Source organism: Sphingomonas sp. STIS6.2, from assembly GCF_000732685.2.
GTDB classification, from domain to species: domain Bacteria; phylum Pseudomonadota; class Alphaproteobacteria; order Sphingomonadales; family Sphingomonadaceae; genus Sphingomonas; species Sphingomonas aerolata.
The window spans coordinates 113,970-171,272 of the sequence record NZ_JPDP02000160.1; the positions used below are offsets into that span (position 1 = coordinate 113,970).

Genomic DNA, 57,303 nt, shown 5'->3' on the forward strand with positions numbered 1-57,303 from the left:
GTCGCCGCGTCAGATCGCGCCGGTCGCTGCGCAGGGCCTGATCGAGATCCCGGTGACCGTCATCGAGGATCGGCCGGGCCAGTTGCGCACACTGCAGCTCTGCGCCCTGTCCGCGAACGAAAGCCGCGATGCGCTCGAGCACGCCGCGGCCCGGGGGCATGTCGCCGCGACGATCGTCAGCCATGGTTTCGAGCTGGCGAATCGGCAGGGCACGCGCGCGAACGCGGTCCATGTCCGCCGGTTCGAGGCGCTGTGCGCGACGCTGGCGGAGCTGCGCACGGATTTGCCAACCCGGCATTTCCGCGATCGCCCGCCGCTGGTCCTTGGCCGGCACGACCGGCCGCTGGCGCGCGATCCGATCCGGCGGGGCCTGCGCCAGGCCGAGCAGCTCTGGTCGAACTGGGTCGAAGAACGCGCTTGATGACCGCGGTCAGTGTCCGCCTGAAGTTCCAGCTCGGCGCGCGCACGCTCGCGACGATCCCGCGCCGGCTGGTGCGCGTCGCACTGTCGCTCGATGACGTGCTGGCAGGCGACGTGCCGATCCTGCCCGCGCTGGCGACCCAGGCCGACGGCTATGTGATCACGTCGCTGCCCGCGGACCGGGTGGACGTGCTGGACACGCATGGCCTGCTGACCGTCGTCCGGCAGCGTTATGTCCGGTATCACGCAGACCTGCGGATCGGCGAGGCGGCATGGCTTGCGATGCTGTCGGGCAGTGCGCGGTCGGGGCTGAAGCGCAAGACGAAGCGGCTGGCAGCGTTGTCGGGCGGGGCGCTCGACATCCGTGGCTATAGTACCCCCGCCGAGATTGCGGTGTTTCACCCGCTGGCGCGGGCGGTGTCGGCGACGACCTATCAGGAGCGGCTGCTGGGATCGGGGCTCCCCGATGGCGAGGCGGCGCTGCAGGGTTTCAAGGCGCTCGCCGCGGCGGACCGGGTGCGGGCCTGGCTGCTGTTCGTCGAGGGCCGGCCGATCGCCTATCTCTGCTGTACCGCGCAGGGCGGGACGCTGCGCTATGACCATGTCGGGCATGACCCGGCCGATAACGCGCTGTCGCCGGGCGCTGTGTTGCAGGTCGAGGCGATGCGGCAGCTGTTCGACGACCGGTTCGTCTGGTTCGACTTCACCGAGGGGGAGGGGCAGCACAAGCGGCAGTTCGCCACCGCGGGGACGGCGTGCGTCGATCTGCTGTTGTTGCGGCCGACGCTGGCGAACCGCGCGACGGTGGCCGCGCTGGGGGCATTCGATGGTGCTGCGGGCTGGGCGAAGCGGGCGCTGTCGCATCCGCGACTCACACGCATGATGCGCGGAATCCGGCGCTGAGCGCGCCTGACCGGGGATCTGGATCTAACAGAGTTTTCGAGGCTCCCGTTCGTCACGACGCACGCGTAAGAACGGGCGATGCATCTTCGCGCGTCCGCCATCGTCGTCGCCGTTCGCCAGCATGGCGAGCATGGCGCGATCGTGCGGGCATTGACGCGTGAGGACGGCGTTCAGCCGGGTTATGTGCGCGGCGGACGGTCGCGGGCGATGCGGCCGGTGCTGCTCGCGGCGAACGTGATCCAGGGCGAATGGCGCGCGCGGACCGGTGACCAGCTCGCCGCGCTGACCGCCGAGCTGATCCACAGCCGCGCGACGCTGCACGGCGAGCCACTCGCGGCAGGCGCGCTCGAATGGGCGACGGCGCTCGCCGCGGTCGCGCTGCCGGAGGCGCAGCCCTATCCGCATATCCACGACGCGCTCGACGGCGTCCTCGGCGCGATCGAGGCGGCGCCGTCGGCGCGCGGTTGGGCCGCGGCGCTGGTGCGGTACGAACTGCTGCTGCTCGCAGAGCTCGGTTTTGGTCTCGATCTTGACCAGTGCGTGGCGAGCGGCGCGGTCGACGACCTCGCATTCGTCAGCCCGCGGACCGGCGCGGCGGTGTCGCGCGGGGCGGCGCAGGGCTATGAAGCCAAGCTGTTGCCGCTGCCCGCGTTTCTCACCGCTGGCGGCGAGGCGGGGTGGCCGGACATCTTCGACGGGCTGCGCCTGACCGAGCATTTTTTGACGCGCGATGTCCTGGTCGAACGCCGCGCCGAACCGCTCGCAGCGCGGGCTCGCCTCGTCGATCGGCTCAAAAGGGCGGTTGCGTGAGCGCGGCTTGCCCGGCAAGGGCGGCGGCGGAGGAACGCACATGCCCTTGATCGCGATACTGGCCGGCGACGGCATCGGACCCGAAGTGACTGCCGAGGCGCGCCGCGTGCTCGACCGGCTCGACCTCGATCTGAACTTTGACGAGGCGCTGGTCGGTGGTGCGGCGTACAAGGCGGCGGGGCATCCGCTGCCGCCTGAGACGTTGGCGCTCGCGCGGCGCGCGGACGCCGTGCTGTTCGGTGCGGTCGGCGACCCCGATTGCGACCGGCTCGAGCGGCATCTGCGCCCCGAACAGGCGATCCTGGGCCTGCGCAAGGAACTGGGGCTGTTCGCCAATTTGCGTCCGGCCAAGTTGTTCGCGGGGCTGGAGGATGCGTCGTCGCTGCGTCCGGAAATCGCGCGGACGATCGATATGGTGATCGTCCGCGAGCTGACCGGCGACGTGTATTTCGGCGCCAAGGGCATCCGGACGACGGCCGATGGCCTGCGCGAAGGCCATGACGAGATGCGTTACGACGAGGCGGAGATCGCCCGGATCGCGCGCGTCGGGTTCGAGACCGCCCGTACCCGCAAGAGCAAGCTGCTGTCGGTCGACAAGGCCAATGTCCTCGAAACGTCACAGCTGTGGCGCGACGTCGTGATCGAGGTGTCGGCGGACTATCCCGACGTCGCGCTCAGCCATATGTATGTCGACAACGCGGCGATGCAGCTGGTGCGCGATCCCGGCCAGTTCGACGTGGTCGTCACCGGCAATCTGTTCGGCGACATCCTGTCCGACCAGGCATCGATGTGCGCGGGATCGATCGGCATGCTGCCCTCCGCCGCGCTCGATGGCCAGGGTCACGGTCTGTACGAACCGATCCACGGCAGCGCGCCCGACATTGCCGGGCAGGGCAAGGCAAACCCCTGTGCCGCGATCCTGTCCGCGGCGATGATGCTGCGGCATTCGCTCGACAAGGCCGAGGCGGCCGACCGGATCGAGGCGGCGGTCGCAGCGGCGATCCTGGCCGGCGCGCGGACCCCTGACCTCGGCGGCACGCTGACGACGCGCGCGATGGGCGACGCGGTGATCGCATCGCTCGGGTGAGTCCGGTCGAGCTGGACCCAGTGCAGGGCGCGGGGCAGGACACGCTCGAGATCGCTGTCGTCATCCCGACGTTCAACGAGAAGGCGAACGTCGCCGCGTTGATCGCCAAGCTCGACCAAGCACTGGCGGGGCGGCGCTGGGAAGCGATCTTCGTCGACGACGACAGCCCGGACGGCACCGCCGAGGCGGCGCGCGTGCTTGGGCGGAGCGACATGCGCGTCCGCGTGATCCAGCGGATCGGCCGGCGCGGGCTGTCCTCGGCCTGTATCGAGGGGCTGTGCGCGACCGCCGCGCCCGTCGTCGCGGTGATCGACGGCGATCTGCAGCATGACGAGACGCTGTTGCCGAAGATGCTGGACCTGTTGCAGGCCGGCGATCACGACGTCGTGATCGGGTCGCGCTTCGTCAGCGGCGGCGGGACCGGCGAATGGGACCGCGACCGCGTCGCCAAGTCCGCGCTCGCCACGCGGCTGTCGCGGCGCGTGCTCAAGGCGGATCTGAGCGATCCGATGAGCGGCTTCTTCGCGATCCGTACCGACGTCGCGCGCGCGCTTGCGCCAAGACTCTCGGCGATCGGGTTCAAGATCCTGCTCGACCTGCTGACCGCGTCGCCCGAGCCGCTGCGGTTCGCCGAGCTGCCCTATACCTTCCGCTGCCGGACCGAGGGGGAGAGCAAGCTCGATCACGTCGTCGCGCTGGAATATCTGATCGCGCTGTACGACCGGATGTTCGGGCGGTTCGTGCCGGTGCGGTTCGCGATGTTCTCGGCGATCGGCGTGCTCGGCATCGGCGTGCACATGGCGGTGCTCAGCGCGCTGTTCCTCGGGATCGGGACGTCGTTCCTGCTCGGGCAGATCGGCGCGACGCTGGCCGCGCTGACGATGAACTTCTTTCTCAACAACGCGCTGACCTATCGCGACCGGCGGCTGAAGGGGTGGCGGCAGCTCGCCGATGGCTGGGTATCGTTCGCGCTGATCTGTTCGGTTGGCGCGATCGCCAATGTCGGGATCGCGGCGTTTATGCACGACGTGCGCAACGACGCCTGGGCGGTGTCGGCGATGATCGGCGTGCTGGTCGGCGCGGTTTGGAATTATGCGTTGTCATCCAAATTTACCTGGGGTCGCTACTAGCGCGCGCGACCCTCCGCAGGGGTTGTCATCACCGCCCGCCCCCGGCAAAGCGTCGCCATGAAGCGCAAGACCGGCCAAGATCGTTCGATCACCCAGAACTGGCGTCCGCAGACGCAGGCCATCCGCGGCGGCACCGCCCGCAGCGAATATGGCGAAACGTCGGAAGCCCTCTTCCTCACCTCGGGCTATTGCTACGACAAGGCCGGCGACGCCGCGGCGCGCTTCGCCGGCGAGCAGGACGGGATGACCTATTCCCGGCTCCAGAACCCGACGGTGCAGATGCTCGAGGAGCGGATCGCGCTGCTCGAGGGGGCTGAGGCGTGCCGGTCGATGGCGACGGGCATGGCGGCGATGACCGCGGCGCTGCTGTGTCAGTTGCAGAGCGGCGATCACCTGGTCGGCGGCCGCGCGGCGTTCGGATCATGCCGCTGGCTGACCGATACGCTGCTACCCAAGTTCGGTATCGCCACGACGATCGTCGACGCGCGCGATCCGCAGGCGTTTCTCGACGCGGTCCGGCCCGAGACCAAGGTGTTCTTCTTCGAGACGCCCGCCAATCCGACGATGGACATCGTCGACCTGAAGGCGGTGTGCGACATCGCGCGCGAGCGCGGCATTACGACGGTCGTCGACAATGCGTTCGCGACGCCGGCGTTGCAGCGGCCGATGGAGTTCGGCGCGGACGTCATCGCGTACAGCGCGACCAAGATGATGGACGGGCAGGGCCGCGTGCTCGCCGGCGCGGTGTGTGGGACCGAGGACTTCATCACCAACACGCTGCTGCCCTTCACGCGCAACACCGGGCCGACGCTGTCGCCGTTTAACGCGTGGGTGGTGCTCAAGGGGCTCGAGACGCTCGACCTGCGTATCCGCCGCCAGTCGGAAAATGCGCAGAAGGTCGGCGCGTATCTGGAAGCGCGCGTGCCGCGTATCCTGCATCCGGGCCTCGCCAGCCATCCGCAGCACGAGCTCGCGATGAGTCAGATGGATGCGTGCGGCCCGATTTTCGCGTTCGAGGTCGAGGGACGCGAGCAGGCGCATGGCCTGCTCGATGCGCTGGAGCTGGTCGATATCTCGAACAATATCGGCGACTCGCGGTCGCTGATGACGCATCCCGCCTCGACCACGCATGCCAGCGTCTCGCCCGACAAGCAGGCGGAGATGGGCGTGACCGAGGGGCTGTTGCGGCTCAATGTCGGGCTCGAGGACGTGCGCGACGTGATCGACGATCTCGACCGGGCATTGGGCAAGGTCGGGCTGTGAAGGCGCTGTTCCCCAGTGCGGCGACGACGCGCGGGGTGACGGTGCGCGTCTCGGTCAGCTATCTGCCCGAACAGTCCGAGCCGCAGCGCGGGCGCTGGTTCTGGGCCTATCATATCCGGCTGGAAAATGACGGGCCCGGCGCGGTCCAGCTGCTGACGCGACACTGGATCATCACCGACGGGCATGGCGCGCGCCACACTGTCGAGGGCGAGGGTGTCGTCGGCGAGCAGCCGCTGATCGAGCAGGGCGCGAGCTTCGACTATGTTTCGGGCTGCCCGCTGGCGACGCCGACGGGTGCGATGCGCGGATCCTACCGGATGGTCGACGACACCGGTGCGGTGTTCGAGGTGGCGATTCCGCATTTCTCGCTCAGTGCGCCGGCGGTGATTTCGTGAAGCGTACGCACCTTCCGCTTAACGGGCTGCGCGTGCTCGATGCGGCGGCGCGCCACCTGTCGTTCACGCGTGCCGCCGACGAGCTCGCGGTCACCCCCGCCGCGGTCGGGCAGCAGATCCGCGCGCTCGAGGATACGCTGGGCGTCGTGCTGTTCCGGCGCACGACGCGCGGGCTCGAGCTGACGCCCGAGGCCGAGGCGGGGCTCGGGCCGTTGCGCAACGGCTTCCTCCAGTTCGAGGAAGCGGTCCGTGCGATGCAGGCGGGGCAGACGTCCAAGTCGCTGACGATCGCCGCACCGCGCGACCTGACCGAGAAATGGCTGATGCCGCGGCTCGCCGAGATTGCGGCCGCCGATCCCGATTTGCGCTTCGTCCTGATCACCGCGGACGAGACGGTCGACTTCACCGAGGCCAATCTGGACCTTGCGATCCGCTGGGGCGATGGCCCGGGCGAGAATGAGGGCGAGGCGCTCGAATCCGAAGGGCTTGTCACGATCTCGGCGACCGGCAGCGCGTCCGAAGCGATCATCGCCTGGCCCGGCGCACCCGCGCTCGACCCGGCGGCGGGAGATGCCACGGCACTCGTCCGCGTCGGTGATGCAGGGCTGGCGATCGATGCGGCGGCGGCGGGGCTCGGGCGGGCGACCGTGCCCGAACTGCTCGCGCGGCGCGGGCTCGAGGCGGGGCTGGTCCGGATCATCGGCGACGCGCAGCCGTCGCGTGGCGGCTATTGGCTCGTCGCGCCGCTGCCGCAGTGGCGTCAGAAGAAAGTGCGCGCGCTCGTCGATGCGCTGATCGCTTGAGGCGTCGCGCGCTGCCCCATCCGGTGCTGGTGACCCCGCGGCTCCGGCTGCGGCGGCTCGTCCAGGCCGACGCGGTCGCGTTGCACCCGACGCTCGCCGACGCGGACCTGATGACCTATTCGGCGGATGGGCCGCTGACGTCGATCGAGGCGACGCGGCTCTATCTGGTCGAGGATGCCGCCGACGTGAACTGGCGCGCCTGGGCGATCACGCGGCACGGCGACGACCGGGCGATCGGCTGGGTGTCGGGCGGGCGGATGCGCGGGCAGGGGGTGACCGAGATCGGCTTCATCCTCGCGCGCGCGCACTGGGGCCGCGGCCTAGCGAGCGAGGCGGTGTCGGCGGTGCTCGACCAGCTGTTCGCCGAGGGGCAGCACCGCGTGTTCGCCGATGCCGACAGCGAGAACCGCGCGTCGATCCTGCTCCTCGAACGGCTGGGGTTCCGGCGCGAACGGCTTCTGCGTGGCGAATGGGAGACGCACATGGGGCTGCGCGACAGCCTGATCTACGGGCTTCACGCCGATGACTGGCTGGCGGCGGCCCTGCCACAATCCGCGTAACGCGGTCACTTGAGCGAACTCCGTTGCTCGCCTAAGTCGGCGGCATGACATCGACGAACGACATCCGCCGCGGCTTCCTCGACTATTTCGGTTCGCAGGGGCACCAGATCGTGCCCTCTGCGCCGCTTGTCCCGCAGAACGACCCGACGCTGATGTTCGTCAATGCCGGGATGGTGCCGTTCAAGAACGTCTTCACCGGCCTCGAATCGCGCCCCTATACGACCGCTACCTCGTCGCAGAAGTGCGTCCGCGCGGGCGGCAAGCACAATGATCTCGACAATGTCGGCTATACCGCGCGGCATCACACCTTCTTCGAGATGCTCGGCAATTTCTCGTTCGGCGATTATTTCAAGGAACAGGCGATCACGCATGCGTGGACGCTGCTGACGAAGGACTGGGGCCTGTCGCCCGACCGGCTGACCGCGACCGTCTATCACACCGACGACGAGGCGTTCGATCTCTGGAAGAAGATCGCCGGGCTGCCTGAGCACCGCATCATCCGCATCCCGACCAAGGACAATTTCTGGTCGATGGGCGACAACGGGCCGTGCGGGCCATGCTCGGAGATCTTCTACGACCACGGCGATCACATCCCCGGTGGCCCTCCCGGCAGCCCCGACGAGGACGGCGATCGCTTCGTCGAGATCTGGAACCTCGTGTTCATGCAATATGAGCAGGAAAATGCCGAGATCGTCGGCAATCTGCCCAAGCCCTCGATCGACACCGGAATGGGGCTCGAGCGGATCGCTGCAGTCATGCAGGGCGTCACCGACAATTACGACACCGACACGTTCAAGGCGCTGATCGCAGCCTCGGGCGCGCTGACGCACACCGCGACCGACGGCGCGAACACCGCCAGCCACCGCGTGATCGCCGATCACCTGCGCACCGCAGGCTTCCTGGTCGCGGACGGCGTGCTGCCCGCGAACGAAGGCCGCGGCTATGTGCTGCGCCGGATCATGCGCCGCGCAATGCGCCATGCGCATATCCTGGGCGCGAAGGAGCCGTTGATGCACCGGCTGGTGCCGTCGCTCGTCACCGAAATGGGCGCAGCCTATCCCGAGCTGTTCCGGGCGCAGCCGCTGATCGAGGCGACGCTGCAGCAAGAGGAGACGCGGTTCCGGCAGACGCTCGACAAGGGGCTGAAGCTGCTCGACGAGGCGACCGCGGACATGACCGAGGGTACGCTCGCGGGTGACGTCGCGTTCAAGCTCTACGACACCTATGGCTTCCCCTACGACCTGACCGAGGACGCGCTTCGCGAACGCGGGCTCGCGGTCGACCGCGAAGGCTTCGACACCGCGATGGCCGAGCAGAAGCGCGCCGCGCGTGCTGCCTGGAAGGGTTCGGGCGCCAAGGCTTCTGACGATATCTGGTTCGACATCGTCGAGCAGAGCGGCGGCACCGAATTCCTCGGCTATGCCTCGGACACCGGCGAGGGCGAGGTCGTCGCTTTGGTCAAGGACGGCGCGCGCGTCGACCATGCGACGACGGGTGATACGGTGTCGATCGTCGTCAACCAGACGCCCTTCTACGGCGAGAGCGGCGGCCAGGTCGGTGATGCCGGCCACATCTCGACCGACACCGGGCTGCGCGCGACCGTCACCGAGACGTCGAAGCAGCTCGGCCGCGTGTTCGTCCATCATGCGATGGTCGAGTCGGGCGGGATCAAGGTCGGTGATACGGTCAAGCTGCAGATCGACGTCGCGCGTCGTGCGCAGATCCGCGCCAACCATTCGGCGACGCATCTGCTGCATGAAGCGCTGCGAGAACGGCTCGGCAAGCATGTCGCGCAGAAGGGGAGCCTAGTCGCGCCCGATCGCCTTCGCTTCGACTTCTCGCAGCCGGTCGCTATGACGCCCGCCGACATCGCGCAGGTCGAGGCCGATGTGAACGCACAGGTCCGCGGCAATGGCGCGGTGACGACGCTGCTAATGACCCCCGACGACGCGATCGCGATGGGCGCAATGGCGCTGTTCGGCGAGAAATATGGCGACGAGGTCCGCGTCGTGTCGATGGGCTCGACCGACGAGGGCACCTATTCGATCGAACTGTGTGGCGGCACGCACGTAACCGCGCTCGGCGATATCGGGTTGTTCAAGGTCGTCGGCGAAGGCGCGGTGTCGAGCGGCGTGCGGCGCGTCGAGGCGCTGACCGGCGAGGCGGCGCGCGCCTATCTGACCGGGCGCGACGATCGCCTGCGCGAGGCGGCGGCGGCGCTGAAATCGACTCCCGACGAGGTGCCCGCGCGCGTCGCGGCGCTGATCGAGGATCGCCGCCGTCTCGAGCGTGAGCTGGCGGATGCGAAGAAGGCGCTGGCGCTTGGCGGCGGCGGTTCCGGTGAGGCGGCGGGACCCGAGCAGGTCGGCGGCGTGGCCTTTATTGGGCAGGTGCTCAACGACTTCGAGGCGAAGGGCCTGCGCGGCGCGGTCGACGAGGCCAAGCAGCGGCTGGGCTCGGGGATCGCGATGCTCGTCGCGATCAACGACGGCCGCGCCTCGGTCGCGGTCGGCGTGACCGCGGATCTGGTCGCGAGCCACAATGCGGTCGACCTGCTGAAGATCGCGGTCGCCGCGCTCGGCGGGCAGGGTGGTGGTGGCCGTCCCGATATGGCTCAGGGTGGTGGGCCTGATGGCGAAAAGGCGGCGGATGCTGTGGCGGCGGTGCGGGCGAAGCTGGCGGGCTGAGAGGCTATTGTTTTGGGCCGTTCCCCCGCGGACGCGGGGGCCCAGCTAAATACCGGTAGCGCCCGGTACCCTGGGCCCCCGCCTTCGCGGGGGAACGGTGCGAGTGAATGCCGGCACTAGCATCAAAACCACCCCGGCGAAGGCCGGGGCCCACTTGGGAAGGCCGAGGTAACAGAGGACCGTCCCCCGTTATTGCCGTCCCCCAACTGGGCCCCGGCCTTCGCCGGGGTGGAGCGTGAGGTGGGCTGGCGGCGTCCTTATCCAATAAGGATCACGCCGCCCCGCGCATCGCCGCCAGCGTTGTCCCGGCGGTGATCGCCTCGATATCCGTGACCAGATGCAGCAGCCGCACGCCGGACCTCCCCATCGCCCGGTCGAGCGCCGCGGCGAAATCCTCGGTCTTGGTGACCGTTTCCGCCCAGCACCCATAGGCCCGGCCCAGCGCGGCGAAGTCAGGATTGCGCAGCGCGGTTCCCGACACCCGCCCCGGATATTCGCGCTCCTGATGCATCCGGATCGTGCCGTAGCCGCCATTGTCGACGACCAGCACCAGCATGTCCGCCCGCTGCGCGACCGCGGTCGCCAGCTCCTGCCCGTTCATCAGGAAGCAGCCGTCACCCGCCAGCGCGACCACCGTCCGCTCGGGATGCCTCAGGGACGCGGCGACCGCGGCGGGCACGCCGTAACCCATCGCTCCGGCGGTAGGCGCAAGCTGCGTGCCCGGCCCGGCATAGGCCCAGTAGCGATGCCACCAGCCCGAATAATTCCCCGCGCCGTTGCAGAGGATCGCATCCGCGGGCAGCCGCTCGCGCATCGCCGCGACGCACGGCCCCAGGTCCATGACCAGATCGCGCGGCGCCGGCGTCGACCAGGCGCGCCATTCGGCATGCGCCTCCTGACCCGCGGTCCGCGGCGGTAGGTCGACCGCGAGCAGCGCCTCTGCGAATTCGGCCATCCCCGCGCACACCGCGACGTCGGCGTGATAGGTGCGGTTCAACTCATTGGGATCGGGATGGACATGGACGATCCGCTGCCCCGGATGATCGGGCGTCACCAGCGCATAGCCATCGGTCGTCGCCTCGCCGAGCCGTGGGCCGACGACGAGCAGCAGGTCGGCTTCCTTCACCCGCGCGACCAGCTTCGGATTGGGGCCATAGCCGAGGTTGCCCGCCCAGACCGGGCAGGCGTTCGGGATCGCATCCTGCCGCCGGAACGCCGCGGCGACGGGAATGCCGTTGCGATCCGCCCAAGTGGAGAACGCCCCCGACGCAGCCGCATCCCAGCCCGCGCCGCCGACGATCGCCACCGGCCGTTCGGCGGTCGTCAGCAGATCCGCGAGCAGGTCCATCATGTCCGCGTCGCACGCCTGCGCGACGCGCTCGACTCGCGGCCGATCGACCGCCTCGACCAGGTCGAGCAGCATGTCTTCGGGGAGTGCGAGCACCACCGGCCCAGGCCGGCCCGACATCGCGGTCGCATAGGCGCGCGCGACATATTCCGGAATTCGCCGGGCATCGTCGATCCGCGCCGCCCATTTGGCGATGGGCGCGAACATCGCCTGGAAATCAATCTCCTGGAACGCCTCGCGGTCACGCGTGCCGCGGTCGATATCGCCGACGAACAGGATCATCGGCTGGGAGTCCTGCATCGCGACATGCACGCCGATCGATGCGTTGGTCGCACCGGGCCCGCGCGTGACGAAGGCGATGCCGGGGCGGTGCGTCAGCGTGCCGTCCGCGCACGCCATGAACGCCACGCCGCCTTCCTGCCGGCACACCACCGTCTCGATGGCGGGCGTGTCGTGAAGCGCGTCGAGCACCGCGAGGAAGCTTTCGCCGGGTACGGTGAAAATTCGGTCGCAGCCTTGTGCGACGAGTTGGTCGACGAGAATTTGGCCGCCGGTACGCTGGGTCATGACAATCTCCTGCCGCCACCGTAGCCCGGCAATCGTCACCAAGTCGAGAACGCCCGCCCGACATTGCCGTCCACTGCCCGGCGCATTATGCCGCGGTAAAGACGATAGGAGGATGCATGGCGAACAAGCGCTACACCGACGCGGCGGCGGCACTCGAGGGCGTGCTGTTCGACGGGATGACGATCTGCGCGGGCGGGTTCGGGCTGTGCGGCATCCCCGAGCGGCTGATCGACGCGATCGAGGCGTCGGGCGTCAAGGACCTGACGATCGCGAGCAACAATGCCGGGATCGACGGGCAGGGTCTCGGCAAGCTGCTCCGTTCGCGCCAGGTGAAGAAGATGATCTCGTCCTATGTCGGCGAGAACAAGGAATTCGAGCGGCAATATCTGAGCGGCGAGCTCGAGGTCGAATTCTGCCCGCAGGGGACGCTTGCCGAGCGCTGCCGCGCGGGTGGCGCGGGCATCCCCGGCTTCTACACCAAGACCGGCGTCGGCACCCTGGTGGCGGAGGGCAAGGAGGTGAAGAGCTTCGACGGGCAGGATTATATCCTCGAACGGGGCATCCGTGCGGACCTGAGCATCATCAAGGGCTGGAAGGCGGACGAGAGCGGCAACCTGATCTTCCGCAAGACCGCGCGCAACTTCAACCAGCCGATGGCCACCGCGGGCAAGATCTGCGTCGCCGAGGTCGAGGAAATCGTCCCCATCGGCAGCCTGGATCCCGATACCATCCACCTGCCGGGGATCTATGTGAAGCGGATGATCGTCGGCGCGCCCTACGACAAGAAGATCGAATTCCGCACCGTCCGCGAGCGGGTTCCCGCGTGAAACCAAGCCCGATAGTGCGCCGCAAACGCAGCCATTTTTCCTGGACCCCTGCGCTCGCAGGAGCACTGCTTCTGCAAGGGTGCGTCAGCGTGACCTCGCCGACCGCGATCGTCGCCGCACCGGTGACCGTCGACGGCGTCCCCGCGGGCATGCAGTATCTCTACGCCTCGGGCGAGGCCGCAGCCGCCAGCATCCAGGCATGGAACGCGCTCGTCGGCTATGTCCGTGCGCTGCGTACGCCGACATCGGTCGTCCTCGCGCCCGGCGCGACGCTCGCCGCGCCCAGCTGGACCGGGTGCGGCAGCAAGCCCAAGGCCGCGGTGTTCGACGTCGACGAGACCGTGCTGCTCAACCTCGGTTTCGAATATGATGCGTCGACGGGGCGGCCCTGGTCCGAACCGCGCTGGCAGGAGTGGGAGCGCACTGGCATCAAGCAGGTCGCGCCCGTTCCCGGCGCGCTCGCCGCACTGACGCAGTTGCGCGCGATGGGCGTAACGGTGGTCTTCAACTCCAACCGCGCCGCCGCCAACGCAGCACAGACCCAGGCGGCGATCGAAGCCGCGGGGCTTGGCCCCGCCCGCCATGGCGAGACCCTGTTCCTCGCCGGCGACGACGCGACGGGATCGAAGAAGGACGGCCGCCGCGCGACGATCGCCGCCCGATATTGCGTCGTCGCGATGGGCGGCGACCAGCTCGGCGATTTCAGCGACCTGTTCAACGCAGGCCAGACCCCCGCCGCGCGGCGTGCGGTGGTGCAGTCGCCCGCGATCACGGCGAAATGGGGGGCAGGGTGGTTCGTGCTGCCGAACCCCGTCTACGGCACCGCGCTGAAAGGCAGCCGTGACGAGGTCTTTCCGCCCGCGATCCACTGGGCGCCGACACAGGGAATCCACTGATGACCGACCACCCCAACGCGATCAAGCTCGATCCCGGCGCCGCGCTGACGGACGAATCGGTCGAGGTCGCGCGGATCTGGATCACCAACAATGCGGGCAGCAACGTGCTGATCGACGCGGGCATCCTCGAGGATCCGACCGTATTCGGCTACCTCCTAGCCGACACGATCCGTCACGCCGCCCGCGCCTATGCGGGCACCTGGGGCATCGCCGAGGATGCCGCGTTGCAGGCGATCGTCGACGGCGTCAGCGCCGAACTGCGCGACCAGGTCACGACCATCACCACCATCCAGGAAGGAACGCTCAACTGATGCCGTGGGATCGCAACCAGATGGCGGCGCGGGCCGCACAGGAACTGAAGGACGGCTATTACGTCAATCTCGGCATCGGCATCCCGACGCTCGTCGCGAACAACATTCCCGACGGCATGACCGTCACGCTCCAGTCGGAGAACGGGATGCTCGGGATCGGGCCGTTTCCTTTTGCGGGCGAAGAGGATGCCGACCTGATCAACGCGGGCAAGCAGACGATCAGCGAACTGCCCTCGTCGGTCTATTTCAGCTCGTCCGACAGCTTCGCGATGATCCGCGGCGGGCATATCGACCTGACCGTGCTCGGCGCGATGGAGGTCAGCGAAGACGGCGACATCGCCAACTGGATGATCCCGGGCAAGATGATCAAGGGCATGGGCGGCGCGATGGATCTGGTCGCGGGCGTCAAGCAGATCATCGTCGTGATGGATCACACCGCCAAGGACGGGACGCCAAAGTTCATCCCGTCCTGCTCTCTGCCGCTGACCGGCAAGAACGTGGTCGACATGATCGTCACCGACCTGGCGGTATTCCAGCGCGTAGACCATGAGTCACCGTTCAGGCTGGTCGAACTCGCGCCCGGCGTGACCGCGGACGAGGTCGCAGCCAAGACCACCGCGCGCTACACCACCTGATGGGCTATACGCTCGTCACCGCGAACCGGAATTATTCCAGCTGGTCGCTCCGTCCGTGGGTGTTGATGCGGGCGCTGGGGATCGCGTTCGAGGATCGGATCGAACCCTTCCTCGCGCCCGAGAATTACGATGCGTTCCGGAGTTTCTCGCCGACCGGGCAGGTGCCGGTGCTGATCGATGGCGAGCGGACGATATGGGATTCGCTGGGGATCGCGCTCTACCTCGCCGAGCGGCACGATGGCGTCTGGCCGTCCGATGGCGATGCGCGCGCCTGGGCGGTCTGTGCGGCGGCAGAGATGCATGGCGGATTCGCGGCATTGCGCAACGAGCGGACGATGAACGTCGGCGTCCGCGTCGATCCAGTCCGCGGCAGTGACGCGCTCGACCGCAACGTCGCGCGCATCACCGAACTCTGGGCGGAAGGACTCGACCGGTTCGGCGGGCCCTGGCTCGCAGGCGCCGACTTCACCGCCGTCGACGCCTTCTTTGCGCCTGTCGCGTTTCGCGTCCGCACCTACGGGATCGATGTCGGTCCACAGGGCCTTGCCTGGGTCGAGCTGATCATCGCGCATCCGGCGATGTGCGAATGGGAAGACGCCGCGCTTGCCGAGACGTGGCGCGAGGCAGGGCACGAGGCCGAACTGGCGGCCAGCGGATCGATTACCGCAGATTTCCGCCGCTGATGCGCCGCATTGCCATTGTCATCGCGCTGGTCGTGATCCTGATTGCGGGCACGGCGTTCACCGCGGGGCCGGGGACGCTCAGCGTGCTCGATGGCATAATGGGCGGCGGCCGCGGCACCGCGCGGGTGCGGGAGGGCGTTCCGTTCGGCACGCATGGCCAGAAACTCGACGTATGGCGGCCATCGGGCGGCGCGAAGACGGGGCTGCCAGTGCTGATCTTCTGGTATGGCGGCGGCTGGGTGCACGGGTCGCGCAGCGCCTATGCGTTTGCCGCGCGCGCCTATGCGAAGGCGGGCTACGTCGTCGTCATGCCCGACTACCGCAAGGTACCCGAGGTGCGCTTCCCCGCCTTCCTTCAGGATGGCGCCGAGGCGGTGAAGTGGACGCGCGATCATATCGAGGCGTCGGGCGGCGACCCGAACCGGATCGCGGTCGCCGGTCACTCCGCGGGGGCGTATACGGTCGCGATGCTGACGCTCGACCCACGGTGGTTGCGTGCGGAAGGTGTCGATCCGCGGATCATCAAGGCCGCGGTCGGCTTGTGCGGGCCCTATGACTTCTACCCGTTCACCGCCAGGCGCGCGATCGACGCGATGCAGGGGGCGGCGGATCCCGTGATGACCCAGCCGATCCACTTCGCGCGACGCGATGCGCCGCCAATGCTGCTGGTGTCGGCGGGCGACGACACGCAGGTGAAGGCGCACAATGCCGACAACCTGACGGCGAAGCTGACCGCGCTCGGTGCACCGGTGCGGCATGTCGACTATCCGGGGCTCAGCCATGAGAATGTGGCGATGGCGCTGTCGAAGCCGTTCCGCGGCAAGGCGCCGGTGCTGGCGGACAGCGTGGCATTCCTGGACCGGGCGGTCCGCTGACCGCGTCCCGGCCGTTCGAGCGTCGGGGGGCGAGGATGACGACGGACGAGCAGGAACACCGCCACCCTCGTTGACAGGACGGAGCCCTGCCGCCCCGACCTTGGCCCGCCGCCGGATTTTTTCGTGCCCGGCGGCGGGCTTGCGGCCTTACCAGATCCGGACGCGGTCCGCGGGCGCCAGATATTGCGCGTCCCCGGGCTTCACGTCGAACGCCTTGTACCAGGCGTCGACGTTGCGCAGCGGGTTGATCGCACGGATCTGCCCCGGCGAATGCGGATCGCTGACGAGCTGCTGGCGCAGCGCCTCGGTGCGGAACAGCGTGCGCCAGACCTGACCCCAGCCGAGGAAGAAGCGCTGGTCGCCGCTATAGCCGTCGAGCACCGGTGCGGGCTTGCCGCCGAGCGACGTGTGATAGGCGTCGAGCGAGATCAGCACGCCACCGAGATCGCCGATATTCTCGCCCATCGAGGCGCGGCCGTTGATCTTCACGCCGGGCAGGCCCTCGAACGTATAGGCCTCGTACTGCGCGCCGAGCTTGACCGCCTGTGCCTCGAACTTGGCGGCATCCTGCGCGGTCCACCAGTCGCGCAGCACGCCCTTGCCGTCGGACTTGCGACCCTGGTCGTCGAAGCCGTGGCTGATCTCGTGCCCGATCACGCCGCCGATGCCGCCGTAATTGACCGCGGGATCGGCATCCGGATCGAAGAACGGCGGCTGGAGGATCGCTGCGGGGAAGACGATCTCGTTCTTCACCGAGTTGTAATAGGCGTTCACGGTCTGCGGGGTCATGCCCCATTCGGCCTTGTCGACCGGGCCGCCCATGCGGTTGCGGCGATAGTCCCATTCGAACCGCCCGGCGCGCTCGACATTGCCGATCAGGTCGCCCGGGGTGATCTGCAGCGCGCTATAGTCACGCCATTTGTCGGGATAGCCGACCTTCACGCTGAAATTGGCGAGCTTGGCCTGCGCCTCCTGCTTGGTCGCGGCACCCATCCAGGGCAGACCGTCGATCCGCCCGCGCAGTGCGATCCGCAGGTTGCCGACGAGTTCGTCCATCTTGGTCTTCGAAGCCGGCGGGAAATAGAGCGCGACGTAATCGCGGCCGATCGCCTCGCCCAGCGCGCGTTCGGTAACGCCGATCCCGCGCTTCCAGCGATCGCGCTGCTGCGGCTGGCCGTTGAGGAATTTCGAGCGGAAGTCGAAATTGGCGTCGACGAACCGCTTCGACAGCAGGGGCGCGATGTCGTCGGCGGTGCGGAACGCCTGCCAGGCCTTCAGCGTGTCGAGGTCGGTGGTGGCGAAGACCTCGGCGATCTTCGGAAAGGCGGTGTTCTGCGCGACGATCGCGCGGTTGGCCTTGTCGATGCCCGCGGCAGTCCAGAACTTGGCCCAGGGGAAGCCCGGCGCCTGCGCCTGAAGCTGCGCGAGCGTCATCGGGTTGTAGGTCTTGTCGCGGTCGCGGCTCTGCGCGCGGGTCCAGTGCGCCTGCGCGATCCGCGTCTCCATCGCGACGATCTTTGCCGCGGCGGCCTGCGCGTTCGGCCAGTTCGCCATGCCGAGCATCTGCGCGACATAGGCCTGGTAGCGCACGACCTGCGGCGCGAATTTCGGATCAAGATACAGGTCGCGGTCGCCGAGCCCCAGGCCCGACTGGCGCAGATACAGCGCATAGACGTCGGGCTGCTTCGCGTCGTCGTTGACGCCGGGACCGAAGAAGCTGGCGCCGAACCCGCCCATCGACTTGCCCATCAGCACCGCGACATCGTCCTTCGTCGTCGCGGCCTTGACCGGGGCGAGCCGCTGCAACAGCGGTGCAGCGTCAGCGCGTTCGATCGCGGCTTCGTCCATGAAGCCTTGGTAGAGCGTCGCGACCTTGGCGCGATCGGGGTTGGCGGCGTCGCCGGGCTTATAGCCCTCGACCAGCGTGCGCATGCGTGCCTCGGACAGGTCGCGCAGTACCGCGAAGGCGCCGTAGGACGAGCGGTCCGCCGGGATCTGCGTTCTCTTGACCCAGCTGCCGTTCACATAGTCGAACCAGTCGTTGCCGGGCTTCACGCTCTTGTCCATGCCGGCAAGGTCGAAGCCCCAGCGGCCATAGCGCGTCGCGGCCGCCGCATCGGCTGCGGGCGTGCCCGATGCCGCGTCCTGCGGCAGGATCGATTCGAGCGTACACGCCTCGTCGATACAGGCGTGAAGGTCCTGCGCGGTGGCGGGCGTGGCGGCGGCGATGGCGATCAGCGAGACAAGAACGGCGAACTTCGATTTCACAGGGCGATCTCCGGGGGAGGGCCAGACCGGGACCGGCAGGCCATGGACGAGAAAGTGCAACAGCGCTGTCGTTTGTGCAATCCTTCTATGTTCCCCGTGCGTTGCGCGTGCCGGCTGTGCGTCGGGCCGCTTTGCGCCTATCGAGCGGGGACGATGATTTTGCGGCAAATGGGGGCAGGATGACACGTATCGCGGGACCGGACGATCATGTCGTCATCGTCGGGGGCGGTTTTTCGGGCACGTTGCTGGCGATCAACCTGATGCGCCACGGCGGGCCGCGCGCGACTTTGGTCGAGCGGCGTCAGCGCCAGCTCGCACGCGGCGTCGCCTATAGTGCAGCGCATCCGAGCCACCTGCTCAACGTACGCGCGGGCAACATGAGCGCGCTGCCCGACGATCCCGATCATTTCGTCCGCTGGCTCGAAGCGCGCGGTGACGGCGACCGCAAGACGTTCGTGCCGCGCACGACCTACGGCCTGTATCTGCGCGAGATGCTCGACGCGACGATCGCGCAATCGGCGGGGCGGCTTGTGCTTGCGCAAGGGGAGGTGTGCGCGATCGATTTCGCCGGGACCGACAGGCTTGCGGTGACGATGGCGGATGGCAGCGCGATCGCTGCGGACAGTGCGGTGCTCGCGCTCGGCAACCTGCCGCCGCACACGCCGCCGGGGCTCAACCCCGACGACCTTCCGCCCGGACGCTATAGCGCGGATCCCTGGGCCTCGGACATTGGCGAGGGGCTCGGGCCGGACGATACGGTGGTGCTGGTCGGGACCGGGCTGACCGCGATCGACGCCGCGCTGCTGCTCGATGCGGGCGGATTTTCGGGACAGATCCTGGCGGTGTCGCGGCGTGGGCTGTCGCCGCGGCGGCATGTCGATGGCGCGCCGCCCGCGCGGGTCCTCGACAAGCCGCAGGGGGATTTGTCGGCGATCGTCCGGCACGTCCGCGACCGTGCCAAGGCGGATGGCTGGCGCGCGGCGGTCGACGAGCTTCGCCCCGTGACCCAGATGCTCTGGGCCGCCGCCCCGACGTCGCAGCGCGCACGGTTCCTGCGGCACGCACGGCCCTATTGGGACGTCCACCGGCATCGGCTGGCGCCGGAGGTCGCGGACCGGGTCGATGCGCTGGTCTCGACCGGGCGGCTCCGGTTCACAGCGGGAAAGATCGTGTCCGCCGCGGCAGCCGGTGATGCTGTGGAGCTAAGCTGGCGGCCACGCGGTTCGGACCAGGCGGTCGTCACGCGGGCGGCGCGGATCGTGAACTGTACCGGGCCGCAGGGCGACCTGATGCGATCGAGCGAGCCGCTGATCCGGCATCTGATCGCGGACGGGGCCATCCGGCCCGATCCGCTTCGTCTCGGGGTCGATGTCGATGCGCAGTCGCAGGCGATCGGGCGTGACGGTAACGCCGAGCAGCGGTTGCACTGTATCGGGCCGATGACCCGCGGCGGATTGTGGGAGGTCGTCGCGGTCCCCGATATCCGGCAGCAAAGCTGGGATCTGGCACGGCGCCTGTCGAATGCGCAGTGGGTCGGGGGCGAGGGGCTCTAGGCTCGCCGGAAGCGCTACGCTGCCAGCATCATGCAATGCTGGCAGCGTATGGGCTCAGAACCGGAACGCCGCCGTGGCGCGCAGGCTGTGCCAGCGGAACTTCTCGTCGCTGCGGCGGAAATCGGTGCCGCTGGTGTTTGGCGCGATCAGGAACGGGTTGTTCGCCAGCAGAACCGGGCTGCCGGCCAGCGCCGTGCCCGCCGTCACGCGAACGCGCGCGTCGTCGTCCTGGTACTGATGGAACATGTATTCCATGCCGATCGAGATGTTCTTGGTCAGCTTCTGCTCGATGCCGCCGCCGCCGAGAATGCCCCACTGGTTCTTCGAGCCAGTCGCCGAAAACGCGTTCGCCGTGTTCGTCGTGAAGAACAGATTGTCGATCTTGGCATAGCCCGCACCGAACGTGCCGTAGAACAGCGTGGTGTTGGCAGCATAGCCGAGGCGGCCGCGGGCGGACGCTTCCCACTTCAGCTTGCGCGCCATCGTGTAGCTCGCAGGCGTGGTCGAGAAGCCCGAGGTGCTGTCGGTGATGTCGCTCGTGCCGAATTCGCCGACGACACCGACGACGATGTTGCCGCGCTGAACGTCGAGGCCTGCACGACCGTAATAGGCCCAACCATCGTCGTCGTTACGGCAGCCGGAAGCCGCGGCACCGGTACGGGCCGAGCCGTTGCAGAAGCCTGGCGAGAAGGCGTTGGCGCCGGTGATGGTGTTGACGCTGTCGTTGAAAGCGCCGTTGCCGTTGCGGTCGAACAGGATCGATGAGCCGACGTCATTGCCCTGCACGTCATAGCCGCCCGCGGCGCCGATATAGACGCCCGAGAACGGACGATCTTCGGTGGTTTCCTGTGCGACGGCCGGAACGGCAAAAAGGCCCGCAACGGCGAGGCCGGCGAGCGCGGTCAGATTCATGTAATGCTTCATGGTCGTTCCCCAAACGAGGGGCCGCGACGCGCCCAATGTACGCCGCGGCCCAGGTTGTCCTGTTTCAGTTCGTGACGACGATCACGCGTTGGCGCCGCTGGTGCGCAGTGCATCGGTGCGGTTGTTGGTGCCGTTGGGGAAGAAGCCCCCGCCGATCTTTGCGGTGTTGGTCAGATAGGCGATGTTGTGCACCTGTGCGACCGACCGGCTGAACGCCAGGCCGTTGGCGTCGGTCGGGACGATGTTCGACACGGTTGGATCCATGCCGGTGATGCCCTGATCGATGTCGCCGATGATGCCCGTCGTTGCGTTGGTAACGGTGCCGTCCAGGCTGTCGCGCGCGTCGCTGATCTGGTTTGCGGCGGTACGCAGCGACGGCGTCTGCAGTCCCTTGCGATACAGGATCGTGCGGATCAGGCCGGCGTGATACGCCTCTGCCGCGAGGATGCCGGCGGCCGCCTCGAGATAGGTTTTGTTGCCGATCAGCGTTGCACCACCCTTGTACGCCGAGACGCCGACATCCTCGAAGATGAACGCGCCGAGCAGGAAGCTGTTGTCGTCGGCATACGGATCGAACACGCCCGTATCCGGAACGACACGTGCCGCACGTGCGGCCAAGGTGAAGGCGCCCGGCGCAGCCGCGGTGCCGGCAGAGATGTCCAGTGCAGGCTGTGCGACTGCGGCAGTGCCGAGTGCCCGGCGCAGGAAGGCAACGTGCGCGACTTCGTCGATGGCGATTTCGCGCGCATATTCACGGACGATCGCGTCCTGGAACGGCACCTGTCGGCCACCCGTCACGGCGCCCTGAGTCCCGGTACCGGTCAGCAGGCTGGCGTTGAGGCCAACGCCGAACGTCGCGAATGCGTAGAACTGCGCCTCGAGATATTCGAGGTTGAGCGCGAAGTTCAGCACGTCGGCATCGGTGATGGCGGACCCCGTCGCGGGTGTCGGCGTGGGCGTCGGCGACGGTGCGAGATCGGCATCGTCGTTGCCGCAGGCCGCGAGCAGCGACGCACCGCCGACGGCAAGCGCGCTGCCACCGGCAAAGCGCAGGAAGCCGCGGCGTTCGTTGCGCCGGGCGGCGATGGCGTCGAATATTTCGAGCTTGGTATTGAGGTCGGTCATTGGGTTAATCCCCTGAATAGCAAAGAAAGCTTACGGCAGAGCTGAAGCGGTTCAGGCTGCTGCGGTGCTCGTCTTGATGTTGCCGTTCATGCCTGCCGGGAAGAACCCGCCCGCGGCCACTGCACCACTGTTCAGGTACACGATGTTAAGCACCTGGCTCACCGAGCGGCTATAGGCGACACCGTCGGCGTCGAGCGGCACGATGTTCGACACGGTCACCGCCGCCTGGGTGGCGGACAGGTTGATCGGCGTCGCGCTGTAGGACGAGATGCCCTGGTCGATATCATTCGCGCCAAAGATCGTCGTGTTGGCGCCACCGCCGTCGAGGCTGTCGCGCGCGCGCGAAATGGCATCGGCGGAGGTCCGCAACGACGGCACGTCAATACCCTTGCCGTACAGCGTCGTGCGGACGATCGCGGCATGATAGGCCTCGACCGCGAGCAGGCCGGCCGCGGCATCGAGAAACGTCTTGTTCGTGAGCAAGGGGGCGGCACCCTTGTAGGCGGTGACGCCGACGTCCTCGAAGATGAACGCACCGAGCAGGAACGCCTCGTCCGAGCCATAGGGATCGAACGCGGTGCCGGCAGGCACGAGCCCGGCGGCCTGCGCAGCAACCGAAAAGGCGCTGGTCGGCGAGACGCTGACGTCGATCACCGGCTGCGACACCGTCGAGCTGCCAAGCGCAGTGCGCAGGAACCTGACATGCGCGATTTCGTCCTGTGCGATCTCGCGTGCATATTGCTCGACGATGGGATCGGTGAACGCGACCTTGCGGCCGCCACGAACGGCACCCTGCGTACCGCTGCCGGTCAGCAGAGCGTTGTCGAGTCCGGTGCCATAGGCTGCATAGGAGTAGAATTGCGCCTCGAGATATTCGAGGTTGAGCGCGAAGTTCAGGACGTCGGCGTCGGTTACCGACTGTGCCGCGGCGGCGCTCGAGAGGGACAGAGCGGTCGCTCCGGCTGCCGTCATCGCAGCCGCACCAAGTGCGTTTTTGAAGAACTCGCGCCGGTCGTTGCGCCGTTCGACACGGGCATCGAGGGCATCGATCAGATGGGTTGATTGGGTCATTGGCTTCATCTCCCTGAACCAGGCACGTCGGCACACGGTCGGCCTCGATCGCCTCTGGCGGGCGATCCTGTGTGCACAACGGTTCAAGGAACGGGAGCTGGGAGATAAAGTTGCAAATAAATGGAATACTTAGGCAAACTTCTCCAATTACACTAATCGCGCGCAATGTTTTCAGTAATGCTGCACCACAGCATTTATAGCGCCATTCATGATGGCGGGCTTAACTTGTCCTGTGTACGGGTCGCAAAATCCGTGGCGTCATGGCGTTCGTGGAGTTGGCTCGCGGGATCGCCCATGACGCGGTTGACCATGCGGCCACGCTGGACCGCGGGGCGTGCGCCGATCGCATCCGCCCAGCGCTTCACGTTCGGATAGTCCTGGACCTGAAGGAACTCACCGGCGTCGTATAGCTGCCCCTGGACCAGCGCCCCGTACCAGGGCCAGGCGGCCATGTCGGCGATCGTATAGGCGGCACCGGCCAGATACGCGCTGTCGGCAAGACGCCGGTCGAGCACGTCGAGCTGGCGCTTGGCCTCCATCGCGAACCGGTCGATCGCATACTCGATCTTGACCGGCGCATAAGCGTAGAAATGGCCGAAGCCGCCGCCGACGAACGGGCCGCTGCCGACCTGCCAGAACAGCCAGGACAGGCAGGTCGCGCGCGCCGCGGGTTCGGTCGGCAGGAACGCGCCGAACTTCTCCGCGAGATGCATCAGGATCGCGCCGGATTCGAAGATCGGCAGCGGCGTCGTGCCGCTGCGATCCATGAGCGCCGGGATCTTCGAATTGGGATTGATCTCGACAAAGCCGCTGCCGAACTGGTCGCCTTCGTTGATCCGGATTAGCCAGGCGTCATATTCCGCGCCGGCATGGCCGAGCGCGAGCAGCTCCTCGAGCATGATCGTGACCTTCACCCCGTTCGGCGTGCCGAGCGAATAGAGCTGCAGCGGGTGGCGCCCGACCGGCAGATCCTTGTCATGCGTCGATCCGGCGACCGGCCGGTTGATCGCGGCGAACCGGCCGCCATTGTCGCGGTTCCAGGTCCAGATTGCCGGGGGGGTATAGGTCGGGGCGTCGGTCATCGGGCTGCTCCGTGCATCGAAAGGGTGGGCTCGGGGTTCGGTCTCGGCGATCCTAACGCCTAGACGCCGTGATAGTCGCGATACCATCGGATGAAGCGTGGCACGCCCTCGGTGATGCTGGTGGTGGGGGCGAAGCCGAGATCGTTGCCGATCGCGCTGACATCGGCGCAGGTGCGCACGACATCGCCCGCCTGCATCGGCAGGTCCTGGCGGATCGCCTTGCGACCGATCGCCTGCTCGAGCACGTCGATGACCTCGCCGAGCTGTTCGGCGCGGCTGTTGCCGATATTGTAGACGCGGTGCGGCCCCATGCTGCCGCCGGGCTTCGCCTGGCCATCATCCGCGGGCGGCGCATCGAGCGCGGCGACGATGCCGGCGACGATGTCGTCGATATAGGTGAAGTCGCGCTCCATCCGGCCTGCGTTGAACACCGGAATGGGTTCGCCCGCGAGGATCGCCTTGGTGAAGATCCACATCATCATGTCGGGACGCCCCCAGGGGCCGTAGACGGTGAAGAAACGCAACCCCGTCTGCGGCAGGCGATAGAGATGCGCGTAGCTTTCGCTCATCAGCTCGTTCGACTTCTTCGTCGCGGCATAGAGCGACAGCGGGCGGTCGGTGCGATCCTCGACGCGGAAGGGCACGCTGTCATTGCCGCCATAGACCGACGAGGACGAGGCGTAGACCAGGTGCCGGACCTGCCGCGCGCGCGCGAGTTCGAGGATGTTGAGATGCCCGACCAGATTGGCCCGGGCATAGGCCATCGGATTCTCGATCGAGTAGCGGACGCCGGCCTGCGCACCGAGATGGACGATCCGGTCGATGTCGAGGCCTGCCACCGCTGCGTCGAGCGCGGGCGTGTCCGCGAAATCGAGCTTGGCGAAGGTGAAGGCCGCGCCGTGCCGGTCGCGCAGATAGGCGAGCCGCGCCGCCTTGAGCGCGGGGTCGTAATAGGCGTTGCACTCGTCGATGCCGAACACCGTTTCGCCACGTGCCAGCAACGCGTCCGCGACATGCATGCCGATGAAGCCGGCGGCGCCGGTTACGATCACTGTCATCGCTGTTCTTTCCTGATGGGTTCGGCGGCACCGAGAAGCGATGCCGATACCAGTGTCAACCCCATCAATCCCGCATCCCTGCTGTGCCGCGCGAGGCGGCGCGAACGCGACGTCCATCACCGGGACGGCGGCGGCGGTGGCCGGTCTTCAATGTCGAGACCCGGCGAAGAACGGGCAAAGTATTGAAGCCAATCAATACTAAGACAGATTATAGGACAACTAGCGTTTCGCTGCAAAGCAGTATAGCCATAGGCCGCAAGCGCGCGGATACTTCCGTACAGAAACGAGTGGATGGTATGAACGTAGATCAAGTTTTTGGTGGAACACACTCTCCGGGTGTATCGCCGGAAAAATTTGCGATGCCACCGGGAATGCGGATGCGGTATGACTTGCCCCAGGCAAGCCTTGCCGAATGCCTGACCGGATATGCGATCTATTCGGCCAGTGATCGCAACCCGCTCGTCAACTGGTATCTACCTGCACCAGTTATGATTTCTATTCTGGCGGATGCGGGGCCGATCACCGTGGCGATCGGCAATCACCGGTTCGGGCCGCTCGAGCGCGCCAGTCTCTACGGCCCGACCAGCCGCGCGTTTCGCACCGTCACACATGGCGGCGTCGCGGTCGGGATCGGAATCAGCGCGATCGGCTGGTCCCGGATGACGTCGCGGCTGGCGGGCGATTTCCGCAACCGTATCGTGCCGCTCGAGACGCTGCTCGGTCCGGAGGTGTCGCGCCGGCTGACGACGGGGCTCGACGCGCTGTCCGACGATGCGATGATCAAGCCGTTCCTCGACGACGTGCTGGAACCGCTGTTCCAGCGCCGGCACCCGCAGGAGGAACTGATCCGTGCATTCGCCGCACTGACGGTGACCGACGGGGTGATCGAGATGCAGGACGTCGCCGACCGGCTGGGGATCGAGACGCACGCGCTCAGGCGGCTCGCCACCCGCCATTTCGGCATGCTGCCCAAGATGCTGCTGCGGCGCGCGCGCTTTCTGCGGTCGTTCATCCGGCTGATCCGGCCCGATGGCCATGTCGATTATTCGGCGATCGACAGCAGCTATTTCGACGCGTCGCATTTCCTGCGCGATGCGACGACGTTCCTCGGCACGACGCCGCGCCGGTTCCTCGCATCGGAGACGCTGTTCCTGAAATCCAGCCTGCGTGCCCGCGCGGCGGTGATCGGTACGCCGACCCAGGCGCTGCACATCCCGACGCCCCCGGTCAGTGTCAGCAGCATCATCCGCACCGTCCATGACGGCCGTGGCCGCCGCGACGAACTGACAAGCTAGCCGCAGCACGCAAGTCCGGTTGTGCCCTCCATCGCCGATATGCGTTATGGTAAGGAGAACGCAGATCGGACACTGGGATGATGCAGGAAGTCGAATTGAAGCTCGTCCTGACGGCGGACGCCGCGGACCGGATCGTGCGCGAACTGCCGTCGGATGACGCGACCCGTACCACGATGCTCGAGGCGATCTATTTCGACACGCCCGAGCAAACGCTACGGGAGCACGGCGCGTCGCTGCGGATCCGGCGCGCGGGCGATACGCGGATCCAGACGATCAAGATCGACCCGGCAAAGGGCGCGGGGTTGTTCTCGCGCCCCGAATGGGAACGGCCGGTCACGGACGATCGTCCGCGTCTCGACGACATTACGCCGGTCTTCGCGCTGCTCGACGGGACGACCGAACGGCTCGCGCCGGCCTTCACCGTGTCGGTGGAACGACGCAGCTGGGAGATCAGCGAGAACGGGGCGGAGATCGAACTCGTACTGGACCGCGGGATGGTCCGGGTCGGCGAGCGGCAGTCGCCGGTCTGCGAAGTCGAGATCGAACTGAAGCGCGGCGACCCGACCGCGCTGTTCACGCTGGCCCGCCGGATCGCGGATATGGTGCCGCTGCGGCTCGGCGTCGTGACCAAGTCCGAGCGCGGTTACGGCCTGACCGGGCCAGTGCGTCGCGCCTTCAAGGCCGAGCCGGTGTCGCTCAATGGCGACGCGACGACGATCGAGGCGCTCCGGACGGTTATTGGCGCCTGCCTGCGGCACTATCGGCTGAACGAGACGATCCTGCTCGAGACGCGCGCGCCGGAGGCGCTGCACCAGGCGCGTGTCGCGTTGCGGCGGACGCGCGCCGCGCTCGGGCTGTTCAAGCGCGTGCTGGGACGCGAGCAGACGGCGCATTTCCGGTCCGAGCTGCGCTGGCTGGCCCAGACGCTGGGGCAGGCGCGCGATCTCGACGTGCTGGCGGACACGGCGGCGGCGAAGCTGGGCGCGGGGGACGTCTTTGACCGGATCGAGGCGGCGCGCGGTCTGGCCTATGACGAGGTCGATATGGCGCTGGAGTCGTCGCGCGTGCGGACGGTGATGCTCGATCTGACGCAGTGGCTCGCGGTTGGCGACTGGTCGACGGGGGATGCGACGCGGGCGGTGCGCGAGGCGCCCGCCCGCGCGTTTGCAGCGGCGGCGCTCCGCAAGCGACGCAAGGCGCTCAAGATTGACGCGCCATCGCTCGCGCTGCTGACGGACGACGAGCGTCATGCGATCCGCAAGGACGCCAAGACGCTGCGCTATGCGACGGAATTCTTCGCGGACCTGTTTGCCGATGCGGTGCAGCAAAAACGGCAGGCCAAATTCGTCTCGACGCTCGAAACGCTGCAGGACCGGCTCGGCACGCTGAACGACGCGGCAACGGTGCCCACGATCCTTGCCCGGCTGGGGATTGAGGACAACGAAGCGGCACTGGTCGACGATCGCAAACACGCCAAGCGGCTCGACCGCGCTGCCGCGGCGCACTCGGCGCTGCTCGACCGGAAAGCCTTCTGGCGCTGATCGGGTGGACGACCGGCGCAGGTCCATGCAGATCAGCCTGTGCGCGCTGGTCGTCGTCGTCGGGGGTGGCCTGGCCCGGCTGATCCTGCCGCCGCCGTTGCAGAGCGATGCCTGGATGCTTGACTGACGCGTCATTGCAACGTCAGGCCGCGGCCGAATCGGTCCAGTCGCGCTCTGCCAACGTGCGGGTTTCGGTGACGGGGAGGGCGCGGCCGAACAGATCGCCTTGCGCGTGCGTACAGCCAAGCGCCGCGACAAGCTGACGCTCGTCCTGCGTCTCCACCCCTTCGGCGATGGTCGCGATGTCGAGGCTTTGCGCGAGCGCGACCACCGCGCGGATGATCGCCAGCGCCTCGCGGCCGCCGCGTGCTGCGGCGCGGACGAAGCTGCCGTCGATCTTGATCGAGGAGAAGCGGGTGCGGCTGAGATAGCCCAGCGACGAATGGCCAATGCCGAAATCGTCGAGGCTCAGGCGTACGCCGAGGTCGAGGATACGCGCGAGGGTCGTCGTCGCGCCACGATCCTCGCGCAGGAAGACGCCCTCGGTAACCTCGAGCTCGAGCCGGTCGGCCGACAGTCCGCTGTCGGCAAGCACGGTCGCGACGGTCGTGACGAAACCGTCATTCTGCAGCTGGACCGGCGACACGTTGACGGCGATGCGCAGGCCCTCGGGCCAGCTCGCGGCTTCGGCGCAGGCGGTGCGCAGGACCCAGGCGCCGATCTGCGCGATGATCCGTGCGTCTTCGGCGAGCGGGATGAAGCGGGACGGCGGGACCGTGCCGAACTCCGGGCTTTCCCAGCGCAGCAGCGCCTCGAAGCCGCGCAGCATGCCGCCCTGCGTGTCGATGATCGGCTGGTAGGCGAGGGACATCTCACCCCGATCGAGTGCGCCGCGCAGCGCGATCTCAAGCACCCGCCGCTCCTCCGCCTGGACGTAAAGCGCGGGTTCGTAGACGCGATACACACCGCGACCGGCATCCTTGGCGCGATAGAGCGCCAGATCGGCGGACCGGATCAGCATCTCCGACGTGCGCCCGTCGCGCGGCCCGAAGGCAAGCCCGATGCTGGCGCCGATATGCAGCGTATAGTGATCGACGTCGTAGGGCCGCGACAATGCGGTGATGATGCGTCCGGCGAGCTCCTCGACCGCGCCCGTATCGCTGGCGTCGCGGACGACGAGCGCGAACTCGTCGCCGCCAAGCCGCCCGCAGGATTCGTTCGCGCTCATCATATGGCCGAGCCGTTCCGCGACCTGGCACAGCAGCCGGTCGCCGACCGGGTGGCCGAGCGTGTCGTTGACCGCCTTGAACCGGTCGAGATCAAGCATCATGAACGCGCAGCGTCCGCCACAGGCCTCCGCCGCGATCATCGCGTCGGACAGCGTTTCGGTGATCAGCCGGCGGTTGGGCAGCCCGGTCAACGTGTCGAAGCGCGCCATGCGGTTGATCTTGTCCGCGGACGCGCGCTGATCCGTGACATCCGCGCCGACGCCGCGGAAACCGCAGAATATTCCGCGGTCGTCGTAACGCGGCGCGGCGGCCAGCTGCCACCAGCGCTCCTGTTCGGTGAAGCGGATCGGCAGTCTCAGGTTGACGAAGCTGTCCCGGTTGCGCAGCTTTTCGGCAAGCGCGCGCAGGCCTGCCGCGAACGTGCCGCTGTCCCAGGATGGTCCGGCGAGCAGCTGGAGGATCGGCATGCCGTCGATATCCGCCGGCGCGCGACCGCACGCCCGCGCGAAACGGGCGCTGGGCCGGATCACGCGTCGTGTCGCGTCGGTCTCCCACAGCCATTCGGCAGCGCTCTCCTCGAATTCGAGCAGGAGCACGCTGATCGTCTCGTCGCGTTCGTCGAGCACCGCCTGCGCATTGTGGATCGTGACCAGCGCGCGCGTCCGGCTGAGGCAGGCGGTCATCAGCAACAGGGTGAAGGCGAGCACCCCCCCGGCGATTCCACTCGCGTGCATCAGCATGAGCTGGACGCACGATACGAACCCGAGTGTGCCGATGAACATGAGCGTGGCGAGCGGCAGCGGTGCCATCGCGAAGGCTGCCCCCGTCATCACGATCATTAGCGTGAGGCCGAGCCCGATGCTCGTTGCGACCGGGACTTGCGGGCAGAAGAAAACCGGGATGACCGACCAGGCCAAAGCGAGGCTGCCCCCCTCCCACAAGGTTGCCCGGATATCCGTCCTGCCACCATGCCCGGCAGCGCGCGAGGGAGCGAGGCGGCGGCGGATGGTCACCCACACGGTCCCCGCGATCAGGAGCGTCGACCATGACGCGACCTGCCAGAACGGCATCCGGGGATAGAGCAATGCGGCACAGACGGCGGTCGCGAGCAGGTTGGCGGCGAGAGCGAACCAGGCGAGTTGCCGGCCGGCGTCGAGCTGCGCCGCGCGAAGCCGGCCCCATTCCCTGGGATCGCACCCTTCCGACAGCGCGAGCAGCGCGCGCATGTCGATGGGCATGTGATGCGTCGACATTCGTGTACGCGCCGGCATGATCGGCGGGGGCGGATCGGATCCGGAAGGCGACTGGCTGCTCACACCGCCGGGCTTAATGCACGTTGGTTATCGCAACGTTCCCATCCCCCGCGTTGTGAAAAATAACCGGGTCGGGGGCAGGGGCCGCGACCGTCCCGCCGCACTGGCGGGACGGTGCGGCGGGGCAGGCGTCGTCAGGCGGCGATGTCATAGGGCTTGATGTCGCCGCTCAGGTACAGGTTGCGCGCCTTGGCGCGGCTGAGCTTGCCCGACGAGGTGCGCGGCAGCGTGCGGGGAGGGATCAGTTCGATCACGCAGTTCATGCCCGTTACCGAGCGCACGCGTTCGCGGATCTCGTCGCGCAGGCGCAGGCGTTCGCCCTCGTCGGAGCTGCGGCACTGGACGAGGACGGCGGGGGTTTCCTCGCCCCCCGGGGTCGTGATCGCGAATGCGGCGATGTCGCCCGCCTTGAACCCGGGCAGCTGCTCGACGGCCCATTCGATGTCCTGCGGCCAGTGGTTCTTGCCGTTGACGATGATCATGTCCTTCGCCCGGCCGACGATGTAGATATAGCCGTCGGACATATAGCCCATGTCGCCGGTATCGAGCCAGCCGTCGGACATGCACGCCGCGGTGGCGGCGTCGTCGCGGAAATAGCCGACCATCACCGACTTGCCCTTGCACCACACCTTGCCGATCGCGCGCTCGGGGAGGGGGGTGCCGTCCTCTTCGCGAATCTCGATCGTCATGTCGCGCACCGGCTTGCCGCAATTGACGATCGCCCGGTAGCGCTGCGGGCGGTCCTCGCCGCGCGCGCCGCCCGACAACTGGGTTTCCTCGACCAGTTCGACACGGATTCCCTCGCCCGGCGGCATCAGCGATACCGCCAGCGTCGCCTCGGCAAGGCCGTAGCTGGGCAGGAAGGCGGAGGCCTGGAACCCGGCATCGGCAAAGGCGTCGACGAACGACTGCATCACGTCGGGACGGATCATGTCGGCGCCATTGCCCGCAACGCGCCAGCGCGACAGGTCGAACCGGTCGCTCGCCTTGGTCTGCGACGACATGCGGCGCGCGCAGATGTCATAGCCGAAGGTCGGCGAATAGCTGAGCGTGGTGCCGGTGTTGCGGCTGATGAGATCGAGCCAGGCGAGCGGACGGCGCGCGAAATCCTCGGTCTTGAGGTAATCGGTCGAGACCTGGTTGGCGATCGGCGACAGGAAACAGCCGACCAGCCCCATGTCATGATACCAGGGCAGCCATGACACGCAGCGATCGGTGTCGCAGACTTCCATGCCGTGGCTGTGCGCGGCGAGATTGTTGAGCAGAGCCTCGTGCGTGATGACGACGCCGTGCGGGAACCGCGTCGAGCCGCTCGAATATTGCAGATAGGCGATGTCGTCAGGACGCGCCTCGGGCAGCGTGGCGGCGGCGGCTTCGCGGGTCGCGAATTCGGACCAGTCGATCCCGTGCGTGCCCGCCAGGCGCGCCGCCTCGCTCGCCATCTGCGCGAGTTCGGGCGGGAAGATCAGTATCTTGGGATCGCAGCTCGAAAGCTGGACGCGGAGCTGCTCGATATAGGAATCGCGGCCGCCGAACGACGTCGGCAGGGGCAGCGGCACCGGCCAGGCGCCCGCATAGACGACACCGAAGAACAGCGCGGCGAATTCTGGGCCGGTCTCGGCGACCAGCGCGATGCGGTCGGCGGGGGCGACGCCGGCGGCGATCAGGCGGTCGGCCATCGCCAGCGCGTCACGACGCAGCGTCGCATAGGGATAGGGCTGGCTGAGCGTACCGCGCGCGTCATGGAAGTTGAGGCCGCGCTGCCCCGTCGCCGCATAGTCGAGCGCCTCGCCAAGTGTCGCGAAGTCGGCGAAGCGGCGCGGCAGCGTGTCCGCGGTGGGGGTCGCCGTGCGCTGCGCCGGCATCGGATCGGCCGACGGTGCGACCGCAGGCTTGACCAGCCCGTTCGTCGCCGTCGTCTGAAAGGTGTCGATCGTCATGTGCGTCCTGTCTTCCACGTCGCGGCCTGTCCGGGGACATCCGCCGCTTGAGACCGTGCAAAGCCCAGCCATGCACGGTCGTGGCGTTCAAAATCCTATCCCAGTGTGGCACAATGATGGCGTGACCCAGGATCGCCGCCGAGAAAGACAGGAGAAACGCCCGCCAAAACCGCTGGATGCCGCGGGACTTGAGGGGTTGGCGCTGCGCTATGTCGAGCGATTCGCGACCACGCGCGGCCGCCTGAGCGATTATCTACGGCGCAAGGTACGTGAGCGCGGCTGGGTCGAGGCGCCCGAAACCGGCCCGGCGGTGCCGCCCGCCGATCCCGAAGGGCTGGCGCAAAAACTGGCGGATCTCGGCTATATCGACGATCGCGGCTTTGCCGAGGCGCGGGCGGCAGCGATGCAGCGTCGCGGCCTGGGCGCGCGGCGCGTCGCGGGGGCGTTTCGCGAGGCGGGGATCGACGAGGCCGATGCCGATGCGCTCGCGCCTGAAATCGCGGCGCGCGACGTCGATGCGGCGCTGGCCTATGCGAAGCGCAAGCGGCTGGGTCCATTTGCGAGGTCGGACGATAGCGACGGGGGCGGGGCCGAGAATCGTGCGCTGCGGCAAAAGCAGCTCAGCGCGATGGTGCGCGCCGGCCACGGTTTCGATCTGGCACGCAAAATTCTTGCCGCGTCCCCGTCTGAAACAATCGATACGACAGATTTTGACTGAAGACGCATTGCAGGTTGTTGCGGCTGCGACGAAGCGTGCTAGCAAGGTGCAGGGGTGCGTAACGATGCGTAGTGAAGCGCAATATGACGGGGACAGGCCGGACACGGTACCGGACGCGGTGGCGGCTGCAGGACCGCGCGCAATTTCGGACATCGGGCAGGGCGTGGAGCAGGCTGTCGCGGAGCCGCTGGTGCTCGGCGGGGTGATCAAATGGTTCGATGTGACGCGCGGTTTCGGCTTCGCGGTCGCTGACGATACGGCGATCGGCGATATCCTGATCCATTTCTCGGTGCTCCAGCCGCATGGCCGGCGCAGCCTGCCAGAGGGCGCGCGGGTCGACGTGGTCGCGGTGCAGCGCGGGCGTGGCTTCCAGGCGCGCGAGGTCCTGTCGATCGATCTGAGCGGCGCAGTCGAGGAGACGGCGGTACGACCGGGCACGGCGGCGCCGGTCGACCGGATCGATCCGGTCGCGCTGATCGATGCCGCAGGCCCGTTCGAACCCGTCGTCGTCAAGTGGTTCAACCGGCTCAAGGGCTATGGCTTCCTGGTACGGGCAAGCGACGACAGTGACGTGTTCATCCATATGGAAACGCTGCGGCGGGCGGGGATCGACGTCGTTGAGCCCGATCAGCCGTTGCAGGCGCGAATTGTGACCGGTCGCAAGGGGCCGCTGGCCGTCACGGTGGAGCGATCCGCGCCGGCGTGGTAACCGGCCCGCCGCAACCGGGGATATATGTAATGAGTAAAACCGTCTTCGCCGCGCTTCTGGCGCTCGGCCTCTGCGCGTGTTCGAACGGCGACGCTCGGGCCGGCGACTCCGCCGCCCCAGACGCTACCGCCGCAGACACTGCGACCGGCACGGGCACCGGTGCTGCACCGGGTCAGGCCGCCGCGATGCTGGCCGTGACGATCCACAGCGCGAACGGTGCGCATGTGTTCACGGTCGAGAGCGCCAAGACCGAGGCGGAGCAGGCCCGCGGGCTGATGTACCGGACCGACCTCAAGCCGAATCGGGGCATGCTATTCTGGCCCTATCCGACCGACGGCAGTGGGCCGCGCGAGGCGAGTTTCTGGATGAAGAACACGCCGAGCCCGCTCGACATCATCTATATCCGCGCCGACCGGACGATCGCGCAGATCGCCGAGAACACGATCCCCTTCTCCGAAGCGCCGATCCCGTCGGGCGAACCCGTCGGCGCGGTCCTCGAGATCATGGGCGGGCGTGCCGGGGAACTCGGCATCGCCGAGGGCGACCGCGTCGAATGGCCGGGCGCGCCGGGCTGAACCGCCATATCCGCCGCAAAGTACCGTCTCGCGACGGCGCCTGCACTGCGTTCGAGGTTGATGGCGCGGCGTGCACCCGCTAAGCGGCGGCTATGGGATTTCTCGCATCGACCTTCACCTGGTGGAACGGCGCCACGCTCGGCACCAAATTCGGGCTTCGCGGCAAGACGCGGATGGGCGAGGACGCGCTCGGCAACGTCTATTATGAAGGCGGCAAGGACACCGCGGGCAATCCGCGCCGCTGGGTGATCTATCAGGGTGCGACCGACGCCAGCCGGGTTCCGCCCGCCTGGTTCAGCTGGCTGCACCATCAGGTCGCCGACGTGCCCGATCGTGCCCTGCCGCCGGTCCGCCCCTGGCAGAAGCCCGCCCTGCCGAATCTGACGGGTACCGCACTCGCCTATCGCCCGACGGGCGCGATGGAAAAGGGTGGCCAGCGCGCCGCGGCGACCGGCGATTACGAAGCGTGGGTGCCTGAGTGATGCAGCGCCGGATCGCTGCGGCGATCCTGGTCGTGGTTCTCGCGCTCGGTGGCTGGTTCGGCTATCGCGCCTGGACGAACCGCAAGGCCGATACGACCGTCGTGGTCCAGCAGGATCTGCCGGGCGGCGATCAGGCCGGTGACGGGTCGGTCGAGACGATCGACACGGGCGGTGCGGCGCTCGCCAATGGCGGGACGCCGATGGCAGAGCGCGTTGCGGTGATCGGCCTGCTCAACAAGCGGAACGGCGTGACGCGCGACGTCATGCTGAAGCCAGGACAGGCAACCCGGATGGGCGACGTCGTCCTCCGCCTGCGCGCCTGCGAACAGACCGCCCCCTGGGAGCCCGAACAGCTGACGGGGGCCTTTGTCCAGGTGATCGTCCGCGGCGTCGACAAGAAATGGCGGCGGACATTTTCGGGCTGGTTGTACAAGGAGCGCCCCGCGCTGAACGCGGTGCAGCATCCGATCTACGACGTCTGGACCAAAAGCTGCGCGATGACCTTCCCCGCGACCGGGCCGGATACGACATCGTCGGGCGCACCTGCGGCGGCGCGGTCGAGCGCGAAGAAATCCCCGGCGGCGGCCGACGACGCAGCCGCGCCGGACGAGCCGGTCGAGCCGACCACCCCGTCGAGCGCCGCGGCGAGCAACGCGATATAATCGGCACGCTCGATCTCGATCGCGCCGAGCGATTCGAGATGCGAGGTCTGGAACTGGCAATCGAGTAGGTCGAAGCCGCCGGCCTTTAGCCGCGCGACGAGATGCGCCAGCGCGACCTTCGATGCGTCGGTCGCGCGGCTGACCATGCTTTCGCCGAAAAAGGCCCGCCCGAGCGCCAGCCCGTATAGCCCGCCCACCAGCCGGTCGCCGTCCCAGCATTCGACCGAATGCGCGAACCCCATCAGATGCAGCGTGTGGAAGACCCGCTCGATCCCCGCATTGATCCACGTCTCAGGCCGGCCCTCGACGCTTTCGGCGCAGAGCGCGAGGATCTGGCCGAACGCAGTGTCGACGGTGACGCGGAACCGGTCCGCGACGATGGTCTTGCGCAGCGAGCGCGAGAGCCGGAACCCGTCGAGCGGCAGGACCGCGCGCTGGCGCGGCTCGACCCAGTAGACGTCGATCGTGTCGCGGCTGTCGGCCATCGGGAAGACGCCGGCCGCATAGCCGCCAAGCACGAGGCGCGGATCGAGAATATCCATCGGTCGCGCCTTAGCCCGCTGCCGACCCCGCCGCCAGCCGGTGTTCGATCGTCCGCCACAGCTGATCGAACGCCGCCGCGGCGGCCGAGCGCGGTGCGAAGGCCCCGACCGCCGCGCGTTGTACGGTCATCGCCTCGATCACACTGCTCATTGGAATGACCGGCCAGTCGGGGTTGGCGGCCAGCGCGTCGGCATGCAGGCGCCGCCTGCGATCGACCATCGCGTGGACGGGCAGCACGGGCACCTTGCCGCCGAGATGGCGGATCACCTCCTCATAGGCGCGCTGCGACAGCGGCGAGGGGATGACGGGGACGACGATCAGATCGGCGGCGCGCATCACCTGATCGGCGGTTTCGGTAAGACCCGGCGGGCAATCGAGCAGGACGCGATCATAATCGGTCAGCGCGCCGATCAGCTTGCCGAGCCTCTTTTTCTTGTCGAGCGTGTGAAACAGCTGGTCGAGACCGCGGAGCGAGGCGTCGGCGGTGATCAGGTCGAGCTTCGCGACCGGCGTCGGCTGGGCCCGTTTGGCGACGCTGATATCGCGGGAGAACATCGCCTGGGCCTGATCCCGCCCGGCGGTACCGTGCAGCAGAAAACTGCTCGCGGCCTGCGGGTCTAGGTCCCAGAGAATCGTGCGGCGTGCCGACCGAGTTGCCGAACACCAGGCGAGATTGACCGCCAGCGTCGTCTTACCGACGCCGCCCTTCAGGCTGTAGATCGCGATGGTTGCCATGCCGGCCAGCGTGCCGTCGCGCGACGCCGATGGCAAGGCGTCGCGGCATAACAACGCCCCGGGCGACGCTGGTGGTCATCCGGGGCGCGGGATCATCCGGCCGTGGCCGGCTGAAGGATCAGGTGTGGCAGGTCTGGCCGGGCTTGCCCGGTTGGGTCAGTTCGATCGACTTCTCGGTGCCCGTCATCGACCAGCCGCCGTCGGCGACCAGTGGCTCACCCTCGGCAGGCGCCTTGAGCGTCGTGGCCGGACCGCCTTCCTTGAGACGAACCACGGCCTGCTTGCCCCCCTGGAAGAAGGTCACATAGGCCAGGCTGTTGTCCTTGCAGCGCATCGTCTGCTCCGACTTGATCGACGGCGGCAGCTCGACCGGTGCCGCATTGGCGAGCTGGTTCGCCATCGGATCGGGATTGCTGTCGACCACCTCGGGTGCAGCCGGTTTGGAGTTGCAGGCAGCCAGCGCAAGCAGCGCAGCCACGGCGGTGAGGGGGAGCGTCTTCTTCATATCGTCGGGGCTTCGCGCATGCAGCAAATCGCGTCAAGCCGTAGCGGCCGCGATGCGCGCCCGGCGGGACGGGTCATCCCCGGGATGCGCCGTTTCGTCGCATTGGCGATGGCGCCCGGCAGTGTTTCGCCACCACATTCGGGCAGTGGCGACGCGGGAATAAAGGCACCGGGGTCGTCCGATGTCACGCATCTGCCACTATATTTCACGGAACCGTTGTAAGAGGACGTTGCATGCCGGGCCAAATTCCTGTCGCCGAGCGCCTGTCGGCGATATCGACGCTCATCACCCAGGCGCTCTGCCTGGCCGACGAGGGGGGCGAATTGCTGCTCGGCGCCAAATTGTCCGACGCACTGGATTGCGTTCAGGCCCGCATCGAAACGGTGAGGCGCGACGTGGCGTGAACGGGCGGCCTGACGGGGCCTCGTGCGCCGGCTTGTCCGGTGGATAGTTTTAGCGCGCTTGTGGCGGACCGGCAGTGGCGCCATCTACAGGCTATGCAGATGAGATCCGATACGCTGACCGCCCCCGATACGCTTGCCCTGATCGGGAATACGCCGCTGGTGCGACTGAAGGGCCCGAGCGACGCGACGGGGTGCGATATCTTCGGCAAGTGCGAGTTCACCAATCCGGGCGCGTCGATCAAGGATCGCGCCGCGCTGTTCATCGTCGAGGACGCCGAGGCGCGCGGCCTGCTTCAGCCGGGCGGGACGATCGTCGAGGGGACCGCGGGCAATACCGGGATCGGCCTGGCGTTGGTCGCCAATGCCAAGGGCTACAAGACGATCATCGTGATGCCCGAGACGCAGAGTCGCGAGAAGATGGACACGTTGCGCGCGCTGGGTGCCGAACTCGTGCTCGTGCCCGCTGCTGCCTTTTCCAACCCGTGTCATTTCGTGCACACGTCGCGGCGCATCGCCGAGGAGACGCCGGGCGCGATCTGGGCGAACCAGTTTGACAACACCGCCAATCGCCACGCGCACATCATCGGCACCGCCGAAGAGCTGTGGCGGCAGATGGAGGAGCGGATCGACGGCTTCACCTGCGCGGCGGGGACGGGCGGGACGATCGCCGGCGTCGGCCTGGGTCTGAAGGCCAAGGACGAGGCGATCTGCATCGCGCTGACCGATCCGCATGGTGCTGCGCTCTATAACTATTACGCGCATGGCGAGCTGAAGTCCGAAGGGTCCTCGGTTGCGGAAGGCATCGGGCAGGGGCGGATCACCGCCAATCTCGATGGCGCGCCGATCGACACGCAGTTCCGGATCTCGGACGCGGAAGGCTATGCCTGGACCCGGCAGTTGCTCGACGAGGAGGGGCTGTGCCTCGGCCTGTCGTCGGGGATCAACGTCGCGGGCGCGGTCGCGCTGGCGCGGCAGCTCGGGCCGGGCAAGCGGATCGCGACGATCCTGTGCGATACGGGGTTCCGCTACCTCTCGACGCTGTACAATCCCGAATGGCGCGCGGCGAAGGGCCTGATGTGAGCGAGGGCGGCGGCGCGCCGCGGGATGGTGAAATTCGACAAGTGCGCGATGATCGGGTAGATGCGCGCGACAAGATGCAGACGCAACGCGCACCTTCGCAAACCATGCAGCGGATCAAGGTCGGCATGATCGGGCTCGCCGCAGTGGTGATCTTCATCGGGCTCGCCAGCGCGATCATCGGGTCGGCGACGCGCGAACGACCCGTGGTCGCCGCCGGCTCGGCGCAGGCCGATGTCGTCGCGAACATGGCCGTGTCGAATACGACCGCCGCCGCCGATGGCTCTGACGAGCCACTCGCGGAAATGGGCCTCGCACCCAGCGTCAACGCACAGGCACCCGCTACTCCGAACTGATCCGGGCTTTCCGTCGCTGCCGCGCCGGGGAAATCACGGGACCACGCTGACACGCAGCGCGTCCGCATGCCAGGGTCGACTCGATCTTGCCGTAGATCAATGTGCGCACCGGGCCGTCCCGGCAGGGCACATGGTCCCGGATCAAGGGCAATACAGCGCTTGATTCCCGGAAATCCCCAAATATCCCGTTGCGTCCCCGTTCCGCTGTGATAGACGGAGATTAACACAGGGGCACGTTCACCGTTCGCGATTGCGCGGCCGGGCCGCGGCGAAGGCTGCGGTTCGAGGCGGGAAGACGTGCGCGCCATTCGCGGGATATTGGCGTGTCGGATCGAGGGCGATATCAAGGAGATGGCATCGGCCTTGTCGACGACAAGGGCCGGGTAGCCATCCCTTCCGCCCTTCGGACGATCTTGTCGGCAAATGCCCCCAAGGCGAACGGCAAGGACGGCGGAACCATCATCATCGGCGCACACCAGAAGAACCGCTGCCTGGTCGCCTATGATCCGGGTTATGTCGCGCTGCTCGCCGAAAAGCTCGACCGCCGCGAGGCCGAGAATACCCGCGAAGACGGCGAATATGACTATAACATCAAGCGTCGCGCGGCGTCGGGCGAGGCCGTGCCGTTCGATGGCTCGGGGCGCTTCATCATGCCCGCCTTCCCGCGCTTCTATGCCGGGATCAAGGGTCACGCGTTCTTCTACGGTGTCCTCGACTATATCGAGATCTGGGACCCCGCCGCGCTGGTCGCGACCGACGACATGCCCCCCGTCGTCAAGGAAATGGCGCGCTTCTACATGGCCGAGAAGGGAATTGCGCTGTGAGCGACGCGATCCCCGCCGCCCCGCACATTCCGGTCCTGCTCGACGAGGTGATCGCCGCGCTGGCCCCCGCGCCCGGCGAGACGATCGTTGACGGGACGTTCGGTGCGGGCGGCTATACGCGGGCGCTGCTGTCGCGTGGCGCCTGCGTCATCGCCTTCGACCGTGATCCCGACGCGATCGCGGCGGGTCAGGACTGGGCCGATGGCGAGGAGCGGCTGACGCTGGTTGCCGCCGACTTTTCCGCAATGGTCGCCGAACTCGAGGCACGCGACGCGTTGCCCGTCGACGGCATCACGCTCGACATCGGCGTCTCGTCGATGCAGCTCGACCAGGCCGAGCGCGGCTTTTCGTTCCAGTCGGACGGACCGCTCGACATGCGGATGGCGCAGGCCGGCATGACCGCCGCCGATTTCGTCAACGAGGCCGACGAGGACGAGATCGCCGACGTCCTCTATCATTTTGGTGACGAGCCCAAGTCGCGTCGCGTCGCGCGGGCGATCGTTGCCGCACGACCGATGACGCGTACCGGCGAGCTCGCGCATGTCGTCCGTCGCTCGCTGGGGTACAAGGCGCACGACAAGAAGGACCCCGCGACGCGCGCGTTCCAGGCGATCCGGATCCATATCAACCGCGAACTCGGCGAGCTCGCCGATGGGCTACTGGCGGCGGAACGCGCGCTCAAGCCCGGCGGACGGCTCGCCATCGTAACCTTCCACAGTCTGGAGGATCGCATGGTGAAGCGGTTCCTGCGCACGCGGTCGGGCAGTGCGCCTTCAGGTTCCCGTCATCTTCCACAGGCAAAAACCGTGGTAGAACCGAGTTTTACCGATGTCGGCCGCCCCGTGCGCGCCGGCGAGGACGAGTTGGCGCGCAATCCGCGCGCACGCTCTGCGACTTTACGAACGGCGCGGCGGACCTCCGCGCAACCTTGGACGGAAGAGGTGACGACATGACGGCGGCGTATCGGTTGAAGGGTGTGGGCTGGTTCGGTGGCTGCGTTGCCGTCGTACTCGGCTTTTACCTCGTTTCGCTGCAGGTGGCCGCCGAGCGCAAGAAGCTTGAGACCGTCAACGGCCAGATCCGATCGGCCGAGCGCGATATCCGCGCGCTCGAGACCGAATTCGACACGCGCGCGAACCTCGCGCAGCTCGAGCGCTGGAACGGCGATACGCTGGCGCTGTCCGCGCCGACCGCCGGGCAGTTCGTCGCAAGCGAGTCGGCCCTCGCCAGCCTCGACGTGAATCAGATCGGCGGGCCCGCGGGCGCCGCCGTCCAGACCGCGCAGCTGCTCGTGCCGTCGCTGCCGGTTGCTGCCGCCGCCGCGGCACCGCAGGCGGTCGACGTCGCCGTGCAGGCCGTCGCTGCCGCAGCGCCGCTCAAGCCCGTCACCGTCCGCGCCACCGTCCAGACCGCCAGTGCCACCGACACGGCGATCGTCCGCGCGGCCGCCCCCGAGCGCCTCGCCGCGGTTGCCAAGGTCCGTCCGCAGGCAGTCGCAATGCTCGACCGCAAGCTGCTGTCCGACAACACGCTGGGTTCGATCCTGAGCGGCGCGCGGGCCGAGGCAGGGCGTCTGCGTTGACCACCCTCGTCGCCCGGCCGGTTTCCGAGCGGCGTACCGCAACGCAGCGCCACGCGCTGGTCGCGACCGCGCACACGCGCCTGATGATGTTGATGTTCCTGTTCGGGGCCGCGGTGCTGGTCGTGATCGGCCGGCTCGGCGTGCTCGCGATCCAGTCGTCGCTGAGCGATCCCGGTGCACGCGCCGCGGCGATCGCCGCGCGCGGCGATATCGTCGACCGTAACGGCGCGCCGCTGGCCAGGACGATCGACGCATGGACGATCGCGGTTCATCCCAAGAAGATGATCGGCGATCCGACCGAGATCGCCGCGCGGCTGGCGGCGCTGATGCCCGATCGCGGCAACCAGGCCTTCTTCTACGGTCTGCTGACCAAGGATGTGAATTTCAGCTACCTGCAACGCCGCGCGTCGCCTGCGCTGGTCGAGCAGGTCAACGCGATCGGCGAACCCGCGATCGTGTTCGCGCGCGAGACGCAGCGCCTGTATCCGCAGTCGACCATGGCGGCGCATGCGCTGGGATTCCTGTCGACCGACGGCCACGGCATGTCGGGGATGGAGCGCGTCCTCGACGAGCGGCTGACCAACCCTGCGCTGAACGGCGCGCCGGTCGCGCTGTCGATCGACACGCGCGTCCAGGCGGCGATGGAAAGCGAACTCGCGCGTGCGGTCGCGTCGTTCCAGGCCAAAAGCGCGGCAGGCATCGTCCTCGACGTCGACACCGGCGAAGTGATCGCGATGACGTCGATGCCGGTCTTCAATCCCAACCGGGTCGGCATGGCGGGGACCGAGCAGCTGCGCAACATGGGCACCCAGAGCGTGTACGAGCTGGGGTCGGTGTTCAAGCCGATCGCGATGGCGGCGGCGATCGATTCGGGCACCGTCACCTCGATGGCGCGGCGCTTCGACGCGACCGTCCCGCTGCGCGTTGGCGGCTACACAATCCACGACGATCCGGGCGATGAAGAGAAGCGCTGGCTGAACATCCCCGAGACGCTGATCTATTCGTCGAACATTGCGACCGCGCGGATCGCCGATCAGATTGGTGCCGCCGGGATGCAGAACATGTTCCGCAAGCTCGGCTTCGACACCAAGCCCGATATCGAACTGCGCGAGAAGGGCCGGCCGATCTGGCCGACCTTCTGGGCCCGCACCACATTGATGACGTCGGCCTATGGGCACGGAATCGCAGTCACGCCGCTGCACCTCGCCAACGCCTATGCGACACTGGTCAATGGCGGGATCTGGCGCCCGACGACGCTGCTGAAGATCGATCCGGCGCATATTCCCGCCGGGCGACGCGTGATCAGCACGACGACGAGTGCGCGGATGCGGCAGCTGCTCCGGCTGGTCGTGCAATATGGCACGGGCCGCAAGGGCGAGGCGCCCGGCTACCGCGTCGGCGGCAAGACCGGTACGGCCGAAATCGCGCAGGCGGGTGGCTATAACAAGCACACCAACGTCTCGACCTTTGCCGCTGCCTTCCCGATGGACGCGCCGCGTTACGTCGTCGTGGTGACGCTCGATTCCGCAAAGGGTAACAAGGAATCTTACGGCTTCACCACCGCGGCCTGGACCGCGGCGCCGGTGGTATCGCGCGTGATCAGCCGGACCGGATCGATGCTCGGCGTCATTCCGGACGCGAACCGCGACATTGACGAAAGCGACTTGTTGCCGCTGTTGTGGCATGCGCCGGGCACGCCGGCCTTTGGCGCAAAGCCGACGTCCGGTGCGGAATGAGGGGCGATACATGAGGATCGGTGCATGAAACTGGCAACGCTGATCGGTAAGGGCCCCGTCAGCGATGGCGGGGCATCAGTGCACGGATCTGCACCGCCCTATGCGTATGACGGCAACGTCACGGGCTTCGCGATCGACCATCGCAAGGTCGCACCGGGGACGATCTTCGGGGCGTTCGAGGGCGCCCGCGTCAATGGCGAGGACTATATCGCCGACGCGATCCGCGCCGGGGCGATCGGCATCGTCGCGCGGCCGGGCCTCGCGGTCGAGGGTGCGGCGTACATCGCCGACGAGACCCCACGCGAACGGTTCGCACAGCTCGCGGCGGCGTTTTTCGCTCCCTTTCCCGCAACGACGGTCGCGATCACGGGCACCAACGGCAAGACGAGCTGTGTCGAGATGACCCGCCAATTGTGGCGGATGGCCGGCCATCACGCCGCATCGATCGGGACGCTGGGCGTCACGACCGCCGACGAGCGCGTCACCACGGGCCTCACGACGCCCGACGTCGTCACCTTCCTGTCGAACGTCGCCGGGCTCGAGCGCGAAGGCGTGACGCATCTCGCCTTCGAGGCGTCGAGCCACGGGCTGACCCAGTATCGCACCGAGGGACTGCCCGTATCGGCGGCCGCCTTCACCAATCTCAGCCGTGATCATCTCGATTATCACGGCGACATGGCGGCCTATTTCACCGCCAAGATCCGCCTGTTTTCTGAAGTACTCGGCCCGGATGGGGCGGCGGTGGTGTGGGCCGATGATCCGCAGGCGGCGCGCGTCATCGACCTCGCGCGGGAGCGGGGCAATCGGCTCGTGACCGTCGGCACGCGCGGGGATACGCTGCGGCTGGTCGATCGCGATCCGACGTTGCTGGGGCAGGGGCTGACGATCGAGGCGGGCGGGCAGACCTACCGCGTGACGCTGCCGCTGATCGGCGGATATCAGGCCGCCAATGCGCTCGTGTCGGCGGGGCTGGTGATCGCGACCGGGGGCGATATCGCGACGACCATCGCCAATCTGGCGCGGTTGCAGCCCGTGCGCGGGCGGCTCGAGCGTGCGGTCATCGCGCGCTCGGGTGCGCCGGTCTATGTCGATTATGCGCATACCCCCGACGCGCTGGAGGCGGCGATCGCCGCGCTCAAGCCGCATGCGGGCGGCCGGCTGATCGTCGTGTTCGGCGCGGGCGGCGACCGCGATACCGGCAAGCGCGAGACGATGGGGCAGGTTGCGATGCATTACGCCGACCGCGTGATCGTCACCGACGACAATCCGCGTACCGAGGATCCCGCCGCGATCCGCCGCGACGTGCTGAAGGGCGCGCCCGGCGCGATCGAGATCGGCGACCGGCGCGCGGCGATCCAGGCGGCGATCGACGAGGCGGGCAGCGACGACATCGTGCTGATCGCTGGCAAGGGCCACGAACAGGGCCAGATCGTCGGCGACATGGTGCTGCCGTTCGACGACGTCGGCGTCGCGCGCGAGTGTGCAGCATGAGCACTGCGGTGCCCCTGTGGACGTCCGCCGAGATCGCTGCGGCGACCGGCGGGGTCGCCTCGGCCGAATTTGCCGTGACGGGCGTCGCGTTCGATTCGCGCGAGGTCGGTCCGGGTGACCTGTTCGTCGCGATGAAGGGCGAGGCGAGCGACGGCCATCTGTATCTCGACCAGGCGTTCGCGCAGGGCGCCGCGGGGGCGATCGTCTCCGAACCCTGCGCGCATCCGCATGTGCTGGTCGCCGACAGCTTCACCGCGTTGCAGATGCTCGGGCGCGCGAGCCGGGCGCGCAGCGGCGCGACGATCATTGGCGTCACCGGATCGGTCGGCAAGACGAGCGCGAAGGAAGCGCTGTTCGCGGCGCTCGATCGCGGCGCACCGGGGGCGGTGCATCGTTCGGTCAAGAGCTACAACAACCATACCGGCGTCCCGCTGAGCCTCGCGCGGATGCCGCGCGACGCGCGTTTCGGCGTGTTCGAGATGGGGATGAACCACGCGGGTGAGCTGGCCGAGCTGACGCAGATCGTCCGCCCGCATATCGCCGTCGTCACCGCGATCGCGCCGGCGCATACCGAATTCTTCCGCGACGAAAGCGCGATCGCCGACGCCAAGGGCGAGATCTTCGCCGGGCTCGAGCCGGACGGCGTCGCAATTGTCCCCTTCGACAGCCCGCATCGCGACCGCCTGGCCGCAGCGGCAACGCCGCATGCGGCGCGGATCGTGACCTTCGGCATCGCGAAGGGTGCCGATGTCCGCGCGATCGAGACGGTCCGGCTGGCGACCGGCGCGACATTCGTGACGGTCCAGCAGGACGGCCGCGAGCTGAGCTTCACGATGGCGCAGCCGGGGATGCACTGGGTTTCGAACGCGCTGGCGGTGGTCGCGTGCGTCGAAGCGGCGGGCGCGGATCTCGGGCTGGCGGGACTGGCGCTCGCCGAACTCGGCGGGCTGCAGGGACGCGGTGCGCGGTTCATGACGACGCTCGCGGACGGGCAGGCGCTCGTGATCGACGAAAGCTATAATGCGAACCCCGCGTCGATGCGTGCGACGCTGGCCGTGCTGGCCAAGGAGCCGGGGCGGCATGTCGCGCTGCTCGGCGAGATGCGCGAGCTGGGCGAGGCGTCGGCCGACTATCATGCCGGGCTTGCCGAGCCGATCGTCGCGGCAAACGTCGAAATGGCGCTGCTGGTCGGTGAAGCGATGGCGCCGCTTGCGCAAGCGCTTGAGGGTAAAGTCGAAACCGTCCATGTGGGCGACGCTGTGGCCGCGCTGACGTCGTTACGGACGATCCTGGCGCCGGGCGATGCGGTTCTCATCAAGGGATCGAACGGTGTAGGGCTCGCGCGGGTCGTGACGAGTCTCGGGGGCGGGAAGACGTAAATGCTGTACTGGATCGCCGCACATCTGGGTTTCCCGGGAATATTGAACCTGCTCCGCTATCAATCGACGCGGACGGGCGGGGCGGTCGCGACTGCGCTGATCATCGGCCTGATCATCGGGCCACGCTTCATAGGCTGGCTACGCGTGCGTCAGGGCAAGGGCCAGCCGATCCGCGCCGATGGTCCGCAGACGCATCTCGCCAAGCGCGGCACGCCGACGATGGGTGGGTTGATGATCCTCACCAGCATGACGCTGGCGATCCTGCTCTGGATGGACCTCAGCAACCCCTATGTCTGGTCGTGCCTGTTCGTGACGCTGGGCTTTGGCACGATCGGGTTCATGGATGACTATGACAAGGTGCGGAAGGCGAGCACCGCGGGCATTTCGGGTCGCACGCGGCTGTTGCTCGAATTCGCGATCGCCGGGATCGCCGCAACGATCATCATGTCGCAGAACGGGCCGCATCTGTACCTGCCGTTCACGTCGCGCATGTATATCGATCTCGGCTGGTTCTTCCCCGTCTTCGCCGCCTTCACGATCGTGTCGTTCGGCAATGCCGTGAACCTGACCGACGGGCTCGACGGACTGGCGACGATGCCGGTGATCATCGCGAGCGTGGCGTTCATGGTCATCGTCTATCTCGCGGGCAATGTGAAGTTCGCCGACTATCTCGGCATCCCGCACGTTCCCGGCGCGGGCGAGCTGGCCATTTTCTGCGGTGCGGTCGTCGGGGGCGGTCTGGCGTTCCTGTGGTTCAATGCGCCGCCCGCCGCGGTGTTCATGGGTGACACCGGCAGCCTCGCGCTCGGTGGCGCGCTCGGCACCATCGCCGTCGTCGCGCATCACGAGATCGTGCTCGGGATCATCGGCGGGCTGTTCGTCGCCGAGGCGATGAGCGTGATCATCCAGGTGTTCTTCTACAAGCGGACCGGCAAGCGGGTGTTCCGGATGGCGCCGATCCACCATCATTTCGAACAGCTCGGCTGGAGCGAGCCGACCGTCGTGATCCGCTTCTGGATCATCGCGCTGGTCCTGGCGCTGGTCGGCCTGTCGACGTTGAAGCTGCGGTGATCGTCGCCAAGGCCTGGCGCGGAAAACGCTTTGCGGTGCTGGGGCTGGCGCGGTCGGGTGCGGCGACCGTCCAGGCGCTGGTGGCCGGCGGCGCGAGCGTGGTCGCGTGGGACTCCGACGAAACGAAGCGCGAGGCTCTCGCCGAGAGCATTCAAGACCTGTCGGTCACCCTCGATGACGTGGATCTCCAGTTTGATCCGTTGGACGACCTAGCGGCGTTCGACGCGCTCGTCGTTTCGCCGGGGGTGCCGCTCAACACGCATCCGCTCGCCGCGGCCGCGCGTGCGGCGGGCGTTCCCGTCATCGGCGACATCGAACTCTTTGCGCAGGCCCGCGCCGACCTGCCGCGCCACAAGGTCGTCGGGATCACAGGCACGAACGGCAAGTCGACCACCACCGCGCTCGTGCATCATATCCTGCGGACCGCGGGCGTGCCGACGCTGATGGGGGGCAATATCGGGCTGCCGATCCTCGGGCAGGATCCACTGCCCGAGGGCGGGGTCTATGTGCTCGAGCTGTCGAGCTATCAGATCGACCTGACGCAGACGCTCGACTGCGACGTCGCGGTGCTGCTCAACATTACCCCCGACCATCTCGATCGCTATGACGGCTTTGCCGGGTACGCGGCGTCGAAGGCGCGGCTGTTCGCGATGCAGACGGCGCCGCATCTCGCGATCGTCGACCACGGCGCAGAAGCGGAGCATCGTCTTCTGGGTGATGCGCCCGCTGACCTTCCGGTCGAGTTCATCGACCATATCGACATCGGCGACCAGGCCGGCTGGCCGTCGCTCCAGGGGCCGCACAACGCGCTGAACGCGCGTGCCGCCGTGGGGGTCGCGCGCGCGCTCGGTGTGAGCGAGGTCGATATCGATCGCGGGCTGGTCAGCTTCACCGGCCTGCCGCACCGCATGCAGCAGATCGCCTCCTATGACGGCGTCGCCTATGTCGACGACAGCAAGGCGACCAATCCGGAGAGCGCGGCGCCCGCGCTGGCCGCGTTCAAGCGGGTCCACTGGATCGTCGGCGGGCGCGCGAAGGGGGATGACCTCGATGCGTGCAGGCCCGGCTTCGGCCATGTCGTGCACGCCTATACGATCGGCGAGGCCGGGCCGCGGTTCGCCGAGATCCTGGCCGGGTCAATGCCGGTCGATCATGTCGGCACGCTCGACGCGGCCGTCCGCAGCGCGGCGGCCAATGCCCGGCCCGGCGACACGATCCTGTTGTCGCCCGCCTGTGCGAGCTTCGACCAGTTCGCCGATTACGAAGCGCGCGGCGCGGCCTTCCGCGCGGCGGTCGAGTCGTTGGCATGAGCGATATGCGGACACCGATGATGAGCGCAGGGCAGAAGACCGGGATCGTCGCGAAGATGAAGCGGCGCGGCGGGCGTGGCGATCAGTCGCCGCTCGGCACGTGGTTCTGGGATATCGACCGGATGCTGCTGTTGCTGACGCTGTTCCTGATCGCGATAGGGCTGATCGCGGTGGCCGCGGCGTCACCCGCGACCGCGGTGCGCTATTCGGGCGAGCATCACAAGCTGACGCCGCTCTATTATTTCTGGCGTCAGCTGATGTGGGTCGGCGTGTCGATGCCGGTGCTGTTCGGGGTGTCGATGATGCCCGTCGCGATGGCGCGGCGCATGGCGCTGACCGCGGCGGCGGTGCTGCTGCTGATCCTCGCGGTGACGCCGTTCGTCGGATCCGAGGTCAACGGTGCGCGCCGCTGGATCGGCTATGGCTTCGCGCAATTCCAGCCCTCCGAATTTCTGAAGCCGGTCTTCATCGTCACCGTTGCCTGGCTCCTGTCGCTGCGCGCGAAGGATCCCGAACTGCCGACCGTGCTGATCACGGGCGGGCTGACCGGCACGATCGCGGTGATGCTGATGCTGCAGCCCGATTTCGGCCAGACGATCATCTACTGCACCGTGTGGATGGCGTTGCTAATGATCGCGGGGACACCGATGCGCGTGATGGCGGGCCTGGTCGGCTGTGTGCCCGTCGGGCTGGTGGCCGCCTATATGTTCTACGGCACGGCGCGGTCGCGGATCGACGCGTTCCTGTTCCCGGGAATCGAGGGCGAGGGCGCGTCTGATCATTTCCAGACCAACGCCGCGCACAACACGCTGACCGCAGGCGGCTGGACCGGTACGGGGCCCGGCGGCGGCATCGCCAAGTTCGGGCTGCCCGAGGCGCATACCGATTACATCTTCTCGGTGATCGGCGAGGAATTCGGGCTGATCGCCTGTTCGGTGATCGCGGTGATCTTCCTTGCGATCGTCGTGCGCGTGTTCGTCAAGCTGCTGGACGAACAGGATGAATTCAAGCTTCTGGCCTCGGCCGGGCTGGCGACGCAGTTCGGTGCACAGGCGCTGGTCAGCATGGCGGTGAACACCGGGCTCGCACCGTCCAAGGGCATGACGCTGCCGTTCATCAGCTATGGCGGCTCGTCGATGATCGCCTTGTCGGTCGGCATGGGGTTGCTGCTGGCGTTTACCCGGCGCAATCCGTTTCTCACGCGGAGCCCCTATGTCGTCCGCTGGAGTGGTGAATGACTGTGAATCAACGTCCCCGGCATTTCGTGCTCGCGGCAGGCGGGACCGGCGGTCACATGGTGCCGGCGGCGGCGCTGGCCGCTGAGCTGACGAGGCGTGGCCACCGCGTCGCGCTGGTCAGTGACGAGCGCGGCGTGCGCTTCCCCGGATTGTTCGAGGGAATCCAGACGCATGTCCTTCCCGCCGGGCGCTTTACCGGCGGACCGCTGGGCTGGGCCAAGGCGACGCGATCGATGTGGCGCGGGCGGATGATGGCACGTGAACTCTATCGCACGTTCAAGCCGGCGGCGGTGATCGGCTTTGGCGGCTATCCCGCGCTGCCCGCGCTGCTGGCGGCGTTCGCGAATCGGATCCCGACTGCGGTGCACGAGCAGAATGCGGTGCTGGGGCGGGTGAACCGGCTCGTGGCGCGCCGCGTCGACGCGATCGCGACCTCGTCCGAACCGACCGAACGGCTCGCCTCCGGGCTTCTCGCCAAGACGCATCTCGTCGGCAATCCGGTGCGCGAGGCGGTGCTCGCGCTGCGCGCCAGGCCCTATCCGCTGCTCGAGGAGGATGGCATCTTCCGCGTGCTGGTGACCGGTGGCAGCCAGGGCGCGAGCATCCTGTCACAGGTGGTCCCCGATGGTCTTGCGATGCTGCCGGTGACGTTCCGGCGCCGTCTGCAGGTCACGCACCAGGCGCGGATCGAGGATATCGATGCGGTGCGCGCGCAATATGCCGAGCATCATATCCCGGCCGAGCTCGCCACCTATCTGCCCGACATGCCCGAACAGCTCGCCTGGGCGCATCTGGTGATCGCGCGCGCGGGCGCCTCGACGATTGCGGAGCTGACCGCGGCGGGGCGGCCGGCGATCCTGGTGCCGCTGCCGGGCGCGACCGACGATCACCAGACGGTCAACGCGCGCGAGATCACCCGCGCCGGCGGCGCACGGACGATCCGGCAGGGCGATTTCACCGCGGTCGAACTCGCCAAGCAGATGCAGAAGCTCGGGCTCGATCCCGCCGCGCTGCAGAACGCCGCGGGACGCGCGCGCAGCTGCGGCAGGCCCAATGCGGCAAGCGATCTGGCCGATCTGGTCGAAAGCCTCGATGCGCCGGTGTCGCGACTGCCGGTCGGGCGCCCATCCAAGCCAAAGGTACAATTTGCATGAAGGGTGTAGCGACCGATATCGGCACGATCCATTTCGTCGGCATCGGCGGGATCGGCATGTCGGGCATCGCCGAGGTGATGAAGAATCTCGGTTACCGCGTGCAGGGGTCTGACGTGGCCGAGGGCTATGTCGTGCAGGGCCTGCGCGACAAGGGCATTCCAGTCGCGATCGGCCATGCCGCGGAGAATATTGGTGACGCGGCAGTCGTGGTCGTCTCGACCGCAATCGTTCGGTCGAACCCCGAGGTCGAGGCGGCGCTCAATGCGCGCGTGCCCGTGGTACGGCGTGCGGAGATGCTCGCCGAACTGATGCGGCTGAAGTCGACCGTCGCGGTTGCCGGCACGCACGGCAAGACGACGACGACGTCGATGGTGGCGGCGTTGCTCGATGCCGGCGGCGTGGATCCGACCGTCATCAATGGTGGGATCATCAACAGCTACGGCTCGAACGCGCGACTGGGTGCGAGCGACTGGATGGTGGTCGAGGCGGACGAGAGCGACGGCAGCTTCCTGCGGCTCGACGGGACGATCGCGGTCGTCACCAACATCGATCCCGAGCATCTCGATCATTACGGATCGTTCGACGCGGTGAAGGACGCGTTCGTCGAGTTCGTCGAGAACGTGCCCTTTTACGGTGCGGCGCTGCTGTGCCTCGATCATCCCGAGGTGCAGGGGATCCTGCCGCGCGTGCGCGACCGGCGGATCGTGACCTATGGCTTCTCGGCGCAGGCGGATGTCCGCGGTGTCGAGGTGACGCCGATCCCGGGCGGCAACCGCTTCGATTGCGTGGTGCGGACGCGCGATGGCGCGACGCGGACGATTGCGGGGATCGAGATGCCGATGCCCGGGCGGCACAACGTCCAGAACGCGCTGGCCGCGATCGGCGTTGCGCTGGAACTGGGGATCGAGGATGCGACGATCCAGCAGGGCTTTGCCAAGTTCGGCGGCGTGAAGCGGCGCTTCACCAAGGTGGGCGAGGTTCCGGTCGAGGGTGGCGGTGTCGCAATCATCGACGATTACGGGCATCACCCGGTCGAGATCCGTGCGGTGCTGGCCGCTGCGCGCGAGGGCGCGAAGGGGCGCGTGATCGCGGTGGTGCAGCCGCATCGCTATTCGCGGCTCGGCAATTTGATGGAGGATTTCCAGACCGCGTTCAACGACGCGGACCGGGTGCTGGTCACGCCGGTCTATGCGGCGGGCGAGGCGCCGGTCGAGGGCGTCGATGCGGCAGCTTTGGTCGAGGGACTGAAGCGGCGCGGCCACCGGTTTGCAGGCGTGGTCGCGGATGCGGATGCGCTGGCGGCCGAGCTGGCGGCGACGATCGAGGCGGATGACATGGTCGTCTGCCTCGGCGCGGGCGACATTACCAAATGGGCGGCCGGGCTCGCCGACGCGATCGCGGTCGAGCGTTCGAAGGTGCCGGCGTGAACGCTGCGACACCTTGCGTCCCCGCGAATGCGGCGACCCAGACCGGGTTTCCGCCTTCGCGGGAGACCATCAGGGGGAGCGTTGAGGCCGGTGGGTCGCTTGCGGACTTCATCTGGTTCCGGACCGGCGGGCCTGCCGAATGGCTGGTGCGACCTGCGGATGTCGAGGATCTGGCTGAATTGTTGAAGACCCTCGATCCGTCGACGCCGGTCCTGCCGGTCGGCGTCGGCTCCAACCTGATCGTCCGCGACGGGGGTGTGCCGGGGGTCGTGGTGCGGCTGCCCAAGGCAATGGCGAAGGTGGCGGTCCAGGACGGTCGCGTTCGCGCAGGGGCGGGGGCGATGGGGATTACCGTCGCCAGCGCTGCGCGCGATGCGGGGATCGCCGGGCTCGAATTCCTGCGCGGGATCCCGGGGACGGTCGGCGGTGCGGTGCGGATGAACGCGGGGGCCTATGGGCGCGACGTCAGCGATATCCTGATCGAGGCGACCGTCGTCACGCGCGACGGTGCGGTCGAGACCTGGCCCGCGGCGCGGTTCGGCTATGTCTATCGGCATTCGGACCTGCCGGCGGGGGCGGTCGTGGTCGAGGCGGTGTTTTCGGGCACGCCCGGCGAACCGGCTGTCATCGGGGCTGAGATGGACCGGATCGCCGCGGAGCGCGAGGCGTCGCAGCCGCTCCGGTCGCGCACCGGCGGATCGACGTTCAAGAATCCCGAGGGGCATAAGGCCTGGGCGCTGATCGACGCCGCCGGGTGCCGCGGGCTGACCCGCGGCGACGCGCAGGTCAGCGAGAAGCATTGCAATTTCCTGCTGAACCTCGGGTCCGCGTCGAGCGCGGAGATCGAGGCGCTGGGCGAAGAGGTACGGACCAAGGTGAAGGCACATTCTGGAGTGACGTTGGAATGGGAAATCCAGCGCGTCGGGGTGGCGAAGTGAGCGGGGCTCTTCACATCGCCGTGCTGATGGGCGGCTGGTCGGCGGAGCGTGAGGTCTCGCTGATGTCGGGCAATGGCTGCGCCGATGCGCTCGAATCGCTCGGTCACCGCGTCACGCGGATCGACATGGGACGCGACGTCGCCACCCGGCTGGCCGACGCCAAGCCCGATCTCGTGTTCAATGCGCTGCACGGGACCCCCGGCGAGGATGGCTCGGTGCAGGGGCTGCTCGACCTGATGGGGTTGCGCTACACGCATTCGGGTCTTGCGACCTCGGTGATCGCGATCGACAAGGTGCTGACCAAGCTGCTGCTCGTCCCGGCCGGTGTACCGATGCCGGGCGGGCGGATCGTCCGGTCGGTCGACCTGTTCGAGGGGGATCCGATGGCACGCCCCTATGTGCTCAAGCCCGTCAACGAGGGGTCGTCGGTCGGCGTGGCGATCGTCACCGACAGCGGCAATTACGGCAATCCGATCGCGCGCGACGCGGTCGGGCCGTGGATCGACTTCGACGAGCTGCTCGCCGAGCCCTATATCCGTGGGCGCGAGTTGACGACCGCGGTGCTGGGCGGTCGCGCGCTCGGCGTCACCGAACTCAAGCCCAAGAGCGGCTGGTATGATTACGACGCGAAATATACCGACGGGATGACCGAGCATGTCTGCCCGGCGGACATTCCCGACGAGATCGCCGACGCGTGCAAGAGCCTCGCGCTCGAGGCGCACCGGCTGCTCGGCTGCAACGGCGCATCGCGCTCGGACTTCCGCTGGGACGACGAGCGCGGGGTCGACGGGCTGTTCCTGCTCGAGGTCAACACGCAGCCGGGCATGACCCCGCTCAGCCTCGTGCCTGAACAGGCGCGGCACATCGGCATGAGCTATGCCGAGCTCGTCCAGGCGATCGTCGACGAGGCGCTGTCGGATCATCCGCTGGCGCCGGGCGGGGCGCCATGAGCCGGACGATCAAGCGCGGCCCGCCCCCCAAGCGGCCCGCCCCGCGGCGCAAGGTCGCGGTCAAGAAGGTGTCGGTGCTCGACCGGCTGGTCGGGATGCTCCCGGTCAGCGAAGAAACGCTGAAGAAGATTGCGACCTGGTCAATCCTGGGCGCGGGCGGCGCGGTGGTGATCGCGGCGGCGACCTGGATCGGCATTCCCGGCATGATCGGCGGCGCGATGGCCGAAGGCGCCGGGCGCGCGGGGTTCAAGGTCGACCAGATCGAGGTCACCGGGCTGAAGCGCATGGACCGGATGTCGGTCTATGCGGTCGCGCTCGATCAGCAGAGCCGCGCGATGCCGCTCGTCGATCTCGAAGCGGTGCGCCAGAAATTGCTGCGCTATGGCTGGATCGCGGACGCGCATGTGTCGCGGCGGCTGCCCGACACGTTGCTGGTCGACATCGTCGAGCGGACCCCCGCGGCGGTGTGGCAGGACAATGGCAATCTGACGCTGATCGATGCGTCGGGCGTGCTGCTCGAACCGGTGCAGCCCGATGCGATCCCGAACCTGCCGCTGGTGATCGGACCCGGCGCGGACCGGCAGGAGGCGTCCTATCAGGCGCTGCTCGCCGCCGCCCCCGCGCTCAAGCCGCGCGTGAAGGCGGCGACCTGGGTCGGCAACCGGCGCTGGGACCTGACCTTCGAGAGCGGCGAGACGCTGGCATTGCCCGAGGACGGGGCGCCGCGTGCGCTGGTGAAGTTTGCCGAGCTCGATGGCGCACGGCCGCTGCTCGGCCGTGGCTGGATCCGCTTCGACATGCGCGACCCGACCAAGCTGGTCGCGCGCAAGCCGGGGGCGAGCCTGGCGCACAGCGTCGACGTGCCCGCGCCGGTATCCAGCGAGCCACAGACGACTATACCGTCGCAGACGGCGGACGCGAACGTAACGGGCGGGGAGGGATGACATGGCGAAGGTGGCACCGGAAGGGCTGATCACGGCGCTCGATATCGGGTCGTCGAAGGTTTCGGCGATGATCGCGCAAAAGGGGGACGGCGGCGAGCTGATCGTGCTCGGCACCGGCCAGCGCGAGAGCCGTGGCGTCAAGCGCGGCTATATCGCCGACATGGCGACGACCGAGGCGGCGGTGCGCGAAGCGGTCGAGCAGGCCGAGCGGATTGCGGGCATCAACATCGAGAATGTCTGGGTCGGCTTCTCGGCCGGCGGGCTGGTGTCCGACGTCGCCGAGGTCGAGTTCGAGCTGGGCGGCCACCGCGTCGAGCAGCAGGATATCGACGCGCTGCTCGCAGCAGGGCGAAACTCGATCGATCCGCAGGGGCGAATGGTGCTGCACGCGCAGCCTGCGCTCTACACGCTCGACGGGCTGACGGGGGTCAAGACGCCACTCGGGCTGCATGCCGACCGGCTTGGCGTGCATATCCATGTCGTGGCCGCAGACGGTTCGCCGGTGCGCAATCTCGATCTGTGCGTGCGTTCGGCGCATCTCGAAGTGAAGTCGATCATCGCCTCGCCGGTCGCGACCGGGCTGGCGTGCCTCAGCGACGAGGAGCGCGAGCTGGGCGTCGCATTGGTCGAGATGGGGGCGGGGATCACCAACGTGTCGCTGTTTGCGGGCGGCATGCTCGTCGGGCTGACCTCGATCCCGATCGGTGCGCAGGACATCACCGACGACATCGCCAGTGCGTTCGGCACGCGGCGGCAGAATGCCGAGCGGATGAAGTGCTTCCACGGTTCGGCCAATGCCTCCCCCCGCGACAATCACGATATGATCCCGGTCATGCCGATCTCGGCCGAGGATGGTGCGGGCGAGGGCGCGCAGATCACCAAGGCGCAGCTGATCAGCGTCATCCGCCAGCGGCTCGAACATCAGATGGGCGAGGTGCGCAATGCGCTGAGCACGCTCAAGTTCGAGGGGCCGGTGGGGCGCCAGGTCGTGCTGACAGGCGGCGGCGCGGAGCTGAAGGGCATCGCCGATTATGCGCAACAGGCGCTGGGGCGGTCGGTCCGGATCGGCCGACCGCGCGGATTGACCGCTCTGCCCGAGGCGCATGGCGGACCGGCCTTTGCGACGCTAGCGGGGTTGGCCTTCTATGCGGCGACCGATCCGATCGACCTGCGCGGTATTGCACCGCAGCGGACGATCGTTCACCGGCCGAAGGGAATCGGCATGGTCCGCAAGTTGATTCAGGCGGCACGCGCGAATTATTGAGAGTTTCGAAACGGCTGACGCTATTTCGGCTGGAACAGCCGGTAGCGTTGGTGCACACAGGTTAATCAGGGGCCCGGCCGTAGCGTATCACCGGGATGGGCGGAGAAGCAGGCGATGAGCATCGAATTTCTGAGTCCCGAAGTGGACGAGCTGGCCCCCCGCATCGCGGTGATCGGGGTCGGTGGCGCGGGCGGTAACGCGATCGCGAACATGATGAGGGCCGACGTCCAGGGCGTCGACTTCCTCGTCGCCAATACCGACGCGCAGGCGCTCAAGCAGTCGACCGCGCCGCAGCGGATCCAGCTCGGCACCAAGATCACGCAGGGCCTCGGTGCCGGCTCGCGTCCCGAGATCGGCCGCGCGGCCGCCGAGGAGACGATCGACCAGCTCGCCAAGATGCTCGAAGGCGCGCACATGTGCTTCATCACCGCCGGCATGGGCGGCGGCACCGGCACGGGTGCCGCCCCGGTCATCGCCAAGGCGGCGCGCGACATGGGCATCCTGACCGTCGGCGTGGTCACCAAGCCGTTCGCGTTCGAGGGCAATCGTCGCGCCAAGTCGGCCGATGGCGGCATCGAGGAACTGCAGAAGTACGTCGATACGCTGATCGTCATTCCGAACCAGAATCTG

Annotated in this window: 54 protein-coding genes and 1 pseudogene (2 of these 55 running past the window's edge); 43 read left to right on the forward strand and 12 right to left on the reverse strand. The window is 67.7% G+C overall.

Translation table 11 applies throughout. The annotated features are described in order from the left end of the window. From sphst_RS18635 to alaS, 10 genes are all read left to right on the forward strand, one after another. Positions 1-421: the 3' end of a polysaccharide deacetylase family protein gene (locus sphst_RS18635; protein ID WP_031394305.1), read on the forward strand. Its footprint begins 533 nt before the window's first position; only the last 421 of its 954 coding nucleotides appear in the window; its start codon lies beyond the left edge, outside the window; it ends in the stop codon at positions 419-421. Then, positions 421-1,323: a GNAT family N-acetyltransferase gene (locus sphst_RS18640; protein ID WP_031394306.1), complete on the forward strand. Its 903-nt coding sequence runs from the start codon at positions 421-423 to the stop codon at positions 1,321-1,323. Before sphst_RS18635 ends, sphst_RS18640 begins: the two co-directional genes overlap by 1 nt. Positions 1,324-1,401: 78 nt before the next feature. Beyond that, a complete protein-coding gene (recO, locus tag sphst_RS18645) occupies positions 1,402-2,133 on the forward strand; it encodes a DNA repair protein RecO (protein WP_056680120.1) in 732 nt (243 codons plus the stop codon). Between the two features lie 40 nt (positions 2,134-2,173). Beyond that, positions 2,174-3,220: a 3-isopropylmalate dehydrogenase gene (gene leuB, locus sphst_RS18650; RefSeq protein ID WP_107046023.1), complete on the forward strand. Its 1,047-nt coding sequence runs from the start codon at positions 2,174-2,176 to the stop codon at positions 3,218-3,220. After that, a complete protein-coding gene (locus sphst_RS18655) occupies positions 3,217-4,350 on the forward strand; it encodes a glycosyltransferase family 2 protein (protein ID WP_234387745.1) in 1,134 nt (377 codons plus the stop codon). Before leuB ends, sphst_RS18655 begins: the two co-directional genes overlap by 4 nt. Positions 4,351-4,407: 57 nt before the next feature. Beyond that, complete coding sequence (locus sphst_RS18660) at positions 4,408-5,613, forward strand: trans-sulfuration enzyme family protein (protein ID WP_031393908.1); 1,206 nt, start codon at positions 4,408-4,410, stop codon at positions 5,611-5,613. Beyond that, entirely contained in the window at positions 5,610-6,008 is a 399-nt protein-coding gene (gene apaG, locus sphst_RS18665) for a Co2+/Mg2+ efflux protein ApaG (protein ID WP_031393907.1), read from the forward strand. Before sphst_RS18660 ends, apaG begins: the two co-directional genes overlap by 4 nt. Continuing rightward, positions 6,005-6,811 (forward strand): LysR family transcriptional regulator, encoded by an 807-nt coding sequence (locus tag sphst_RS18670; RefSeq protein ID WP_107045972.1) that lies wholly within the window; start codon positions 6,005-6,007, stop codon positions 6,809-6,811. Before apaG ends, sphst_RS18670 begins: the two co-directional genes overlap by 4 nt. Continuing rightward, positions 6,808-7,371 (forward strand): GNAT family N-acetyltransferase, encoded by a 564-nt coding sequence (locus sphst_RS18675; RefSeq protein WP_183935213.1) that lies wholly within the window; start codon positions 6,808-6,810, stop codon positions 7,369-7,371. Before sphst_RS18670 ends, sphst_RS18675 begins: the two co-directional genes overlap by 4 nt. Positions 7,372-7,415: 44 nt before the next feature. Further along, positions 7,416-10,058 (forward strand): alanine--tRNA ligase, encoded by a 2,643-nt coding sequence (gene alaS, locus sphst_RS18680; protein WP_107045973.1) that lies wholly within the window; start codon positions 7,416-7,418, stop codon positions 10,056-10,058. Between the two features lie 271 nt (positions 10,059-10,329). Here the strand turns inward: alaS and sphst_RS18685 are convergent, their stop codons facing one another. Further along, on the reverse strand, positions 10,330-11,973 hold the full coding sequence (locus sphst_RS18685; protein WP_107045974.1) for a thiamine pyrophosphate-binding protein: 1,644 nt from the start codon (positions 11,971-11,973) through the stop codon (positions 10,330-10,332). A 116-nt stretch (positions 11,974-12,089) separates the two neighbouring features. Between sphst_RS18685 and sphst_RS18690 the strand changes: the two genes are divergently transcribed. The 6 genes from sphst_RS18690 (at position 12,090) to sphst_RS18715 (ending at position 16,200) form a co-directional block, all read left to right on the forward strand. Beyond that, positions 12,090-12,800 (forward strand): CoA transferase subunit A, encoded by a 711-nt coding sequence (locus sphst_RS18690; RefSeq protein WP_031395737.1) that lies wholly within the window; start codon positions 12,090-12,092, stop codon positions 12,798-12,800. 89 nt (positions 12,801-12,889) lie between these two features. Then, positions 12,890-13,696 carry an HAD family acid phosphatase gene (locus tag sphst_RS18695; protein WP_442800415.1) on the forward strand — a complete coding sequence of 269 codons (807 nt, stop codon included), beginning with the start codon at positions 12,890-12,892 and terminating at the stop codon, positions 13,694-13,696. After that, the gene (locus sphst_RS18700) at positions 13,696-14,007 is read left to right on the forward strand and encodes a DUF5076 domain-containing protein (protein ID WP_042467134.1); all 312 of its coding nucleotides are present in this window, start codon (positions 13,696-13,698) and stop codon (positions 14,005-14,007) included. Before sphst_RS18695 ends, sphst_RS18700 begins: the two co-directional genes overlap by 1 nt. Continuing rightward, entirely contained in the window at positions 14,007-14,642 is a 636-nt protein-coding gene (locus sphst_RS18705; protein ID WP_031395739.1) for a 3-oxoacid CoA-transferase subunit B, read from the forward strand. The genes sphst_RS18700 and sphst_RS18705 overlap by 1 nt, the downstream gene beginning before the upstream one ends. Next, positions 14,642-15,325: a glutathione S-transferase family protein gene (locus sphst_RS18710; protein WP_031395740.1), complete on the forward strand. Its 684-nt coding sequence runs from the start codon at positions 14,642-14,644 to the stop codon at positions 15,323-15,325. Before sphst_RS18705 ends, sphst_RS18710 begins: the two co-directional genes overlap by 1 nt. After that, positions 15,325-16,200, forward strand: coding sequence for an alpha/beta hydrolase (locus sphst_RS18715; protein WP_107045975.1), 876 nt, complete (start codon positions 15,325-15,327; stop codon positions 16,198-16,200). The genes sphst_RS18710 and sphst_RS18715 overlap by 1 nt, the downstream gene beginning before the upstream one ends. A gap of 147 nt (positions 16,201-16,347) precedes the next feature. Here sphst_RS18715 and sphst_RS18720 read toward each other — a convergent pair whose 3' ends face one another. Beyond that, positions 16,348-18,468: a M13 family metallopeptidase gene (locus sphst_RS18720; protein WP_056405373.1), complete on the reverse strand. Its 2,121-nt coding sequence runs from the start codon at positions 18,466-18,468 to the stop codon at positions 16,348-16,350. A 179-nt stretch (positions 18,469-18,647) separates the two neighbouring features. Between sphst_RS18720 and sphst_RS18725 the strand changes: the two genes are divergently transcribed. After that, positions 18,648-20,021: an FAD/NAD(P)-binding protein gene (locus sphst_RS18725; protein ID WP_107045976.1), complete on the forward strand. Its 1,374-nt coding sequence runs from the start codon at positions 18,648-18,650 to the stop codon at positions 20,019-20,021. 54 nt (positions 20,022-20,075) lie between these two features. Here sphst_RS18725 and sphst_RS18730 read toward each other — a convergent pair whose 3' ends face one another. The 5 genes from sphst_RS18730 to sphst_RS18750 all read right to left on the reverse strand — a co-directional run bounded on the left by sphst_RS18730 (position 20,076) and on the right by sphst_RS18750 (position 25,281). Continuing rightward, a complete protein-coding gene (locus sphst_RS18730; RefSeq protein WP_043157814.1) occupies positions 20,076-20,945 on the reverse strand; it encodes an outer membrane protein in 870 nt (289 codons plus the stop codon). Positions 20,946-21,026: 81 nt separating this feature from the next. Then, positions 21,027-22,070, reverse strand: coding sequence for a ferritin-like domain-containing protein (locus sphst_RS18735; protein WP_031395471.1), 1,044 nt, complete (start codon positions 22,068-22,070; stop codon positions 21,027-21,029). Positions 22,071-22,121: 51 nt separating this feature from the next. Further along, on the reverse strand, positions 22,122-23,141 hold the full coding sequence (locus tag sphst_RS18740) for a ferritin-like domain-containing protein (RefSeq protein ID WP_031395472.1): 1,020 nt from the start codon (positions 23,139-23,141) through the stop codon (positions 22,122-22,124). 206 nt (positions 23,142-23,347) lie between these two features. Then, positions 23,348-24,223 carry a glutathione-dependent disulfide-bond oxidoreductase gene (gene yghU, locus sphst_RS18745; protein ID WP_031395473.1) on the reverse strand — a complete coding sequence of 292 codons (876 nt, stop codon included), beginning with the start codon at positions 24,221-24,223 and terminating at the stop codon, positions 23,348-23,350. A gap of 59 nt (positions 24,224-24,282) precedes the next feature. Beyond that, entirely contained in the window at positions 24,283-25,281 is a 999-nt protein-coding gene (locus sphst_RS18750) for an NAD-dependent epimerase/dehydratase family protein (RefSeq protein WP_037528139.1), read from the reverse strand. Positions 25,282-25,658: 377 nt separating this feature from the next. Here sphst_RS18750 and sphst_RS18755 point away from each other — a divergent pair, with 377 nt between their 5' ends. Both sphst_RS18755 and sphst_RS18760 read left to right on the forward strand, forming a co-directional pair. Beyond that, the gene (locus tag sphst_RS18755; RefSeq protein ID WP_159043707.1) at positions 25,659-26,576 is read left to right on the forward strand and encodes a helix-turn-helix domain-containing protein; all 918 of its coding nucleotides are present in this window, start codon (positions 25,659-25,661) and stop codon (positions 26,574-26,576) included. Positions 26,577-26,653: 77 nt separating this feature from the next. Beyond that, the gene (locus sphst_RS18760; RefSeq protein WP_107045977.1) at positions 26,654-28,117 is read left to right on the forward strand and encodes a CYTH and CHAD domain-containing protein; all 1,464 of its coding nucleotides are present in this window, start codon (positions 26,654-26,656) and stop codon (positions 28,115-28,117) included. Between the two features lie 142 nt (positions 28,118-28,259). Here sphst_RS18760 and sphst_RS18765 read toward each other — a convergent pair whose 3' ends face one another. Beyond that, the gene (locus sphst_RS18765) at positions 28,260-30,584 is read right to left on the reverse strand and encodes a putative bifunctional diguanylate cyclase/phosphodiesterase (protein WP_234387746.1); all 2,325 of its coding nucleotides are present in this window, start codon (positions 30,582-30,584) and stop codon (positions 28,260-28,262) included. A 209-nt stretch (positions 30,585-30,793) separates the two neighbouring features. Further along, entirely contained in the window at positions 30,794-32,524 is a 1,731-nt protein-coding gene (locus sphst_RS18770; RefSeq protein WP_107046026.1) for a fatty acyl-AMP ligase, read from the reverse strand. Between the two features lie 271 nt (positions 32,525-32,795). Here sphst_RS18770 and sphst_RS18775 point away from each other — a divergent pair, with 271 nt between their 5' ends. The 5 genes and pseudogenes from sphst_RS18775 to sphst_RS21385 all read left to right on the forward strand — a co-directional run. Next, complete coding sequence (locus sphst_RS18775; RefSeq protein WP_234387747.1) at positions 32,796-33,317, forward strand: regulatory protein RecX; 522 nt, start codon at positions 32,796-32,798, stop codon at positions 33,315-33,317. Between the two features lie 64 nt (positions 33,318-33,381). Continuing rightward, positions 33,382-34,026, forward strand: coding sequence for a cold shock domain-containing protein (locus sphst_RS18780; protein ID WP_081874299.1), 645 nt, complete (start codon positions 33,382-33,384; stop codon positions 34,024-34,026). Positions 34,027-34,055: 29 nt separating this feature from the next. Continuing rightward, positions 34,056-34,601, forward strand: coding sequence for a DUF192 domain-containing protein (locus tag sphst_RS18785; RefSeq protein WP_234387748.1), 546 nt, complete (start codon positions 34,056-34,058; stop codon positions 34,599-34,601). Between the two features lie 92 nt (positions 34,602-34,693). After that, complete coding sequence (locus sphst_RS18790; protein WP_031395586.1) at positions 34,694-35,083, forward strand: NADH:ubiquinone oxidoreductase subunit NDUFA12; 390 nt, start codon at positions 34,694-34,696, stop codon at positions 35,081-35,083. 263 nt (positions 35,084-35,346) lie between these two features. Beyond that, positions 35,347-35,517, forward strand: a pseudogene (locus tag sphst_RS21385) (DUF2155 domain-containing protein); the annotation flags it as partial. 35 nt (positions 35,518-35,552) lie between these two features. Here sphst_RS21385 and aat read toward each other — a convergent pair. The 3 genes from aat to sphst_RS18810 all read right to left on the reverse strand — a co-directional run bounded on the left by aat (position 35,553) and on the right by sphst_RS18810 (position 37,528). After that, positions 35,553-36,287: a leucyl/phenylalanyl-tRNA--protein transferase gene (aat, locus tag sphst_RS18800; protein ID WP_107045979.1), complete on the reverse strand. Its 735-nt coding sequence runs from the start codon at positions 36,285-36,287 to the stop codon at positions 35,553-35,555. Between the two features lie 10 nt (positions 36,288-36,297). After that, positions 36,298-37,023 (reverse strand): ParA family protein, encoded by a 726-nt coding sequence (locus sphst_RS18805; RefSeq protein WP_031395589.1) that lies wholly within the window; start codon positions 37,021-37,023, stop codon positions 36,298-36,300. 118 nt (positions 37,024-37,141) lie between these two features. Next, positions 37,142-37,528: a hypothetical protein gene (locus sphst_RS18810; protein ID WP_031395590.1), complete on the reverse strand. Its 387-nt coding sequence runs from the start codon at positions 37,526-37,528 to the stop codon at positions 37,142-37,144. Between the two features lie 233 nt (positions 37,529-37,761). Here sphst_RS18810 and sphst_RS20790 point away from each other — a divergent pair, with 233 nt between their 5' ends. The 19 genes from sphst_RS20790 to ftsZ all read left to right on the forward strand — a co-directional run. Next, a complete protein-coding gene (locus sphst_RS20790; protein WP_156360231.1) occupies positions 37,762-37,932 on the forward strand; it encodes a hypothetical protein in 171 nt (56 codons plus the stop codon). A gap of 99 nt (positions 37,933-38,031) precedes the next feature. Further along, a complete protein-coding gene (locus tag sphst_RS18815) occupies positions 38,032-39,012 on the forward strand; it encodes a cysteine synthase A (protein ID WP_031395591.1) in 981 nt (326 codons plus the stop codon). Beyond that, positions 38,985-39,365: a hypothetical protein gene (locus sphst_RS18820; RefSeq protein ID WP_234387749.1), complete on the forward strand. Its 381-nt coding sequence runs from the start codon at positions 38,985-38,987 to the stop codon at positions 39,363-39,365. Before sphst_RS18815 ends, sphst_RS18820 begins: the two co-directional genes overlap by 28 nt. A 413-nt stretch (positions 39,366-39,778) precedes the next feature. Continuing rightward, positions 39,779-40,189 carry a division/cell wall cluster transcriptional repressor MraZ gene (locus sphst_RS18825; RefSeq protein WP_311723314.1) on the forward strand — a complete coding sequence of 137 codons (411 nt, stop codon included), beginning with the start codon at positions 39,779-39,781 and terminating at the stop codon, positions 40,187-40,189. Then, the gene (gene rsmH, locus sphst_RS18830; RefSeq protein WP_031395594.1) at positions 40,186-41,142 is read left to right on the forward strand and encodes a 16S rRNA (cytosine(1402)-N(4))-methyltransferase RsmH; all 957 of its coding nucleotides are present in this window, start codon (positions 40,186-40,188) and stop codon (positions 41,140-41,142) included. The genes sphst_RS18825 and rsmH overlap by 4 nt, the downstream gene beginning before the upstream one ends. Beyond that, positions 41,139-41,771 carry a hypothetical protein gene (locus sphst_RS18835; RefSeq protein ID WP_107045980.1) on the forward strand — a complete coding sequence of 211 codons (633 nt, stop codon included), beginning with the start codon at positions 41,139-41,141 and terminating at the stop codon, positions 41,769-41,771. The genes rsmH and sphst_RS18835 overlap by 4 nt, the downstream gene beginning before the upstream one ends. Then, on the forward strand, positions 41,768-43,507 hold the full coding sequence (locus sphst_RS18840) for a peptidoglycan D,D-transpeptidase FtsI family protein (protein WP_037528403.1): 1,740 nt from the start codon (positions 41,768-41,770) through the stop codon (positions 43,505-43,507). The genes sphst_RS18835 and sphst_RS18840 overlap by 4 nt, the downstream gene beginning before the upstream one ends. A 24-nt stretch (positions 43,508-43,531) precedes the next feature. Continuing rightward, a complete protein-coding gene (locus sphst_RS18845; protein WP_107045981.1) occupies positions 43,532-44,998 on the forward strand; it encodes a UDP-N-acetylmuramoyl-L-alanyl-D-glutamate--2,6-diaminopimelate ligase in 1,467 nt (488 codons plus the stop codon). Further along, the gene (locus tag sphst_RS18850) at positions 44,995-46,377 is read left to right on the forward strand and encodes a UDP-N-acetylmuramoyl-tripeptide--D-alanyl-D-alanine ligase (RefSeq protein WP_031395400.1); all 1,383 of its coding nucleotides are present in this window, start codon (positions 44,995-44,997) and stop codon (positions 46,375-46,377) included. The genes sphst_RS18845 and sphst_RS18850 overlap by 4 nt, the downstream gene beginning before the upstream one ends. Beyond that, entirely contained in the window at positions 46,378-47,448 is a 1,071-nt protein-coding gene (gene mraY / locus sphst_RS18855; protein WP_031395401.1) for a phospho-N-acetylmuramoyl-pentapeptide-transferase, read from the forward strand. It begins immediately after the preceding gene. After that, complete coding sequence (murD, locus tag sphst_RS18860; protein WP_107045982.1) at positions 47,445-48,758, forward strand: UDP-N-acetylmuramoyl-L-alanine--D-glutamate ligase; 1,314 nt, start codon at positions 47,445-47,447, stop codon at positions 48,756-48,758. The genes mraY and murD overlap by 4 nt, the downstream gene beginning before the upstream one ends. A 5-nt stretch (positions 48,759-48,763) precedes the next feature. Further along, on the forward strand, positions 48,764-49,996 hold the full coding sequence (locus tag sphst_RS18865) for an FtsW/RodA/SpoVE family cell cycle protein (protein ID WP_234387761.1): 1,233 nt from the start codon (positions 48,764-48,766) through the stop codon (positions 49,994-49,996). Next, on the forward strand, positions 49,993-51,150 hold the full coding sequence (gene murG, locus sphst_RS18870) for an undecaprenyldiphospho-muramoylpentapeptide beta-N-acetylglucosaminyltransferase (protein ID WP_031395403.1): 1,158 nt from the start codon (positions 49,993-49,995) through the stop codon (positions 51,148-51,150). The genes sphst_RS18865 and murG overlap by 4 nt, the downstream gene beginning before the upstream one ends. Then, a complete protein-coding gene (murC, locus tag sphst_RS18875; RefSeq protein WP_107045983.1) occupies positions 51,147-52,577 on the forward strand; it encodes a UDP-N-acetylmuramate--L-alanine ligase in 1,431 nt (476 codons plus the stop codon). The genes murG and murC overlap by 4 nt, the downstream gene beginning before the upstream one ends. A gap of 68 nt (positions 52,578-52,645) precedes the next feature. Next, positions 52,646-53,515 (forward strand): UDP-N-acetylmuramate dehydrogenase, encoded by an 870-nt coding sequence (gene murB / locus sphst_RS18880; RefSeq protein WP_234387762.1) that lies wholly within the window; start codon positions 52,646-52,648, stop codon positions 53,513-53,515. Then, complete coding sequence (locus sphst_RS18885) at positions 53,482-54,465, forward strand: D-alanine--D-alanine ligase (protein WP_051916214.1); 984 nt, start codon at positions 53,482-53,484, stop codon at positions 54,463-54,465. The genes murB and sphst_RS18885 overlap by 34 nt, the downstream gene beginning before the upstream one ends. After that, a complete protein-coding gene (locus sphst_RS18890; protein WP_056405396.1) occupies positions 54,462-55,409 on the forward strand; it encodes a cell division protein FtsQ/DivIB in 948 nt (315 codons plus the stop codon). The genes sphst_RS18885 and sphst_RS18890 overlap by 4 nt, the downstream gene beginning before the upstream one ends. A 1-nt stretch (position 55,410) precedes the next feature. Further along, the gene (gene ftsA, locus sphst_RS18895) at positions 55,411-56,673 is read left to right on the forward strand and encodes a cell division protein FtsA (RefSeq protein ID WP_031393123.1); all 1,263 of its coding nucleotides are present in this window, start codon (positions 55,411-55,413) and stop codon (positions 56,671-56,673) included. A 114-nt stretch (positions 56,674-56,787) separates the two neighbouring features. After that, positions 56,788-57,303, forward strand: the 5' end (the start) of a protein-coding gene (gene ftsZ, locus sphst_RS18900; RefSeq protein ID WP_107045985.1) for a cell division protein FtsZ. Its footprint extends 1,092 nt past the window's final position; only the first 516 of its 1,608 coding nucleotides appear in the window; its start codon is at positions 56,788-56,790; its stop codon lies beyond the right edge, outside the window.

Bases quoted from the DNA above. Each gene is read 5' to 3' on its own strand.
- sphst_RS18835 (WP_107045980.1), top strand. From the start codon at position 41,139: ATGACGGCGGCGTATCGGTTGAAGGGTGTGGGCTGGTTCGGTGGCTGC.
- sphst_RS18865 (WP_234387761.1), top strand. From the start codon at position 48,764: ATGCGGACACCGATGATGAGCGCAGGGCAGAAGACCGGGATCGTCGCG.
- sphst_RS18740 (WP_031395472.1), bottom strand. From the start codon at position 23,141: ATGACCCAATCAACCCATCTGATCGATGCCCTCGATGCCCGTGTCGAA.
- sphst_RS18710 (WP_031395740.1), top strand. From the start codon at position 14,642: ATGGGCTATACGCTCGTCACCGCGAACCGGAATTATTCCAGCTGGTCG.
- sphst_RS18660 (WP_031393908.1), top strand. From the start codon at position 4,408: ATGAAGCGCAAGACCGGCCAAGATCGTTCGATCACCCAGAACTGGCGT.
- sphst_RS18640 (WP_031394306.1), top strand. From the start codon at position 421: ATGACCGCGGTCAGTGTCCGCCTGAAGTTCCAGCTCGGCGCGCGCACG.
- sphst_RS18685 (WP_107045974.1), bottom strand. From the start codon at position 11,973: ATGACCCAGCGTACCGGCGGCCAAATTCTCGTCGACCAACTCGTCGCA.
- sphst_RS20790 (WP_156360231.1), top strand. From the start codon at position 37,762: ATGCCGGGCCAAATTCCTGTCGCCGAGCGCCTGTCGGCGATATCGACG.
- sphst_RS18760 (WP_107045977.1), top strand. From the start codon at position 26,654: ATGATGCAGGAAGTCGAATTGAAGCTCGTCCTGACGGCGGACGCCGCG.
- alaS (WP_107045973.1), top strand. From the start codon at position 7,416: ATGACATCGACGAACGACATCCGCCGCGGCTTCCTCGACTATTTCGGT.
- sphst_RS18805 (WP_031395589.1), bottom strand. From the start codon at position 37,023: ATGGCAACCATCGCGATCTACAGCCTGAAGGGCGGCGTCGGTAAGACG.
- sphst_RS18690 (WP_031395737.1), top strand. From the start codon at position 12,090: ATGGCGAACAAGCGCTACACCGACGCGGCGGCGGCACTCGAGGGCGTG.
- sphst_RS18885 (WP_051916214.1), top strand. From the start codon at position 53,482: ATGGGAAATCCAGCGCGTCGGGGTGGCGAAGTGAGCGGGGCTCTTCAC.
- ftsA (WP_031393123.1), top strand. From the start codon at position 55,411: ATGGCGAAGGTGGCACCGGAAGGGCTGATCACGGCGCTCGATATCGGG.
- sphst_RS18790 (WP_031395586.1), top strand. From the start codon at position 34,694: ATGGGATTTCTCGCATCGACCTTCACCTGGTGGAACGGCGCCACGCTC.
- sphst_RS18725 (WP_107045976.1), top strand. From the start codon at position 18,648: ATGACACGTATCGCGGGACCGGACGATCATGTCGTCATCGTCGGGGGC.
- sphst_RS18700 (WP_042467134.1), top strand. From the start codon at position 13,696: ATGACCGACCACCCCAACGCGATCAAGCTCGATCCCGGCGCCGCGCTG.
- sphst_RS18765 (WP_234387746.1), bottom strand. From the start codon at position 30,584: ATGCCCATCGACATGCGCGCGCTGCTCGCGCTGTCGGAAGGGTGCGAT.
- sphst_RS18755 (WP_159043707.1), top strand. From the start codon at position 25,659: ATGCGGTATGACTTGCCCCAGGCAAGCCTTGCCGAATGCCTGACCGGA.
- sphst_RS18820 (WP_234387749.1), top strand. From the start codon at position 38,985: ATGGCGCGCGGCGAAGGGCCTGATGTGAGCGAGGGCGGCGGCGCGCCG.
- sphst_RS18730 (WP_043157814.1), bottom strand. From the start codon at position 20,945: ATGAAGCATTACATGAATCTGACCGCGCTCGCCGGCCTCGCCGTTGCG.
- mraY (WP_031395401.1), top strand. From the start codon at position 46,378: ATGCTGTACTGGATCGCCGCACATCTGGGTTTCCCGGGAATATTGAAC.
- sphst_RS18785 (WP_234387748.1), top strand. From the start codon at position 34,056: ATGAGTAAAACCGTCTTCGCCGCGCTTCTGGCGCTCGGCCTCTGCGCG.
- sphst_RS18750 (WP_037528139.1), bottom strand. From the start codon at position 25,281: ATGACAGTGATCGTAACCGGCGCCGCCGGCTTCATCGGCATGCATGTC.
- yghU (WP_031395473.1), bottom strand. From the start codon at position 24,223: ATGACCGACGCCCCGACCTATACCCCCCCGGCAATCTGGACCTGGAAC.
- sphst_RS18735 (WP_031395471.1), bottom strand. From the start codon at position 22,070: ATGACCGACCTCAATACCAAGCTCGAAATATTCGACGCCATCGCCGCC.
- sphst_RS18705 (WP_031395739.1), top strand. From the start codon at position 14,007: ATGCCGTGGGATCGCAACCAGATGGCGGCGCGGGCCGCACAGGAACTG.
- sphst_RS18815 (WP_031395591.1), top strand. From the start codon at position 38,032: ATGAGATCCGATACGCTGACCGCCCCCGATACGCTTGCCCTGATCGGG.
- sphst_RS18780 (WP_081874299.1), top strand. From the start codon at position 33,382: ATGCGTAGTGAAGCGCAATATGACGGGGACAGGCCGGACACGGTACCG.
- recO (WP_056680120.1), top strand. From the start codon at position 1,402: ATGCATCTTCGCGCGTCCGCCATCGTCGTCGCCGTTCGCCAGCATGGC.
- sphst_RS18845 (WP_107045981.1), top strand. From the start codon at position 43,532: ATGAAACTGGCAACGCTGATCGGTAAGGGCCCCGTCAGCGATGGCGGG.
- murG (WP_031395403.1), top strand. From the start codon at position 49,993: ATGACTGTGAATCAACGTCCCCGGCATTTCGTGCTCGCGGCAGGCGGG.
- sphst_RS18850 (WP_031395400.1), top strand. From the start codon at position 44,995: ATGAGCACTGCGGTGCCCCTGTGGACGTCCGCCGAGATCGCTGCGGCG.
- sphst_RS18715 (WP_107045975.1), top strand. From the start codon at position 15,325: ATGCGCCGCATTGCCATTGTCATCGCGCTGGTCGTGATCCTGATTGCG.
- murC (WP_107045983.1), top strand. From the start codon at position 51,147: ATGAAGGGTGTAGCGACCGATATCGGCACGATCCATTTCGTCGGCATC.
- sphst_RS18890 (WP_056405396.1), top strand. From the start codon at position 54,462: ATGAGCCGGACGATCAAGCGCGGCCCGCCCCCCAAGCGGCCCGCCCCG.
- sphst_RS18770 (WP_107046026.1), bottom strand. From the start codon at position 32,524: ATGCCGGCGCAGCGCACGGCGACCCCCACCGCGGACACGCTGCCGCGC.
- aat (WP_107045979.1), bottom strand. From the start codon at position 36,287: ATGGATATTCTCGATCCGCGCCTCGTGCTTGGCGGCTATGCGGCCGGC.
- sphst_RS18810 (WP_031395590.1), bottom strand. From the start codon at position 37,528: ATGAAGAAGACGCTCCCCCTCACCGCCGTGGCTGCGCTGCTTGCGCTG.
- leuB (WP_107046023.1), top strand. From the start codon at position 2,174: ATGCCCTTGATCGCGATACTGGCCGGCGACGGCATCGGACCCGAAGTG.